The 57,671-nt window shown below is 43.3% G+C and carries 49 protein-coding genes, 3 pseudogenes and 1 riboswitch (1 of these 53 running past the window's edge); of the genes and pseudogenes, 8 read left to right on the forward strand and 44 right to left on the reverse strand.

The window, feature by feature from the left end; all coding sequences use genetic code 11:
• Positions 1 to 165: 165 nt before the first annotated feature.
• From NCY57_RS08705 to NCY57_RS08785, 17 genes are all read right to left on the reverse strand, one after another.
• Entirely contained in the window at positions 166 to 1,125 is a 960-nt protein-coding gene (locus NCY57_RS08705) for an aP2 domain (RefSeq protein WP_022426562.1), read from the reverse strand.
• 75 nt (positions 1,126 to 1,200) lie between these two features.
• The gene (locus NCY57_RS08710; protein WP_022426561.1) at positions 1,201 to 1,986 is read right to left on the reverse strand and encodes a Spy0128 family protein; all 786 of its coding nucleotides are present in this window, start codon (positions 1,984 to 1,986) and stop codon (positions 1,201 to 1,203) included.
• A gap of 7 nt (positions 1,987 to 1,993) precedes the next feature.
• On the reverse strand, positions 1,994 to 2,767 hold the full coding sequence (gene srtB, locus NCY57_RS08715) for a class B sortase (protein WP_022426560.1): 774 nt from the start codon (positions 2,765 to 2,767) through the stop codon (positions 1,994 to 1,996).
• Between the two features lie 30 nt (positions 2,768 to 2,797).
• Positions 2,798 to 3,838 carry a DUF7601 domain-containing protein gene (locus tag NCY57_RS08720; protein ID WP_227588466.1) on the reverse strand — a complete coding sequence of 347 codons (1,041 nt, stop codon included), beginning with the start codon at positions 3,836 to 3,838 and terminating at the stop codon, positions 2,798 to 2,800.
• Between the two features lie 105 nt (positions 3,839 to 3,943).
• Complete coding sequence (lepB, locus tag NCY57_RS08725) at positions 3,944 to 4,489, reverse strand: signal peptidase I (RefSeq protein ID WP_227588467.1); 546 nt, start codon at positions 4,487 to 4,489, stop codon at positions 3,944 to 3,946.
• A gap of 42 nt (positions 4,490 to 4,531) precedes the next feature.
• The gene (locus tag NCY57_RS08730) at positions 4,532 to 4,861 is read right to left on the reverse strand and encodes a hypothetical protein (protein WP_139148860.1); all 330 of its coding nucleotides are present in this window, start codon (positions 4,859 to 4,861) and stop codon (positions 4,532 to 4,534) included.
• An 11-nt stretch (positions 4,862 to 4,872) separates the two neighbouring features.
• Complete coding sequence (locus NCY57_RS08735) at positions 4,873 to 6,675, reverse strand: DUF7601 domain-containing protein (protein ID WP_227588468.1); 1,803 nt, start codon at positions 6,673 to 6,675, stop codon at positions 4,873 to 4,875.
• A gap of 181 nt (positions 6,676 to 6,856) precedes the next feature.
• Positions 6,857 to 7,999, reverse strand: coding sequence for a tyrosine-type recombinase/integrase (locus NCY57_RS08740; RefSeq protein WP_015525675.1), 1,143 nt, complete (start codon positions 7,997 to 7,999; stop codon positions 6,857 to 6,859).
• A gap of 361 nt (positions 8,000 to 8,360) precedes the next feature.
• Entirely contained in the window at positions 8,361 to 9,329 is a 969-nt protein-coding gene (locus tag NCY57_RS08745) for a PD-(D/E)XK nuclease family transposase (RefSeq protein ID WP_022427030.1), read from the reverse strand.
• A 302-nt stretch (positions 9,330 to 9,631) separates the two neighbouring features.
• Positions 9,632 to 11,632 (reverse strand): CHAP domain-containing protein, encoded by a 2,001-nt coding sequence (locus NCY57_RS08750; protein ID WP_178818175.1) that lies wholly within the window; start codon positions 11,630 to 11,632, stop codon positions 9,632 to 9,634.
• Positions 11,633 to 11,663: 31 nt separating this feature from the next.
• The gene (locus NCY57_RS08755; RefSeq protein WP_129975211.1) at positions 11,664 to 12,185 is read right to left on the reverse strand and encodes a cysteine hydrolase family protein; all 522 of its coding nucleotides are present in this window, start codon (positions 12,183 to 12,185) and stop codon (positions 11,664 to 11,666) included.
• A gap of 101 nt (positions 12,186 to 12,286) precedes the next feature.
• Complete coding sequence (locus tag NCY57_RS08760; RefSeq protein WP_173739580.1) at positions 12,287 to 12,679, reverse strand: beta-galactosidase trimerization domain-containing protein; 393 nt, start codon at positions 12,677 to 12,679, stop codon at positions 12,287 to 12,289.
• A 76-nt stretch (positions 12,680 to 12,755) separates the two neighbouring features.
• Positions 12,756 to 14,051: an aminotransferase class V-fold PLP-dependent enzyme gene (locus NCY57_RS08765; protein WP_173739579.1), complete on the reverse strand. Its 1,296-nt coding sequence runs from the start codon at positions 14,049 to 14,051 to the stop codon at positions 12,756 to 12,758.
• Positions 14,052 to 15,150: 1,099 nt separating this feature from the next.
• The gene (locus NCY57_RS08770; protein WP_015526420.1) at positions 15,151 to 15,792 is read right to left on the reverse strand and encodes a YczE/YyaS/YitT family protein; all 642 of its coding nucleotides are present in this window, start codon (positions 15,790 to 15,792) and stop codon (positions 15,151 to 15,153) included.
• Positions 15,793 to 16,133: 341 nt separating this feature from the next.
• Positions 16,134 to 16,766: a L(+)-tartrate dehydratase subunit beta gene (ttdB, locus tag NCY57_RS08775; RefSeq protein ID WP_021977663.1), complete on the reverse strand. Its 633-nt coding sequence runs from the start codon at positions 16,764 to 16,766 to the stop codon at positions 16,134 to 16,136.
• Positions 16,767 to 16,786: 20 nt separating this feature from the next.
• The gene (ttdA, locus tag NCY57_RS08780; protein ID WP_059086587.1) at positions 16,787 to 17,692 is read right to left on the reverse strand and encodes a L(+)-tartrate dehydratase subunit alpha; all 906 of its coding nucleotides are present in this window, start codon (positions 17,690 to 17,692) and stop codon (positions 16,787 to 16,789) included.
• Between the two features lie 217 nt (positions 17,693 to 17,909).
• Positions 17,910 to 19,175: an SLC13 family permease gene (locus NCY57_RS08785; RefSeq protein WP_021977661.1), complete on the reverse strand. Its 1,266-nt coding sequence runs from the start codon at positions 19,173 to 19,175 to the stop codon at positions 17,910 to 17,912.
• 331 nt (positions 19,176 to 19,506) lie between these two features.
• Between NCY57_RS08785 and NCY57_RS08790 the strand changes: the two genes are divergently transcribed.
• Together NCY57_RS08790 and NCY57_RS08795 are read left to right on the forward strand one after the other, a co-directional pair.
• The gene (locus tag NCY57_RS08790) at positions 19,507 to 20,406 is read left to right on the forward strand and encodes a LysR family transcriptional regulator (protein WP_022427019.1); all 900 of its coding nucleotides are present in this window, start codon (positions 19,507 to 19,509) and stop codon (positions 20,404 to 20,406) included.
• A gap of 173 nt (positions 20,407 to 20,579) precedes the next feature.
• Positions 20,580 to 20,687, forward strand: a riboswitch (glycine riboswitch).
• A gap of 1 nt (position 20,688) precedes the next feature.
• Positions 20,689 to 22,101: an alanine/glycine:cation symporter family protein gene (locus NCY57_RS08795; protein WP_173739578.1), complete on the forward strand. Its 1,413-nt coding sequence runs from the start codon at positions 20,689 to 20,691 to the stop codon at positions 22,099 to 22,101.
• A 126-nt stretch (positions 22,102 to 22,227) separates the two neighbouring features.
• Here NCY57_RS08795 and NCY57_RS08800 read toward each other — a convergent pair whose 3' ends face one another.
• The 8 genes from NCY57_RS08800 to NCY57_RS08835 all read right to left on the reverse strand — a co-directional run bounded on the left by NCY57_RS08800 (position 22,228) and on the right by NCY57_RS08835 (position 30,217).
• Entirely contained in the window at positions 22,228 to 24,747 is a 2,520-nt protein-coding gene (locus NCY57_RS08800) for a beta-mannosidase (RefSeq protein WP_173739577.1), read from the reverse strand.
• Between the two features lie 80 nt (positions 24,748 to 24,827).
• On the reverse strand, positions 24,828 to 25,385 hold the full coding sequence (locus NCY57_RS08805; RefSeq protein ID WP_015526428.1) for a TIGR00730 family Rossman fold protein: 558 nt from the start codon (positions 25,383 to 25,385) through the stop codon (positions 24,828 to 24,830).
• A complete protein-coding gene (locus NCY57_RS08810) occupies positions 25,382 to 25,588 on the reverse strand; it encodes a hypothetical protein (protein ID WP_015526429.1) in 207 nt (68 codons plus the stop codon). Before NCY57_RS08810 ends, NCY57_RS08805 begins: the two co-directional genes overlap by 4 nt.
• 201 nt (positions 25,589 to 25,789) lie before the next feature.
• A complete protein-coding gene (locus tag NCY57_RS08815) occupies positions 25,790 to 27,262 on the reverse strand; it encodes a S1C family serine protease (RefSeq protein WP_147602728.1) in 1,473 nt (490 codons plus the stop codon).
• A 96-nt stretch (positions 27,263 to 27,358) separates the two neighbouring features.
• Positions 27,359 to 28,156, reverse strand: a complete 798-nt coding sequence (locus NCY57_RS08820) for a metal ABC transporter permease (protein WP_015526431.1) — start codon at positions 28,154 to 28,156, stop codon at positions 27,359 to 27,361.
• The gene (locus NCY57_RS08825) at positions 28,153 to 28,815 is read right to left on the reverse strand and encodes a metal ABC transporter ATP-binding protein (RefSeq protein WP_015526432.1); all 663 of its coding nucleotides are present in this window, start codon (positions 28,813 to 28,815) and stop codon (positions 28,153 to 28,155) included. The genes NCY57_RS08820 and NCY57_RS08825 overlap by 4 nt, the downstream gene beginning before the upstream one ends.
• A 38-nt stretch (positions 28,816 to 28,853) precedes the next feature.
• Positions 28,854 to 29,783 carry a metal ABC transporter substrate-binding protein gene (locus NCY57_RS08830; protein ID WP_420314162.1) on the reverse strand — a complete coding sequence of 310 codons (930 nt, stop codon included), beginning with the start codon at positions 29,781 to 29,783 and terminating at the stop codon, positions 28,854 to 28,856.
• 17 nt (positions 29,784 to 29,800) lie between these two features.
• Positions 29,801 to 30,217 (reverse strand): Fur family transcriptional regulator, encoded by a 417-nt coding sequence (locus tag NCY57_RS08835; protein ID WP_015526434.1) that lies wholly within the window; start codon positions 30,215 to 30,217, stop codon positions 29,801 to 29,803.
• A gap of 210 nt (positions 30,218 to 30,427) precedes the next feature.
• On the opposite strand from NCY57_RS08835, the gene NCY57_RS08840 reads away from it, so the two are divergent.
• Complete coding sequence (locus NCY57_RS08840) at positions 30,428 to 31,192, forward strand: DeoR/GlpR family DNA-binding transcription regulator (RefSeq protein ID WP_015526435.1); 765 nt, start codon at positions 30,428 to 30,430, stop codon at positions 31,190 to 31,192.
• A gap of 152 nt (positions 31,193 to 31,344) precedes the next feature.
• On the opposite strand, the gene NCY57_RS08845 is transcribed toward NCY57_RS08840, so the two are convergent.
• The 5 genes and pseudogenes from NCY57_RS08845 to NCY57_RS08865 all read right to left on the reverse strand — a co-directional run bounded on the left by NCY57_RS08845 (position 31,345) and on the right by NCY57_RS08865 (position 34,383).
• Entirely contained in the window at positions 31,345 to 32,862 is a 1,518-nt protein-coding gene (locus tag NCY57_RS08845) for a CoA-acylating methylmalonate-semialdehyde dehydrogenase (protein WP_092070973.1), read from the reverse strand.
• A gap of 663 nt (positions 32,863 to 33,525) precedes the next feature.
• Positions 33,526 to 33,657: pseudogene (locus NCY57_RS17040) on the reverse strand (AzlD domain-containing protein); the annotation flags it as partial.
• 26 nt (positions 33,658 to 33,683) lie between these two features.
• On the reverse strand, positions 33,684 to 33,959 hold the full coding sequence (locus NCY57_RS08855; protein ID WP_092070976.1) for a hypothetical protein: 276 nt from the start codon (positions 33,957 to 33,959) through the stop codon (positions 33,684 to 33,686).
• On the reverse strand, positions 33,947 to 34,159 hold the full coding sequence (locus tag NCY57_RS08860; protein WP_118608993.1) for a hypothetical protein: 213 nt from the start codon (positions 34,157 to 34,159) through the stop codon (positions 33,947 to 33,949). Before NCY57_RS08860 ends, NCY57_RS08855 begins: the two co-directional genes overlap by 13 nt.
• 2 nt (positions 34,160 to 34,161) lie before the next feature.
• Complete coding sequence (locus tag NCY57_RS08865; RefSeq protein WP_015526439.1) at positions 34,162 to 34,383, reverse strand: hypothetical protein; 222 nt, start codon at positions 34,381 to 34,383, stop codon at positions 34,162 to 34,164.
• Between the two features lie 306 nt (positions 34,384 to 34,689).
• On the opposite strand from NCY57_RS08865, the gene NCY57_RS08870 reads away from it, so the two are divergent.
• On the forward strand, positions 34,690 to 37,509 hold the full coding sequence (locus NCY57_RS08870; protein ID WP_250789607.1) for a bifunctional diguanylate cyclase/phosphohydrolase: 2,820 nt from the start codon (positions 34,690 to 34,692) through the stop codon (positions 37,507 to 37,509).
• Between the two features lie 84 nt (positions 37,510 to 37,593).
• Here the strand turns inward: NCY57_RS08870 and NCY57_RS08875 are convergent, their stop codons facing one another.
• Entirely contained in the window at positions 37,594 to 38,931 is a 1,338-nt protein-coding gene (locus tag NCY57_RS08875; RefSeq protein ID WP_173739575.1) for an MATE family efflux transporter, read from the reverse strand.
• A gap of 31 nt (positions 38,932 to 38,962) precedes the next feature.
• Positions 38,963 to 40,318: an MATE family efflux transporter gene (locus tag NCY57_RS08880; protein WP_059086577.1), complete on the reverse strand. Its 1,356-nt coding sequence runs from the start codon at positions 40,316 to 40,318 to the stop codon at positions 38,963 to 38,965.
• A 254-nt stretch (positions 40,319 to 40,572) separates the two neighbouring features.
• On the opposite strand from NCY57_RS08880, the gene NCY57_RS08885 reads away from it, so the two are divergent.
• Positions 40,573 to 42,333, forward strand: a complete 1,761-nt coding sequence (locus NCY57_RS08885) for a diguanylate cyclase domain-containing protein (RefSeq protein WP_250789608.1) — start codon at positions 40,573 to 40,575, stop codon at positions 42,331 to 42,333.
• A gap of 60 nt (positions 42,334 to 42,393) precedes the next feature.
• Here NCY57_RS08885 and NCY57_RS08890 read toward each other — a convergent pair whose 3' ends face one another.
• Positions 42,394 to 42,864, reverse strand: coding sequence for a GNAT family N-acetyltransferase (locus NCY57_RS08890; RefSeq protein WP_173739573.1), 471 nt, complete (start codon positions 42,862 to 42,864; stop codon positions 42,394 to 42,396).
• A 157-nt stretch (positions 42,865 to 43,021) separates the two neighbouring features.
• Positions 43,022 to 43,714, reverse strand: a complete 693-nt coding sequence (locus NCY57_RS08895) for a Crp/Fnr family transcriptional regulator (RefSeq protein WP_173739572.1) — start codon at positions 43,712 to 43,714, stop codon at positions 43,022 to 43,024.
• A gap of 149 nt (positions 43,715 to 43,863) precedes the next feature.
• Here NCY57_RS08895 and hcp point away from each other — a divergent pair, with 149 nt between their 5' ends.
• On the forward strand, positions 43,864 to 45,438 hold the full coding sequence (gene hcp / locus NCY57_RS08900) for a hydroxylamine reductase (protein WP_173739571.1): 1,575 nt from the start codon (positions 43,864 to 43,866) through the stop codon (positions 45,436 to 45,438).
• Between the two features lie 70 nt (positions 45,439 to 45,508).
• Here the strand turns inward: hcp and NCY57_RS08905 are convergent, their stop codons facing one another.
• A complete protein-coding gene (locus tag NCY57_RS08905) occupies positions 45,509 to 46,396 on the reverse strand; it encodes an AraC family transcriptional regulator (protein ID WP_227573957.1) in 888 nt (295 codons plus the stop codon).
• Between the two features lie 307 nt (positions 46,397 to 46,703).
• On the opposite strand from NCY57_RS08905, the gene NCY57_RS08910 reads away from it, so the two are divergent.
• Positions 46,704 to 47,900, forward strand: coding sequence for an MFS transporter (locus tag NCY57_RS08910; protein ID WP_118368668.1), 1,197 nt, complete (start codon positions 46,704 to 46,706; stop codon positions 47,898 to 47,900).
• 233 nt (positions 47,901 to 48,133) lie between these two features.
• On the opposite strand, the gene NCY57_RS08915 is transcribed toward NCY57_RS08910, so the two are convergent.
• Positions 48,134 to 49,489: an MATE family efflux transporter gene (locus NCY57_RS08915; protein WP_092071000.1), complete on the reverse strand. Its 1,356-nt coding sequence runs from the start codon at positions 49,487 to 49,489 to the stop codon at positions 48,134 to 48,136.
• Between the two features lie 35 nt (positions 49,490 to 49,524).
• Between NCY57_RS08915 and NCY57_RS17160 the strand changes: the two are divergent.
• A pseudogene (locus tag NCY57_RS17160) lies at positions 49,525 to 49,608 on the forward strand (AsnC family transcriptional regulator); the annotation flags it as partial.
• 29 nt (positions 49,609 to 49,637) lie between these two features.
• Here NCY57_RS17160 and recD2 read toward each other — a convergent pair.
• The 8 genes and pseudogenes from recD2 to NCY57_RS08960 form a co-directional block, all read right to left on the reverse strand.
• Positions 49,638 to 52,268, reverse strand: a complete 2,631-nt coding sequence (gene recD2, locus NCY57_RS08925; protein WP_250789609.1) for an SF1B family DNA helicase RecD2 — start codon at positions 52,266 to 52,268, stop codon at positions 49,638 to 49,640.
• Between the two features lie 122 nt (positions 52,269 to 52,390).
• Positions 52,391 to 53,083, reverse strand: coding sequence for an MBL fold metallo-hydrolase (locus tag NCY57_RS08930; RefSeq protein WP_114002500.1), 693 nt, complete (start codon positions 53,081 to 53,083; stop codon positions 52,391 to 52,393).
• 258 nt (positions 53,084 to 53,341) lie between these two features.
• Positions 53,342 to 54,010 (reverse strand): annotated as a pseudogene (gene deoC, locus NCY57_RS08935) (deoxyribose-phosphate aldolase).
• Between the two features lie 12 nt (positions 54,011 to 54,022).
• Positions 54,023 to 55,213: a phosphopentomutase gene (locus NCY57_RS08940; protein WP_015526454.1), complete on the reverse strand. Its 1,191-nt coding sequence runs from the start codon at positions 55,211 to 55,213 to the stop codon at positions 54,023 to 54,025.
• A gap of 37 nt (positions 55,214 to 55,250) precedes the next feature.
• A complete protein-coding gene (locus tag NCY57_RS08945) occupies positions 55,251 to 56,063 on the reverse strand; it encodes a purine-nucleoside phosphorylase (protein ID WP_022427082.1) in 813 nt (270 codons plus the stop codon).
• A gap of 160 nt (positions 56,064 to 56,223) precedes the next feature.
• Entirely contained in the window at positions 56,224 to 56,670 is a 447-nt protein-coding gene (locus NCY57_RS08950) for a GNAT family N-acetyltransferase (RefSeq protein ID WP_250789610.1), read from the reverse strand.
• A 233-nt stretch (positions 56,671 to 56,903) separates the two neighbouring features.
• A complete protein-coding gene (locus NCY57_RS08955) occupies positions 56,904 to 57,305 on the reverse strand; it encodes a (deoxy)nucleoside triphosphate pyrophosphohydrolase (protein ID WP_250789611.1) in 402 nt (133 codons plus the stop codon).
• 21 nt (positions 57,306 to 57,326) lie between these two features.
• A protein-coding gene (locus tag NCY57_RS08960) for a DUF3427 domain-containing protein (protein WP_250789612.1) crosses the window boundary here: on the reverse strand, positions 57,327 to 57,671 show its 3' portion. It continues 2,628 nt past the right edge of the window; the window shows 345 of its 2,973 coding nt (coding positions 2,629-2,973); the start codon falls outside the window, past its right edge; its stop codon occupies positions 57,327 to 57,329.

Raw genomic sequence — 57,671 nt, forward strand, 5'->3', positions numbered from 1 at the left:
CGTTCCGGATTTATATTATATATTTCGTATAATTTTCATTTTTTGATTTTTAGGCATGTGTATATATTAACCATTATTTTCGGTTTTGTCCCCATTTTTATCGGTATTTTTCAAAAAAATAAGCTGTAGCACATTAATGCGACAGCTTATGCAAGAATATTCAGTTTACTTCAGCAGTTCTTTTTCTTTCATATTCGTTGTCACCTGAAACTCTCCGTTGATCCGTTGGATCTCGTATACCAGGGGATTATTTCTGGCCCAGCCGGGATCTTTTTCTGCCTGCCGGTTCCAGCTGTACCAGGCGCGGACAAAGCCTTCGTGGATGGTAGATTCCGCTTCCTGGCGGGCCTGGACCGCATCCTGATAATCCACAAAAGTTCCGATATAAAATCGTTTCCCCTTGAATCCGATGGTAGCACGGTATTTTCCATTCCGCAGCTGATAGACGCCACGGAATCCGCTGGTATTATCACTGCGGTGCTTTCTTTTTTCCAGCATCTCCACACAGGTTCCATCTACCATATGCAGCTGCCCGGGAAGTTCCTTCCATATCTCCTGTCTCAGACAGCCACAGCTTCTGTAATTACCATGAAGAAGGCCATCCTCTGTCACATCCACTTCATTTCCGCAGTCACACCGACAATGCCAGAACACAGAGCCCTTTTTGCTCCTTTTATCTGTATGATAGAGAGCAGTCAGCCGCCCGAAACGCTGTCCGCTGATGTCGGTGATCCCGCGACCTCTGACATAATGGCCGCAACCGCAGCTGGTACATTTTCCGGCTTTCAGGCTGTGTGCAGTGGAAATATGCATATTCCCGCAGTCACAGCGACATTCCCACCTGGTCCTGCCGTTTTTACTTTCCAGTTTTTTTACTGCCACAAGTTTCCCGAAACGCCGGCCTGTAAGGTCTTCTGCCACCGGTCCTCTCTTGGCACTGTTTTCCGGAATACATCCACAGTCCTTTACAGTCCCACGCATCAGATGTCTGGTATTTACTTTTATCTCATTTCCACAATCACATCTGCACAGCCATACAACATACCTGTTTTCCCGCTCATCCAGTTTTTTCAGTACCGTCAGATGACCAAATCTCTGACCTTCCAGTTTAAGTCCGTTTGCCATCCTCTGTCCCTCACATTTCGTCAAAAAAAGCGATGCGGTAGAAATTTTTCCTGCCGCACCGCTGTCCGGATCCTGTTATTTATCCGTTTTCTTTTTTCTTCTGACAAATACTGCTGCCAGTAATACCACACATCCGGAAACGCAGATCACTGCGATCCATTTTGCAATGTTTGTGTTATCTCCTGTTTTTGGCATAGCTTTTACATGACTGGAACCAGTATTTCCTGCATAGGAAGAAGTTCCCGTATAGGAAGAAGTTCCGGAAGCAGGCGGATTGCTGTCAGGTTTTATCGGCGTGTTCGTTATGGTCGCTGCCGGAGTTCTGGTCGGCACTGCAGTCGGAGTTTTTTCCGGAAGTGGTGTCGGTGTATTTTCCGGTACAGGTGTCGGCGTATCCACAGGATCGTAGGAATTCACAAAGCCGATATCCTGTTTCTCGCTGTTCATCTGTGCATCGGTATGTGCAACCACAACTGCTTCCAGATCACCGGACTCTCCGTTCGTTACTGTTACTTTCACATAATAAACGGTATTGTCATAATGTCCGTTTTCCAGCTTTCCAGGCTGCTGGGAAACGCTGTAAGTGTATACGCCAGGAACAGCATATTCCACTGCAGGAAATTCTGCTTTCCCCGCACCTGTGATCGTGATCGTATTTTCTTCCGGCATGGGTGCTTCGTCCTCACCCTGAAGAATGATCGTATAAGTTTCGTCCGGAGATGGCTTCTCACCTGACAATTCCACGCTGACAGGAATCTTTACTTCCGCAACTCCAGCTGCCATAGCTGAAATCGGAAAAACTGTCAGGCACAGAACCGCAAGCAGGAGCACTGCCGGAAATTTTCGTATATTCGTCTTCATCCCCTCCTTACGTCTCCGGCGAATAAGGTTTCATTACCGCCAGAAGAACTGTTCTTGCATCTGTAAATTCCGAAGAGCAGGTTGACATTGCCAGTATCTGGGAAAAATCTTCGGACTTTCCAATGTTATCCATTGTCTGCTGATGGACATGTTCCGCGTTTTTTCTGACAAAATCCACAAGTCCGCTGGTGTCCGCCTGCCATTTTCCCGTTGCAAAAATAGAATCCTCAGATGCGGAAACCTGCATACATGCAAAAATTTCCAGCTTGTAGGAACGGTCAGGCAGGATCAGCGTACCTGTGGTGTTTTTGTTGAAAAATTTCTTTTTTCTGTAAAGATCCAGATCTCCGAACATCTTATGCTCTGCCATGTGATGACCATACAGGAGAGAATATTTCCCCTGAAAATTTCTGTCACAGCCGGAATCCAGAAAGATGCTTCCTGACAAAGCAAAATCACCGTATACATCGGTATTGATGTAAGTCAAGTTATCTTCTCCCTGAAGGATCGGATAATCGATCTTTGTGTGGTCCAGTGTGATCCATCCACAGACATCCGGATTGATCTTTCGGAGCTCTTCAAAAGAAGCGCCTCCGTCTTTCTGTTCCGGGTCCGGTTTCAGTTTTAAGAGCTGGGACTGGATGTCGTCCACAGCGCCATAGACCTGTGCGTTATCCCAGAGCGCATACCCGGAATACGCCGCCGCCAGAATCAGAAACAATGCTACAATGGCAGTGACCAGAGAGTTGGCTGCTTTCAGAAAAAACTTAGATGCGTTCATACTGCCTCCTCTCTGCTGCCTGGATGATCATTAGTCTTCGTATTTACGTCTTCTGGTGATGAATGCTGCACCTGCGATTACGATCACACCTGCGAATACGAGGATGTATGGGAGGGTTGTGAGGTTGATGCCGGTGTCGATTTTACCACCTTTTTTGTTAGTAATTGTCACATTCTGAGCAGTTTTATCAACTGTTTTATTAGTATTTGTAAACGTATACTCTGGGGCCTCATAACCACCTTTATCATTAGTATAATCTGCCTCAGTTACTTCATATGTCACACCAAATGGTAAATTTGTGAAAGTAATTGTCTGGTCATGTTTCAGGTCGATTTCTGCTGTTGCTATATTATTTTTCCAATCACTTGCTTTGATAGTATTTGTTGTCTCTCCAACTTTATAAGAAATATCACTGGACATTGTCTTTCCTGTATTATTTTTTAAAGTTACTCTTACAGTGAAAAATTTATTTTTATCACCAAGATTACCAGTTACAACTTTTTTAACAGGTAAAGAATTTGCTGAATACTTATTAGTAAATGCCGGAGCATTGTTAGCAATTTTTTCATCTGCACCTTTTCTAAAAGTAACAGATTCTATTTTGACTCCTTCATTGACCTCATTATTTACAACTGTAACTTTCATATATACTGGAGTTGAATCATAAGTAACACCAGCTGTATTTGTATCTGCAATCTCAGAAATTTTATAGGTAAAAACTCCTACATTTTTATACTCTGGTAATTTCACAGAAACTGTTTTATCTTTATTGGCACTACCAGCATCTCCTACCTCATATGTAACCGTTCCGACAGTAGGTAAACCATAAGTTTCTATTGTTACACCATCTCCCGCATCAGTAACACTTTCACCTTCAATATTAAATGTAAAGGTTTCTTTTGGTGACCTTCCCTGGCCTTCAAGATTGTACTCTTTTGTAAATGTAACCGTGCCAGCATTTTCTGGTGTCTGTACTTTGTTGACTGTCTCTTCCGCAAATGCCGTACTTCCCATGGTAAACATGGTGGCTGCTGCGATCAAACATGCTAACAGTTTCTTTGTCTTTTTCATAAGAAAATCCTCCTAGAAATATAAATTTATTTATAAGCTCATAAAAAGCAGCTTATACATTTTGACTGTGATGTTCCCCTGAAAATGGGAGAACAGTTACTTTTTTTACAGTTCCCTTCTTCGAAGTATAGTGATCACTTTTGCTTTTACATCCTCCATGGAGATGGGGCCAAATTCACGACTGTCTTTTGCATGGGTTCGGTAATCTCCCAGAATAAATACACTGCCTTCCGGAACTGTATAGGGATATGTGATCCCTTCCTTTGCATATGTAGGAAATGCAATTTCTCCTGTCTGGGCTGTTCCGTTTACGAGAAGCGTTCCTGTGTCATCCATTGTGATCACGTCGGTTTCGCATCCCAGGATACGCCCTACGTAAGTTTTGCCGTCGACTTCATACACGACAACATCTTCTTTTTCAAGATTCTGTTCCAGCCGATAACCAATGAGAAGATCTCCGGCCTCCACTGCCGGGAACATTTCATTATCCGGTGCCTGGCCTATAAGAAAAACCTGTGTAAACAGCAGCCAGCCAACGGCCACGATCAACACAATCCGCCAGAAAAGACGGATGTAGCCTTCCTTTATTTCTGTAGAATATCTTCTTTTCCGGATTGTCTGAGAACAGGTTTGATCTTTTTCAGCACGCATCACCTCCGCACCTCTTCTCTGGAACTATATCCTGTGAACAGATCAGACATTTGTATCCTGTCCGGTAGTCCCTCTTTCAGCAAGTTCCTTATATTTGCGAATCATGGCATCACAGCTTTTCTGATGGTCAGCGATCAGTGCATCGTACCGTGCACGTTCTGCACTTAAGGATGTTTCATAAATCTGATTCAGCTCTTCCAGCTTTTTCCAGAGATGAATTTCATCCACTCCGCCAAACAGCACTTTCCGAAACCTGACCGTCCGGAACCACTCCTTCAGCTTTTCGTGCTCATGATTTAACGCCTCTGTCTGCGGAAACCGCTCTGCTCCAGCATTGCGGCTTCCTTTTTTTCCTGACCGTTTCTTCTTCATCACAACCGCCTTCAACTCCAACGCTTCCTGCGCCCGAATAACAGCACACCTGCTCCGGCAGCTACGATACCTAATGCCAGAATGTATGGTGTTGTATTGAAATCCAACCCAGTGTCCGGGATTGCGTCTTTGTTGTTGGTAAAGGTAACTTCATGTGCGGTATTTTCATCCTCATTCAATTGCTGAATACTGGATATTGTCGCAATGTTGCCTTTAGCAGAAACAGAATTGTTTATTGTATAAGAAGTTTCATATCTACTGTTGCTATAATCATCCTCTGTAATTGTCACCGTTGCTCCAACTGGAACCTTTGTCAGCATTTTTGTCTGGTTATCCGACAATGTGATTTCCGCTGAACCACTACACTGTGTCTCATCGATGTTAAATGGAAGACTAATATTTCCATTTACTACAAAAACTTTGAAGTGGAACGCTTTGCTCTTATCCCCCATATTTCCGGTTACAATTTTTTTAATATTTACAGTTGTATAAAGCGGTATATAGTGAGCATAAAAATTTACGGTACCATCTGCTAACTCTGTATCAGTTGGACGATATGGCCAGGTTGTAATTTTCTGATCTCCACATGCTCCTCCGCCATCATTTTCCGGATACCAACCATCCAGAACATATGTTATTCCATTGATAACTTTTTTACTGCCTATTGTAGCTTTTTCTGTTGTTTCAACATTTCTTCCTCTTATATAATCTTTTGCATCGGACAGATCATATCCTGACGCCTCCGGACTTTTAATCCAGAATTTTGCAGTAAAAGTTTTTTTACATACAATATCAATCGTACAGTCAATATGATACTTCTGCACTGATGTTGTGCTGTTATCTCTTGAAATTTTGAATGGTTTTAATGTAATTTCTGTCACATCTTCTTTTTTTAAACCTGTTATTCCCAATTTCTTTTCCAGATTACCTTTATAATCTTTCCAAATAGAATCCAAAATATAATTAAAATATGTTTTTCCATCCACATTTCCACTTGAATCGCTTCTTTTTACAATCCATGAAGATCCTGCAGTTTCATCTGGCCATGTACTAACATGATTGCTCACATTTTCCCTAATATTTTTATCCTTGTTATCAACCTTTTCCCATTTTGCCCCCTTAGTATTAATTTTTCCAAATAATTTGCTCTTGTCTGATTCTGGTGCCCAATATTGGGTATCATTACTTTCCGGAATGCCATCTGGTGTAGCCAGATAATAGATAGCTGCTATTCCGGTATAGTTTTTATAACTACCCCTTCGTTCCTGCACCGCTACCGGATCTTGCTTCTGCTCTATATCCTGTACTGTCTGTGCATCCGCCTGCGCTTCCAGCTCCACATCCTGCACCTCATCTACCGATGCATCTGCATCTCCCGCCGGTGTCGCAGCTGGTTCTTCGGGCTGTTCGGTCACGGTCGGCTCCTCCGGCTGTTCGGTCACGGTCGGATCTGCTGGCTGGATTGGCTCTTCGCCAGGCTCTACGGATGGCTCTTCCGGCTGCTCCGGATCCTCAGATGGAGCTTCGATAACATCTGTCGGTTCCTCTGTATTTTCATCTCCGGTTGTCACCGCAGGTTCTTCCGGTTGTAATTCATCCACCGACTGATCATTTTCCGCTTCTGTGGCTGTCAGCTCTTCTGCTTCCTCTGCGGATCCGGACTGTACTGTTTCAATATTTTCATTGGCTGTTTCACTGCTGGCCTCTACCGCAAACGCTGAGATGGAAACACTGCAGATCATTGCAAACGCAATACAGACTGAGAGGACCTTCCTCCACAGACGGTGTTTTCCAGATGAATGATTATGTATCATACTTCAAACCTCCTTCTTGTATGCTATGGCAGTCAAAAACAGGCACTGCTCATTACATGTCCATGCCGGTATTTCTGCTCTTTCGCAGAGCACAATACTCTATGAAAGATTCCCTGCGATCCGTGTAAATTTAACGGTTCTTTCTTCTCTGACGGCGGTTTTTGACGGTTTATAAAAAAACTCAGGCTCCCGGAAATTCTTTTTCCACGGTATCTGCGATCTTCAGTTTTTCCATATTTTTACGTTTCAGATTCATGGATGAATGTACATAACATTCCAGTGTGATCCGTGTGCTGGAGTGCCCCAGGATCTCCGAAAGACTGCGGATCTCAAATCCGGCCTCCACACACCGTGTCGCAAAACTATGCCGCAAAGTATGGAAATGAACATTTTTCAGATTACAATCTTTCGTATATTGCCTCATGCGATACTGCAGGGTTCTGGGCTCCAGGAAATACCCTGCTTTTCCGGTCAGAACATATGCTTCCAGATCATCTGCTCTCCATTTGTTACAGAGCTTTTCAATATCCTGGTTCATGGGGATTATCCTTACCGACCTTCCACTTTTAGGAACCCCGGTTATGATCCGGGTCCTTTCTTCACTTGCAGGATTGAGATTTTTCAGGCGCTGCATGGTATGACGTACAAAGATGACTTTATTTTCCAGAGAAATATCTTCCCATTTCAGAGCACATACTTCTCCGATCCGCAATCCTGTCAACAATGCCAGCAAAACCCCAAATTTACACGGATCCATGTCCTGTAAAAGATATTCCGTAAACCTTTTCTGTTCTTCACAGGTCAGCACACGCATTTCTTTTCGATCCTGCCTGGGGTATACGATATCCACCGGTTTTGCCAGTGGATTCTGCTTTGTTGTATAATTCAGAATGGAATGCAGCACGGAAAGGATATCCCGCACTGTTTTTGGTGACAATCCTCTTTCATGGATAAGCCTGTAGCTGAATTGTTCTACAAGTATTTCTGAAACAGCCTCGGAAAAATACTGCCCGAGATCAGGCTTGATATATTTTTCCAGGATCGTTGTATATTTTACAAAAGTGGATGGTTTCACGCTGCTTCGTTTCAGATACAGCCATTCATTACAGTAATCTGCAAAGCGATTCCGTTTTCCTCTCACGGGCAGAAGCTGATCATTCATCAGCGCATAACGTGCCTGATTGACCTTATCTCTGGCTTCATGATATGTTTTTCCGTAACAGTAGCCATAGTGTATCCTTCCGTTTATCCGATGCTCTTTGATATATCTGGCTTCCCATCGTCCGTCTTTTCTTTTGTAAATGTTTTCTCCTTTTCTGCTCATTGATCTTTCCTCCTGTTATGCTGAATCTTATAGTCTGTTCACAAATAAGAGTTTTTATCCGCCGGTCTTTTATCCTCTGACGATGACACTGACGGCGAATAGTGTCCTTTTTCGGACACCACAATATTTGCGCCCTATATTATCCGTAAAATATGGCGAAAAACCACGATAAAAAAGCCGGTTTTCAGGAACTTGCACCTTGAATTTCCGAAAAATTTATGGTATTTTTATAGAAACAGAGTATTGTGCTCTGTGAAATTTACTAACTATAATCTAAATAAATAAGCCGTTTTTTAAGCAAAAAAACTCCCTCACATATCAGTTTTTTTCTGATATATGAGGGAGTTTCTGATCTTATATTTTATTTCTGTTCTTCAAGCTTTCTTTTTAACATCTGAATTTCTTTTTCCTGAGCTGCAATTTTCTCCTTTTGATTATCAATCTGCTCCTGCATCTGATCAACCATATACTTCACTGTGTTTCTGTCAAGAATCTTTAATTCCTCTGAATACATTTCCATCATCCCTTCCACATTCCGGCATATATTATATATGTGCTCGTACATGACCGTAAACTCCGGATATTTTTTTATTAATTTCACGATTACTTCCGGAGAATCCATACTCAAAAATGCCAGCCATGCATCCAGTTTATCTGTGATACCTTTATTGTGCATATTCTCACGAAAGATGTCAAGCGGAAGAAATACATATTTCTGAAGCAGATTAAGTTCCAATCCTGTATCTGATCTCTGTTGAAAAATATGGCAGTATCTATCTTTATATTTATGAAAATCTCCTGTACTTTTATCAATCAGTACAATTGTATATACACTTTTTATATCCTTATAGGAAAAATTCTCTTTTCTGGTACTTCGGGCATTTTTATATTGCCTTAATAATAGATCAGAAGAATAACATGCGCATCTTTCCCCAGGAAAAGCGTAACCTATTTTTTGCACTTCCACGTTACAATATGAACCATCATCAAATCGTACCAGAATATCCATGATCAAAAGAGACTGCTCATCTGCCAGTCTTGTAGAATCTCCTGGTAAAACTTCGATAATTTTCACCTTTCTTTGAAGCAATACTTCAAGAAAATCCTCTAATCTTTCCGGTACTGTTTCCGGATTCATAATTTCCTTAAAAAATGCATCATACAGCATTTTCACCCCCTTCACTCCCGTACAGAAATCCATAAATTCCTCTCTCTGTTCTTCTTTCCAGCTATAAAATCTCTCTGTCAGATTTATGTTCTGCTGAATGTCCCGCAAAATCTCCTCGCGGGTTCTTATCATTGGAAAATAAGCCTTTAATTTCGTATTCAATTAATCTTCTCCTTGTCTGATAAAAAATGGAAATTCCGTTTCAGATCTGAAACATCTGTGAATGCCATACGGCTAGAATAAGTCTTATAAGATACTTATAGAATATCATATTTTTATCTTTCATCCAAGATTTTTCCTTCCTGTTGTTTCTCTGTATTTCGACACAATATTTTATGGCAATCAACCAGATACGGCGCAGACTACAAATATCCTTCTGCAAAAAAACTCCCTCACATATCAGTTTTTTCTGATACATGAGGGAGTTTCTGATTTATGACTGTGATTTATGACTGATCTATGATCTATTTTGCTTTATAACGGTAAACGGTTTTTACTGCTGTGCTGTCTTTACCGGTTGTCCAATCACTTTCGGAGGTTGTGGTCTGAGTCTGGAGTTTTTTGTTCTGGTACTGGTTCATGCGGTACCAGGCCTGGCCTCTGGCTCCGTGGCTTCCGTAGGCGCCGTTACAGGTAGTTCCGCTGGAGCACCATACCCGGCTGCCGTTTCCATTCCAGTTCAGCAAATAATAGGTAATGCTCGGGTCATCTCCATCTGCGCCGGAAGCAGCTACGGTTACCTGACTGGCTGCTACACTGTCAAAATGTACATAAGGGCCCGTCTGTGCGAAGTTTACATTCTGTCCGGTATTCGGTCCGCAGAAATGATAGTAATAATAGCCCACCAGTTGTCTGGAAGCAGATGTCTCCAGTGGTCTTACAGACTCATAAACACCACCATCGTTGACATAGCTGGAGGTTGTTTTCTGATAGGTGTGTTTATACTGGATCATATATTTATCGGAAGTGATATTCTTTGGAAGCGTATCCACATAAACCCAGTTTTTAGGTTTCGCCTTGATCTTAAAGGTCTTTGTTACGGTTCCGCTGTAATTCCCCTTAAACTTCACCGTTACCTTATAAGTACCAACATTTTTTCTTCCACGGGAATATGTCACCTTGTAATTGCCGGAACTGATGGTTTTTTTATTCGCACCGGTTACTTTTACCTTCGGTGTTTTTACTTTTCCGTCATATGTATAGCTTGTGGCAGAAAGCTTTATTGTCTTCGGATAATAGATGGTTTTCTTTCCGGTCACTGCACCGCAGGAGCAAAGATACTGCACATATCCGTTCCTGGATGTAGTTGCTTTCTTCACCTGTTTTTTGTAGCTGTGTTTATGAGCTTTTCCGGTGATCTTAAAGGTTTTTGTAACGGTTCCCGAGTAATTGCCTTTAAACCGAACTGTTACCCGATAAGTTCCAACATATTTTCTTCCGGCAGAATAGGTAACTGTATAGTTGTCTGCACTGATCACCCTGTTGTTGCTGTCTGTAACCTTTACCGTTGGCTTTTTTACTTTTCCATTATAAGTATAGCTTGTTCTGGAAAGCTGTATTTTTTTCGGATAATAGATGCTCTGTTTATTCTGTATACTTCCGCATCTGCACTGCTCCTGTGTATATCCGTTGGCAGTGGTGGTTGCCTTTACTGTTACTCTCTGATAGCTATGTGTATGTGTGACCGGAGCTGCCTGGACAGTGAAATTCACAGAATCCGAAAATGTATATGCATACTGTGCATGATTCACAGATGCCACCGCTACCCTGTAATTCCCCGCCGGCAATGTGCAGGACCAGCTTGTTCCATTCACTCCATACTGAACTCGCATCGGATTGGATTCTCCTGCTTTATACACATATACATCATAATATCTGGCATAGCTTGTTGCATTCCAGGAAAACGTTGTGGTCTGATTCGCTTTTCCCGGATTCACGCTCACATATGGCTTGCCCGGTACACGAACGCCCGGATAGATAAAGCCAAGCAACACCTTGTTGGAATCATAAGGGCGCCTTCCTCCGACTGCATTGGTCAGTGTATATCCATATGCAACTCCATGAGAGGATGTCTGATCTTTGTCCGTTCTTCCTCCCTCATCTACCGTAAATCTGTTGTTTCCAAGATTAGCTGTTACATAAGCAACATGTCCGTAATAATCTCCGCTCCATACAGCAATAGAACCGGGAACAGGCTCATTTCCTACTGCATAGCCCTGATTGATAGCATTTTGCCACCAGCTTACCGCATTTCCCCATGAAGGCAATGCGATTCCCTGTCTGTCATACACGCACTGCCATGCAAAACGTGTGCAGGGGATCTCGTATAAGCCATCTCGATCCACATCCTGTGTTGTAGGATAAGGATTACCTGCTGCTGTTACCGTTGCTGCCGGTACCGCACTGAAGGCAGTTACTGCGGACAGCGCAAGGACCATTAATTTTTTCAGAAGCTTCTTTTTCATAGCATTCTCCTTTCCTGCGGTTTCATCCTTCTTACCGGATGATCCTGATCTGGCACGCCTCCATGGCTTTCAGTGCATTCTCATGACTCTCCGGTGTTACACCTGCGCAGCATGTGGCATCAACACAGATCGGCACTTCCGGAAGGGATGCCTTGATCAGAAGGGCATTGGAGATCACACAGATATCTGTGCAAAGTCCCACAAGAGTAATGCTTCCGATTTCTTCATCCTCATTGAGTGCAACCAGTTCTCCCGCCAGATCGGTGGAGCCGAAGGTTTCTTTATCAATGGGTTCTGTTTTCCTTAAGGCGTCCAGCTCTTCCCGGATCTGCCATCCATCTGTGCCCCGGATACAGTGAGGAACCGGAAGGTTTTTCCCTTCCTGTGTCTCCAGATAATACGTTTCATGGGTATCCCTTGTAAAAAATACCTTTCCTTCAAAATTCCGGATCTTCTCCTCCACCTTCGGAACAATGGCAGCTGCCTCCTTCGTGCCAAGTGCACCGTCGATGAAATCATTTTGCATGTCTACTACAATGAGAATGTTCTGCATGTTTGTCACCCCTTGTTTCATAATTTATTTCTGTACGACAAGTTTATGATACTCTTATTGTGCATACTCTCACGGAAGATGTCAAGGTAAAGAAAAGTCTCTCAGACTTCAACGATCCATACATCCCACGCAGGAATGATCAGCTGTGACTCCGCTTTGATCGTCTCACCGGTAAGTACGTCTTCTCCATCACTGTATTTATACGCAACAGACTGCTCCTTTGCAGAATAATTCAGAAAATACCAGACAGTTTTTCCAAGATCATTCGTTCCTTCACGAACGATCACCGGATATTCATAACCGGATAACTTTACCTCTGCATCGCCAAGAGCAGCTTTTATCACATTCTGAAGTGTGGCATTATCTGTCATGCATCCCAGATAGTATGCCATACCTTTTCCATACTGGTTTCTGGTTATTGCAGCATATCCTTTCCAGTTATAATGTTCATATTCTGCAAGCACCTCTGCGCCTTCCGGTTTGAGAAGTTCCATAAAAAACCGCCCTTTTCTTCCATGCCAAAACATGAGAAAAGGGCGGTTCCTGTTTCATTTTTTTACAAAAACTGTTTTATTTACCTTCAGCAATGTCCTTAGTGATCTTCAGGAATTTATCGATATCATCTGTTCCATGGCAATGGAGCGGAGAAACACGAAGTGCACCATCAAGGCCAAGAGTCTCAACAATACGTTTGGAATACGGGCTGCTCTTTACACGCTCGAACAGAGTAACTCCATGCTCAAGATATCTTCTTGCACACTCTGCAAATTCAATACCCTCGATACCCATGGCAACGATCAGATCCTTATAAGTAAGATCCTCCATATCCACATAAACCTGAACCCCCGGAATATGACGAAGCCCCGGAACCTTATCGGTACCTTCCAGCATACGGTACAGAAGCGCTCTCTCCTGAAGATGAATGTGATTCATACCCTCAACAAAAAGCTCACGCTTATTATATTTCTGTGCGGAATCGCCTAGGAAATGTTTACCGATACTGCAAACATAATCAATAACAGCCATCATAGCCGCAAAGTTAGCCGGAGCCGGAGTACCAAGAGCCCATACATTATCATCCTTGCAGGTCAGCTTGATATGCGGCATCACAGCAACACGGTCAGAAACATAAGCATAACCGCAGCCACGTACACCAAAGAACTTATACGGTGCAAAGTTGCAGACATCCACATCCCAGTCCTCAACATCGATCACTGCATGAGGAGCATGCTGAACTGCATCACTTACAATGTAGATATCCGGGTTGATCTCTTTTGCACGACGTGCGATCTCCTTGATATCCATGATATTACCGGAAATATTGGAAGCAGCCATAATACTGAGAAGAACCGTATCCTTATCTACATACTTCATGATCTCATCCGGATCAAGGCCACCAGTCACCTTATTAGCCGGAACCTCACGAAACTCTCTGCCGGTCTTTTTACAGTAATACTCAACCGCATCATGAGCAGACGGATGCTCCAGAGCAGAAGTAACTGCGTTCTTACCCCAGTCAACACCTTCCATGATCGTACCAACCGCATGGAACATGGTCTGAGAAGCAGTCAGCTCAGTGATAAGCGCACCACTCTTCGCACCAAAAATAACCTCAAGGATCTCCTGCGTACCATTCTTAACATAATCAGCCAGATCAAAGCCCCTGCCACGGGCACGCTCCGGACAATCCGGAAATTCCTCAATCGCAGCCTTAGCCTCAACAGCCTTCTTAAGTCTCAGAGAACCACCGGAGTTCTCAAAGAAAAGTCTCGCGCCATACTGTGGATCCTTATCTGCATAATAAAACTGAGACTTCAGCTTCTTCTGATATGTATCTGAAAACAAAACGCCATGATTAAATTCCATAATAATATCCTCTCCTTCATCACATAAGCCCCGGCAACCCGGACAGCCAGCTATTCATGAACACTCTCATTTCATACGACTGTGTTCAGTATATATCTCTCATCAGAAGATAGCATAACACATTTACAAATAGTTATAAAATGAATAATGTAACTGTATTATATTAACATTGTTTATATTTTAACACAGCATAGCAACTCTGTAATACCGTCAAAAAGCAATATGCACTTTTTACATAACCACGAACATTACAAGTCTGCTTCTTCATATCGTTTCCTTATATCTCATCACATCCCCCACCTGTCATCCCAGGCATCCAGTATTTATAATTTATACTCCGAATACAACTCCCGTCTCCTTTATCAGGCAGCCTGAAATTTTCGCTTTTCAAAGCTGAAGAAATTGTGAGGGGGAAAGCACTCAAAGTTGCGAAGCCCGCTTTTCCCCCTCACACTCCCCCTTTCCGGGCACGCAGATTGTTGTAGGTTGTGGAGATGTGTTCAGGTACTGGTGGGACGATGGATGCTGCGGTATTGATTGTGTAACGTTGAGCCGATTCCTCTTTCTCCGGCCACAAGCAAACTTAGCCTTTCCTACCAGCTATCCAGCATAGCGCTGATAGCCCATCCCCTACCGTCAAACCACAGGGAAACTCAGCCTTTCCTACCAGCTATCCAGCGTAGCACTGATAGCTCATCCCCTACCGTCAAACCACAGGGAAACTCAGCCTTTCCTACCAGCTATCCAGCGTAGCACTGATAGCTCATCCAACTACCGAGCAGCCACACTACCCTACCGCCATGAAAAGCCAGCCCGTGAGGCGTGTGCTGCCTGTCGCCGGACTCTGCAGGAGGGGAGCTGATTCTTGGCTGGCGGAAATCTGCGTTGTTTTACAAAAGTCCGCTGTCTGAGCGGCTGCAAGACGCGAGTTCGGACTTTTGTAAAACGCTTTTAGCAGATTCCCGGCAGCCTAGAAGCCAGCCCCCGACGAAGCCCCGGCGGCAGGCAGCACACGCCTCACGGGCGTCCCTTTTCACCAAAAAAAGCCGAACCAGCCACATCCCGCAGCCAGTTCAGCTCACCCCATACAACTACAAACTCACTCACCATCAACCCAGGCAAGCAGCTTCCCAGTAAAAACCCTATTAAAGAAATGGATCACCGGTCCCAGCCCAAAAGCCGTCACCAGTGTACCAATACCCACAACACCACCAGTCAGATAACAGATCAGCGCACAAAGCACATCATTAGACATCCTGTGCCAGAAATAAGGAATCTTCGGCCATCTCTCTGTCATGATCAGCGAAAGACTATCATAAGGCGCAACCCCCTCATCCGGCATCTGATACATCGACAGTCCCAGACAGCAGATCACAACACCCACACACAGTGCCACCAAACGTACCGGCAGCGCCACAAGCTCCAATCCAAACACACCAGTATAAATATTATAAAAGAAAGTAGTAATATAAGCCAGACAAACCGCATTCACAACCGTACCGATCCCCAGGAACCTTCTGCCAAAAGCAATCTCAATGATCAGCAACACAATATTTACAATCAGCTGGAAATTACCATACGCCATACCAATCATATCCGCAACCGCCATATTCATTCCACTGAACGGATCCGTTCCAAGCCCGGCCAGCTTGAAAATTCCAATCCCCATACCTGCAAAAACATTTCCGATACACATGATCAGAACATGCTTCCAGTTAATGTTCTTCAAAAAATCCCCCATAAACCTCATACCTCATCCTCTCTGAAAATATTGTCAGGCAGATATCCACGATCCACCTTCACTGCGCAAGATCCATACCAGATAATACCTTAATAACCAGCCTGCTGCAACGCTTATATTCTATCACACCCCCTCACCCCTGTAAAACACAAAAGCCCCAAGAAACAACAAAAAACAACAAAAAAAGACATCCTGCAGACCACATTATATGATCTGCCGGACATCTCTCTTTTTTATATCACGCTGTTAATTCAATTTCACAATCACCAGTCAATCCCGAAGCTCTCATGGCAGAGCCTCGTTATTTCAGATATCCCGAAAAATTTTTTCAATATCCAATATTATTTAATGAACTTAACCTCAGGATAAATTGCCTGCTTGGCAGCCTCTTTACGCTCATTAAATACAACCTTGTTCTCCTCAAACAGGTTACGTCCTTGTGCATCGATAGATACGATCAGCGGCCCAAATTCTTTAACCTTGTTGCACCATAAAGTCTCAGGCATACCAAGCTCATCCCAGTGATGCTCAACAATCTTCTCAACCTCTGTAGCAGCCACAACTGCACATCCAGCCGGGAAAACACAGTGGATAGCACCGAACTCTTTACAAGCACGCTCCGTATTCGGGCCCATACCACCTTTACCAACGATCACTCTGACACCAGTCAGTTTTGTAAACTCATACTCGAACTTCTCCATACGCATGGAAGTTGTCGGTCCTACAGAAACCATTTCATAATCATCCTCTGTACCCTCGATCTTACGAACGATCGGGCCGGCATGGAAAATCGCTTTGTTGCGGATATCATACGGAAGCTCTCTTCCATACTCAACCAGACGACGGTGAGCAACGTCACGGCAGGTCATCAGATCTCCGTCCAGCCATACAATATCGCCGATTTTGATATCAGCCAGGTCTTCTGCGCTTATAGGTGTAATAAGAACTTTTTTATCTCCTCTGATTTCGATCATGATTTTTCCCTCCGTTTATATTAAGCATTAAATTTCCATGTGGAATGAGTATCACAGGTTACTGTAAGATCCGGATTTACAACCAGATGTCCACGACGGTGAGACCAGCATCCAACGTTTACTGCAACACCGATGGTAGATGGATGACGTGCGGTATTCTCAATGTTGACACCCATTACAGAATACTTTCCGCCCATACCCTGCGGTCCAAGGCCAATGGCATTGATACCGTCCTCGAGAAGCTTCTCCATTTTTGCTGCGTTTGCGTTGTCATTGTGAGAACCGATCGGACGCATCAGCGCTTTCTTGGAGTTCAAGGCAGCTGTCTCTACAGATGTACCTACCCCAACACCAACAAGAAGCGGAGGACACGCATTCAGTCCGTAAGTTGTCATCTGATCCAGAACGAAATCGGTAACACCCTCATAACCGGCACCTGGCATCAGAACCATTGCTTTTCCAGGAAGGGTACATCCGCCGCCTGCCATGTATGCGTAGATCTCACATTTATCGCTGTTTGGAACAATATCCCACCATACAGTCGGTGTTCCCTTACCAACGTTTTTCTTTGTATTGTACTCATCAAAAGTCTCAACGGAATTATGTCTTAACGGTGCTGCAAAAGTAGCCTGAACAACAGCATCTTTCAGGAGTGCCTCCAGCTCATTGATATACGGGAAATTTGTTCCGCATTTCAGCCAGAACTGAAGAACACCTGTATCCTGACAGCTTGGGCGGTTCAGCTCTACAGCAAGTCCCTGGTTCTTTGTCATGGTCTCATAAAGAACCTTTGGAAGTGCAGCTGTTTCCTGTGATCCAAGCTCTTCAAGTTTATTAACTACGTCATCCGGTAATTTTTTTCCAATATGGGCAACAAAATCTGCTACCATGTCTGTTAATACTTTAACTCCATTTTCCTTAGTCATGATTTACCTCCTGATATGGTTCGATGGTTTAATGTTTTTTAGTTACATAGGTTTTTGTTGGTTGTTTCATCATTAATTTTGGCTGATTAATGGTTAAGATGGCTTTTTTGGCTTATTTATCATTTCTCCTTCACTGTATGGTCAGTGCAGAAGGGAATGAACTTAATCAAAAGTGTTGCTGGTCACAAAGTGAACAGTAACTCAAAAGTTTCTCTCCTTACGGATAGAACGGAAACAGGATCGGCAACAGGATCATACAGATCACAAAGGATACCAGGATCAGCGGCAGACCGGATTTCACATAGTCCTTGAATTTGTATCCTCCAAGACCGACTACCATGGTGTTTGCTGGCATACCGATCGGTGTTGCATATGCACAGGAACCTGCGATAACAGTTGCGATAACAACGGCTCTCGGATCTGCTCCGAGGTTGTTTGCAAGAGATACCGCAATTGGAATCATCAGTGCTGTGGTTGCTGTATTTGACATGAAATTTGTCAGCACACAGGTTACAATAAAGATCACCAGAAGAAGAAGGATCGGACTCGGATCTGCTCCAAGAAGTCCTACGATCTTATCTGCGATCAGTTCTCCGGCTCCGGTTGTATCCAATGCTTTTGCAAGTGTCAGAGAACCGCCGAAAAGGAATACAACTTTCAGGTCAATAGATTTCAGTGCTTCTTTTTCGGAAATAACTCCTGTCAAAACCAGGACGATGGCTCCGATACATGCAGAAACCTCAATGCTGATACCGATCTCTTTTTCAAAGATCATTGCAAGGATCACAAGGATCAGAACTACCAGAGAAACCGTCTGTTTCCACTTCGGTACATGGCTGAAATCCTGCTGATCTTCAAGCGCTTCCCCGGCCGCATGGTTTCCATTGGGAAGGAAACGATATCCGATAAAAACAAAATAGAGGATTCCAAGAACAAGCATCGGAACTCCAACCGGCGCATACATAAAGAAGCTTGTGGAAAGCCCCATCTCCTGAAGTGCATTCACACCCATCAGGTTTCCGGGTGCACCGATAATAGAAAGGTTTCCGCCAAGTGCTGCGGCAAATACCAGCGGCATCAGAAGACGGCTTCTGGAATAACCGGACTCATCGGCGATTCCACAAACTACCGGAATCAGCACTGCTGCAGTACCTGTATTGGATAAGAATCCGGACATTACACCTACGATCACCATGATCGCAATGATCAGTGTTTTTTCTGTTCTGGCAAATTTCGTGACCAGTCCTCCGATCTTATTTGCCATTCCTGTTTCGAACAATGCCTGGCCTACTACAAACATGCCAACGCAAAGGATTACGTTACTGTTCACATACTGTGAAAATGTTGTTGTTGCATCCACAACTCCTGTAAGGGTCAGGCCGATCGCACAGATCGAAGCCGTCAGACCAAGAGGAATTTTTTCAAGGATGAAACTGATAATGGTGAACACAAGAAACAGCAATGTGATAGTTGTCTGAGACATTTCTGTACTCTCCTTCCATTTGGTTTTTTCCTGAAAAGTATAGGCCGTACACGTTTCTTTTGATGATTTTATTATAGCTTGTGTACATACAAAAAAACAAATTAATGAAACATATATCCGCATAAAAAATATTTATAGTATCAGTTTTTAATGATAATTTTTGTGCACTACTAACACAAAAGCAGCATCTTAACAAATGAATCTGGCAAATATTATATTTCTATGCTATTTTTATGTAGACACCCAAATACTCTGTCACATCTTTTCCGGACGGAAATGAAAAACTTTACTAAAAAATTTAATCTGACAATTCATCGAGAGAAGGTTTATCATGACACTGAATCAACTACGCTATTTCTGCACAGCCAGCCGCTGCCACAGCATCACAAAGGCAGCCGAAGAATTATATGTGACCCAGCCCACCATTTCCATGGCTATCCGCGATCTGGAGATTGAATTCGGGATCAGTCTTTTTTCCAGAAAAGGAAATCAGCTGAGTCTGACCCAGGAGGGAGAGTCCTTCTACAAAAAAGCTACCTATATCCTTCAATATTGTAATGAGCTTCAGGCCGATTACTCCAGCATGTCCAGGATAAAGCCCCCTCTTCGCATCGGGATCCCTCCCATGCTGAGTACCGTATTTTTTCCGGAGCTGCTTACAGCGTTTCACGAAAAGCACCCGGAAATTGCCGTAGTACTGGAAGAATACGGATCTGTCCGTGCCTGCAATCTGGTACAGGATGACACCCTGGATGTAGCTTTAGTCAATATGGAACAGTATAATATAGATAAATTTCACAACACTGTCCTGGCCAACGACCAGGTGGTTTTCTGTGTGAGCAACGACCACAGGCTGGCAGAAAAAAAATCAGTCACAACAAAAGATATGGCGAAAGAGCAGCTGATCTTTTTCAATGCTGACTCCGTCCAGAATCAGATCCTGAAAATGCGTTTTGAGATGGATGGCCACACACCCAATATCGTTATGCGGAGCAGCCAGATCTACACCACCCTACAATTTGTAAAAACCGGAAAATATGGCTGCTTTCTCTACTCCAGCATGACCGATAACTTTTCCACTTCCAATGTTACCGGTATCCCGCTCAATCCACCTGTCCGCATAAAAATCGGCATGGTATGGAAAAAAAGCAAATATATCAGCGGCGATATGCTGACATTTCTGCATTTCACCCGCATGTATTACAAAGAACATCCGCTGATAGAAAAATAACAATTTACCAGATCCTGATTATATGTCGATTAATTTTTCTAATAAATGCAATTTTTTTTAAAAAACCATTGAAATCCATCAATTCATGTGATACTCTGTGTTACAGTGTTTTTCTACACAGAACGAATGACCGCCACTACCGTACACAAAAAGGTCCTGGCATCATTCAAAAATAAAAAAACTCAGGAGAGTCTCTTCAAATCAAAAGGGAAGAGCGCCGAAGGTGTACGCAGCACACAAAATGCTGTAAATCTCTCAGGCAAAAGGATGGAGGAAAGAGTAATGTTTACACAAATCAACAACTTTATCACATGGTTTGACGGAGTCGTTTGGGGACTTCCGCTGATCATTCTGATCCTGTTCACAGGAATTCTGTTAACCTCTCGGTTAGGTCTTTTACAGGTAAGGCACCTCGGAAAGGCATTGAAATTCATGGTAAAAAATGAAGAAGGCGGCGATGGTGAGGTCACAAGCTTCGGAGCTCTGTGTACTGCACTTTCAGCAACCATCGGAACCGGAAATATCGTAGGTGTCGCAACTGCTATCGCAGCCGGCGGACCAGGAGCACTTTTCTGGATGATCGTAGCCGCATTCTTCGGAATGGCAACCAAATACGCAGAAGGACTTCTGGCGATCAAGTACCGTACCATTGACAAAGAAGGCCACGTTCTCGGCGGACCTTTCTACTACATCGAAAACGGTATGGGAAAACAGTGGAGATGGCTTGCCAAGATCTTCGCATTTTTCGGAGCAGGTGTGGGACTTTTCGGTATCGGAACCTTTACACAGGTAAACGGTATCTCATCTGCAGTTACCAATTTCTTTGACCCGGATAAAGCACACACAGTAGCACTTTTCGGAAATACATATTCCTGGGCAACTGTAGTTGCATGTCTGATACTTACCGTATGTGTAGGACTTGTCGTTCTCGGCGGAATCCAGAGAATCGCAAAGGTATCCCAGGTCGTTGTACCATTTATGGCAGTTCTCTATGTTGCACTGGCACTGATCATCGTGATCACAAACATCACTGCAGTACCTACAGCGATCGTAACTATCGTAAAATCTGCTTTCACAGGAAGTGCACTTGCAGGTGGCGCAATGGGAACCATGGTCGTAGCTATGCAGAAGGGTATCGCCCGCGGTATCTTCTCCAATGAGTCCGGTCTTGGTAGTGCCCCGATCGCAGCCGCTGCAGCTCAGACAAAGGAGCCGGTACGTCAGGGTCTTGTATCCATGACAGGTACATTCATTGATACTATCGTGATCTGTACAATGACAGGTCTTTCCATCGTCATTACAGAAACATGGAACACAGGTCTTGAGGGTGTTGCCATCACAACAGCCGCATTCCAGAAAGGACTTCCTTTCCCGCCGGTTGTAGCATCCTTCTCACTGATGCTGTGCCTGGTATTCTTCGCATTCACAACGATCCTTGGATGGGATTACTACGGTGAAAGATGTCTGGAATACCTGTTCAACAGAAACAAAGCCGCAGTTACAACATACCGCTGGCTGTACATCATCTGCGTATTCATCGGACCATATATGACTGTAGCAGCTGTATGGAACATCGCAGATATCTTCAATGCCCTGATGGCATTCCCGAACCTGATCGCTCTTCTTGCCCTGAGCGGTGTGGTTGTAAAGGAAACTAAGGATTTCTTCAAAAGACATAAAAATTACGAATTCTGATCCCTAATATCGTAATCAAATGTAAACACACGCAAACCCATGATGATCCCCTAATATCATATAAAAAAAGACGCGAACCTTTTTATCCTCCGATAAAAGGCCGCGTCTTTTTTATTTAAAAGCTTTCTATGCCAGCGTCAAGATCTCCATCTGCTGTGTCAGATCCGCTGCATCCAGAATCTCTCCATTTCGGATATCTTTCTTATCAAGCCGGACACACATTTCCTCTCCATCTGTCATATGGAAAAAATTATCCTCCAGAGTAACATCCGCATCAGTAAATCCAATAGCTGTAAACGGACTGAAGCAGCTGCTTTTTAAATGGATCACAAATGCATCACCTTGCTCCTCCACCTCGGCAGTGATCTCCGGTTTATCCAGCTCCAGATATTTATACGGAACAAGGGTCTCCACATCACAGAGCACATCTCCGTCAGCAAGTGTCACTTCCGCCTCAAGAAAGATCTCATACTTCTTGTCTTCCCATCCGGAAACATCCACCGCCAGGATCGGAGCAGACTCCTGCACACCCACAGTGCCCGTTCCGGTAAGCTTCTCAAGAATCTCGCATTCCATATTTTTCACATAAAAGGCAACCTGATATGACTGTGCGTCCATACTTTCATTTGCCAGATACACCTGCATGATATCCCCATCCATGCACATACTCACCGCCTGTGGCCCATAGAATTTTTTTGCCATATAATGAAGTGCCTTCCAACGGCCAAAGTAGTCGATACTTGCCCAGGATGCCACCGGCCAGTTGTCATTGATCTGCCAGTAAAGGGTACCCATACAGCGGCCTCTGTGACGTCTCCAGTGGTCTACTCCATACTTCATGGCCATTCCCTGAAGGATCTGGCTCACATAGAGAAGCTTGCGGAAATTCTCCGGATAACGGAAATTCTCGGAAAGATAATACAGGATCTTTCCGTTAGCTGCAGGATTTTTCTGGTGGTTCTCCATCACCCTGGAAAAAATATTCCTGTCTTTCTCTTCCGTAAAGCTTTCCACAGTTTTCAGGCACGGAAAAGACTGGAAGCCAAACTCCGAGCAGAAACGAAAATAATGCTTCTGATAATCTGTAAAAGGCTTCTGACCATGCCATACATCCCAGTAGTGACAGTCTCCTCTGTTCTCATCGTCCGGATCATCAAAGCAGCCTCCGGAGCTTGGGGAAGACTGCCAGAAAAAGGTCTCGCTGTCTGCCGCCCTCACTGCTTTCGGAATCACATACTCAAACATTTTTATGTAGTCCGCACGGAGATATTTCGACTCACTCTGTACCTCCGGCCAGTGATCCCAGGCAGACTCCATCTCATTGTTTCCGCACCACAGGCCAAGGGATGCATGATGACGGAGACGTTTTACATTTTCCGTGATCTCCTTCGTGATATTATCTTCAAATTCTTCTGTAAGATCATAAACATTACATGCGAACATCAGATCCTGCCATACGATCAGTCCCATCTCATCACAAAGATCATAGAAATGATCCGAAGGATAATAACCGCCGCCCCACACACGGACACAGTTAAAATTGGCACGTTTGCAGGATTCCAGAAGATACTTCTGGACCTCCGGTGTGATCCTGGAATAGATGCAGTCCTCCGGAATATAATTTCCCCCCATGGCAAAAATTTTCACGCCGTTGACACAGAACGCGAACTCTTTTCCCCAGAGATCTTTTTCCTGGCTGATGGTAAGGGTACGGAGACCGATGCGCTTCGTTATGGTTTCCAGAACTGTGCCATCCTCGTCCAGAAGTTCCACCTGAACTTTATATAACGACTGATCGCCGTAGCCGTTTGGCCACCAGAGCTTCGGGTTGTGGATCGAGGATGTCAGCACTGCTGGATTATTATTCGCTGATACAGTCTCCCCCACTTTGCATACATGGGTTTCCGTTTTTCGGTCGTTAGCACCTGTTCTATGTCCACAGACGCTCTCTGCATCCTCCTGGATCGTCACCCTCACCTGACACTTATCCACAGCATCTCCGCTTACAGCCACAGTTGTACACACATCCACAGCATTATCCCCATGCACCTGTGTGATCTTCACATCCTCAATTCTCGGATGACTGTATGCTTCCAGATAAATATCCCGAAAAATCCCGGCATCAATGGTCTGGGGGCCCCAGTCCCATCCAAACATACAATGAGCCTTCCGGATCAGCTGGTTTCCTTTCATTCCACCGCAGGGAACATAGTGGATCTCTTTATTATCTTCATACTCATAAGCTTCGATATACTTGAATACCGACCGGAATACGATCCGGATCTGATTCTCCCCGGAATGAAGAAATTCTTTCACATCCAGCTTCCAGGTACGATGCATGTTATCTGCAGATCCGGCTTTTTGCCCATTGATATAAATATCTGCAAGAGTATCCAGCCCCTCACAGACCAGTATTATTTTTTCTTCTTTCAGGATATCCTCTGAAGCCACAAATGTTCTGCTGAATTCATAATCCTTCCGGAACAGTTCCCTTGTCACATCCTCATTTGTCCGGTAAAAAGGATCTTCGATCTTCCCGGCACCATAGAGCCCGGAAAGCACAGATCCCGGAACCTGTACCTCACATAATCTGTCATTTCCTGCTTCTGCCAGCTCCCACTGGCCATTTAACATTATTTTCCTCATAAAATATATCTTCTCCTGTAAAAATCCCCTTCGCACGATCTTATATACAGGGCTGTTGTATCAGCCGTACTGTATTTTATTTATAGCCTTCCCCCATAATTCCGGTAATTCTCAATATAATCCAGGATCTCCTCCGGGTCTTTCATGAACCGGCACATACCCACAACATCTCTGGACATAAATTTTTCCCCGGCTGTGTATTCCAGGAGTGCCTGCATGCTGTCGTAATATCCCTGAATATTATAAAGAACGATCGGCCTGTCGATCCGTCCCAGACTCTTCAATGTCAGAATCTCAAAAAACTCCTCATAAGTACCAATTCCCCCAGGTACCACGATAGTCGCATCCGAGCGGCTTTCCAGCAGGTGCTTCCTCTCACGCATATTTTCAGTAAAAATAAACTCTGTACAATGCTCATACAACACTCCCGGCTGGTCAAAAAATCTTGGTGCGATACCCAGGATATAACCTTTTTCTCTGTCAACGCCCCGGGCTGCCGCCCCCATCAGTCCCTCTTTTCCACCTCCGAAAACAAGGCCGTGTCCTCGCTTTCCCATCAGCTGTCCCAGCTCTTCCGTTTTCTCATAATAGATCTTTTTCAGCTCTGCGCTGGACGCTCCATATATACAAATATTCATGCTTCCGTCTCCTTCCCTGCTGCCTCCACAAATGCCCGGAGAAGCTTCAGCTGTTCTGAAGAATCATACATCATCTCCGGATGCCACTGCACAGCTACTGCAAATGGATGATCATTTATCTCTGAATATAACTTTTGCCGGCCTCTGCACATGATACTGGCAAAGACCGGCTTTCCGTCATTTCCGATACATCTGGAATGCATCCGGAAATGCCTGTTATTTTATTATAATCTGACATACACATGGGGTCAAGCAATTGCCGCTGCCTAAAGCTCCCGTTTTATTATACGAGAACTTTTTCCATCCGCTGTATTTCTGGTTTCTTTCCTGCGGATTCATGGAGGGGATGAACTGATTGCGGTTCTTCACCTCGAAAATGCTCTCCATCTATAATTTAGGACTGATCAGTCATACAAGCCATTCTGCTCAAAATCTCTAAACAGGCTGGCTTCTCCATCATCAGCAAATGCATCTGCATCCCCCTGATCGGAGTCATCCTGTCCTCCCTGGATATCTGGGATATCTGCATCCTGGGAATCCTGGGACATGCTATCCTCAGAGCTGTCCTTGCTATCCTTGCTGGAACTGTCATCTTTACCAAGTTTTACAGTAAGTGTCTTCTCCTTATATTCATTACCATCCAGAACTGCAACCGTCACATCGATCTTTTCCTTCGGCTCATAATACTGAAGCAGCTCAACCAGCTGATCGATACTGGTGATCGTTTTACCATCAAACTCTGTAATGACCATATTCTTGGTAATACCTGCATCATCGGCAGGGCCTCCCTCGGTTACCTCCGAAACAAATACACCCTGTGGGATACCATAAATCTGTACTGCCTCCGTACTTACTGTACTGCCTGTGATACCAAGGATACCATGATTATCCACTTTATCCCTTGCCTTGGCATTCATCATGTTCTCAAGAGAATCCGCAACATCTGAAATTGCAATGGCATAACCCATACCTTCAACCTCAGTAGAAGCAAGCTTGGAAGAGTTGATACCAACAACCTCACCATCCATATTCAGAAGCGCACCGCCACTGTTACCGGGATTGATAGCCGCATCTGTCTGGATCAGGTTCACGCCCTTGTTGATACTGCTGCTGTTATCTGTAGAATCACCAGACTCGATCTGGCCTGATGCATCTGTCGTACGGTTCTTAGCACTGACAATACCGGTAGTAACGGACTGGCCATAGCCAAGTGCATTACCAATGGCAACAACCTGCTCACCGATCTTCAGATCATCAGAGCTTCCGATCTTTGCAACAGAAATTGCATCCATTGTATCATCCGAAACATCCTTCGTTGCAACAGAAACAACTGCAAGATCCTCGTTTTCATCAAAGCCCTTTACCGTAGCTTCATAAGCATTACCATCTGCAAAGGCAACTGACAAGGTATCGGCACCATCCACAACATGATAGTTTGTGGCGATCAGCAGCTCAGAATCTGTTTTTCCGATGATAATACCGGAACCGCTTCCTTCAACTTCCTGCTCCTGGCTCGGCGCATACTGGGAACCAAACATGCTGTAATAATCCTGAACCTCCTGAACGGACTTGGTTGTGATGGCAACTACAGAAGGCATTGCCTCCTCAGCAACATCTGATACATCCAGACTGCCCTTTGTATCGGAGGATTTTGTAGCCTCTGTATCTTTGCTGTCTTTATTTGATTTTTTATCAGACTTCATAAGAGTCAGATTCTCGGAGCTGTCGGTTGCCGCCTGTACGGACTGTGCACCGGAGAAATAATTTATACCTTCATATGCACCAACTCCAATGCCGCCAGCAAGTACTGCACACAGGCTGATGGTTGCACCTTTTTTCATCATTTTCTTTATTTTTAATTTTCTGTTATTGTTCATGGTTAAATCCTCCCTGGGAAAAAATTCTTCTCTGTTTCCTTTTGATGCTTCAAAGTATATGGGTTAATTGTGTTTACTTTGTGGGAAAAATGTGTTTTATTTGTTAAAACTTTTCACTGTCATCACAACTACAAACCACGCAACCTCAAGAAGAACGATCATTCCACCTGGTTTCAGTCCGGCATAATAGGAAAGAAACAGTCCGGCAATGGTGGTACATACCGCCACGATAATGGCACAGATCAGTGTACCCTTATAGCTTTTTGCCATCTGCATCCCACACGCCACCGGAACTACCAGCATGGAGGAAACGATCAGGGTCCCTACTGTACGGGACGCAATGGAAACTGTCAGAGCCGTCAGAATAGTAAAAAGAAAATTAATATTCCGCACGGAAACACCGGAGATCCTTGCCGCATTTTCATCAAATCCGATATAAAATAGTTCCCTGTAAAAAAACAGCACTGCTGCCAGTACCAGCACACTGATCACAACTACCAGCGCCAGCTCTCCTTCACTGATGGACACAATACTTCCGAACAAAAAGCTGTTCAGACTGGCACCGTTTTCCACAAAGCCGGACAGCACACCGGCCAGTCCGATCCCGGCAGACATGACGATGGAGATCGCCACCTCCGAATAACGCGGGATTTTTTTGCGGATAGCCTCAATTCCAAGAGCAGCTACGATGCACATCACTACTGCACCGGCTACCGGATTCACTCCAAGTATCAGTCCCAGCACAACACCGGCCAGTGAAGAATGGGAAAGCGCATCTCCGATCATGGACATCCGTTTCAGAACAATGGTGATCCCGATGCAGGGCGTGATCACAGCCAGAAGGATTCCCACCAGAAAAGCCCTCTGCATAAATCCATACTGTAAAATACTCATACTTCGTCGATCCTCCCCTCTTCCGCTTTAAAGAACCGGTTTGCTCCTTTAAACTCACCGGAATTTCCATGAGTAACCATAAGGATCGTCAGCCCCTGTTCCTCATTCCGCTTCCTCAGAACTTCTGCAAGTGTTTTCACAGAAACCATATCCATTCCTGTGGTAGGCTCATCCAGGATCAGGATCTTCGGTTTTCCTGCCAGCGCACGTGCCAGCATAACCCTCTGCTGCTGTCCTCCGGAAAGATCTCCGATCCTTCTTTTCCAGAACTCTTCCATTTCCATTTCCGCAAGTGCGGCTTTCAAACGCGGGATCTCTTTTTTTGCCCGGAAACGTGCCTTCCAGGAAGAGGAATACACACCTGTCATCATGATCTCTTCCACAGTCGCCGGAAAATTCTGGTTTCTGCTGATACTGTTCTGTGGAACATATCCCAGATCTCCCTTTCCGAATGTGGCAGAAATATCTTTTCCATTTACAGTGATACTTCCCTCCTGCGCCTTCAGTTCGCCCAGAAGAAGCTTCAGAAATGTACTTTTTCCACTTCCGTTTTCACCGGTAAGGATGGCATAATCGCCATCCTTCACCTCCAGGTTCACCTGATCCAGCACAGGTGTCCCTGTATAGTGAAACGAAAGATTTTCTATCAAAATTCCCATAATTTCTCCTTTTTTGTTACAGCTACTGTCCTGCACCTTCAGTTCAATGCCTTCCTGAGTGCCTCCAGATTCTTCCTCATCACAGAAAAATAATCCTCTCCGGCCTCGATATCCTCCTCACTTAATCCCTCGATCGGATTCAACACTGCAGTCACCGCATCCACTTCCTTCGCCACTGTCTTCGCCACCTTGGGACTTGCCAGCTCCTCAAAAAATATGGTATGGATGTCGTATTTTTTCGCATACTCGATCACTTCCTGCATCTTGGCAGGATCAGGCTCTGAATCCGGTGTCAGCCCTTCGATAGCCAGCTGCTTCAGATCATAGGCATTGCACAGATATCCAAAAGCCTCATGCGCCACTATAATATCCCGGCTCTTCGTACCTTTCAGACCATCTCTGAACTCCTGATCCAGCTCATCAAATTCACCGGCATATTTCTCATAATTTGCTTCATAATAATCACCGTTCCCAGGATCAGCCTTTACCAAAGCATCCCTGATATTCTTCATTTCCTGCTTTGCACGCATAGGATCAAGCCAGACATGAGGATCTTTTCCTTCATCACCATGAGCATGGTCATGTCCTCCATCCAGAAGCTCCACACCATCCGATGCCTCAGACACAACCAGGTCCTGATTCTCCAGAGTATCCAGTACATCCTCCGCCCAGTGCTCCAGGTCCGCTCCATTATAGACAAACACATCTGCATCCTCAAGATTCCGGATATCCGTTGCCGCCGGCTCCCAGTCATGAGGCTCCGTTCCCGCCGGAACCATATCCTTTACCTGAATCCTGTCGCCCCCTACCTTCCGTACAAAATCATACATGGGGTAAAAGCTGGCCATCACCTTCAGTCGGCCATCCTCCACAAATGGCTGTCCCACCGTTCCGGCCCTATGCAAACCATATCCGGTCACACCGCCCACAACAAGAAGCGTCACCGCCAGAACTGCTGCCGCTGTCATCTTCCCTCTGTTAACATTCATTTTTTAAGCCTCCTGCAGCTGTCACAATATCCATAAAAGATCGTCCGGCTCTGATCGATCTCAAATCCGTGTTCATCCAGCACATGTCCCACAAAATGATCGATACATCCACACTGCAGAGGAATCGTATGCCCACATTCCAGACACACAAGCTTACCGTAATTCTTCCGCTCCTCATCACGTATAAAACGATACTGGGCAGGCGCTCCCTCCACAGACGGAACCTTCAGCACCGCTCCCTCCTTCTGCAGCCGCTCCAGTCCTCTGTATACCGTTGTCCTTCCGATCTGAATCTCTTTTCCACGAAGGAGCTCCATAAACTGATCTATGGTATAAAATGTATCTCCATATTCCTGCAGGCATTCCAGAATTATTTTCTGCTGCCTGGTGCTGTATTTCATTTTTTCTTCCATTATATTTCCTACTCTCTTCTATCAACTGCACCTTACATGGCAGATTTGAATTTGAAAACCGTTTTCATATTACATTCAAATAAGAATTTCGTCAAGATATTTTTGAAGGGAAATAATTTTTGGTATGTTCTTATAAAAGCACTTTATCTCTACCTTCTTTTATGATAAAATATAACCAAGACTTAACCAATAGAAAGAAGGTAGACCTCTATGAAATCACAGCGACTGGACATGATCGAAGAATATGTGCTGGAGCATAAGAACGCTTCTCTCGATACATTATGTGAGAAATTCAACGTATCCAAAAACACCATCAGAAGAGATGTCGATATCCTTCTGAAACGTGGCAGTATCATGAAAGTATATGGCGGTGTCGCAGCACTCGAAACTCCACAGACTCTTCCCCTTCTGTCTTACGAAGAACGTGGCGGACGTTTTCCTGACGAAAAGAAAGAAATCTGCCGCCGTGCCGCAGAGCTTGTGGCAGAAGACGATACCATCTATATCGATACAGGTACAACCTGCCTGAACCTGGTTGATTTTATTGCAGATAAGCACTGTACGATCCTGACCAACAGCCTGCTTATCTTCAACAAGGCAGCATCCTATCCGAACCTGGATATCATTTCCGTTCCCGGAAAGCTGAACCGCAAGACCCTGTCCTTCACAGGACCGGATATCAATGATTATCTGCAGACCTACAACATTTCCATGGCTTTTATGGCCTGCACAGGTGTAACCATGAAGAGCGGACTTACCAATGCCAGCGCCGAGGAATACATCACCAAAAAAGCCATCGCAGAGAATGCCAACAGCATGATTCTTCTTGCAGACCATTCCAAATTCGGCCGGATCTCGCTTATGACCTATTCTTCCATGGAAAAACTGGACGCCATCGTAACCGACCAGCCACTTCCTGAAGAATACGACAGCTTCTGCCAGGAGCACGGCATCCGTGTTATGACGATCGATTAAATCGGATATTGATCCTAAAAAACGGTGCATCTGCCGGAAATCCAGCAGATGCACCGTTTTTGAATATGCTCATTTCATTAGAGGATTTTATCTGAAAGGCAGATCTTACCCGATCTGCCTTTCAGTGTCATAAATTTATTTATGAAGCTTTCTTAAGCCTCAGTACTTCCTTCCCATGTGCCGACCTTTCTCTTTCCGGCAGCTTCATCGAACCAGTGTGTTGTAACTGTTTTTGCTCTTGTGAAGAAACGATAGCCATCTTTTCCGAGAACGTGCAGATCACCGAAGAAGGAATCCTTGTTTCCGGAGAATGGGAAGTATGCTGTCGGAACCGGGATACCGACGTTGATTCCTACCATACCGCCGTCTGTCTCCATTGCGAATTTACGGCTGTAATATCCGCTCTGTGTAAAGATACAGGAACCATTTGCAAATGGATTGGCATTCATGACTGCGATGCCTTCCTCGTAATCCTTTACTCGTTTGATACAGGTTACCGGTCCGAAGATCTCACGGTTTCCAACTGTCATCTCCGGTGTTACATGATCAAGAATTGTCGGTCCTACGAAGAATCCGTTCTCATATCCCGGAACTACTACATTACGTCCGTCAAGTACAAGCTCCGCACCCTCATCGATACCCTTCTGGATCCAGTTGCAGATCTTCTCCTTATGGCCTGCATTTACAACCGGGCCGAGATCGGTATCTTCATCATATGCACAGCCAAGCTTCATAGCCTCTGCTTTTTTCTTAAGAAGTGAAACAAATTCGTCTGCAATACTATCCTGTACGCATACAACCGGAAGAGCCATACATCTCATACCTGCGCATCCGTATGTAGAGTTGATGATCGCATTAACAGTAGCCTCAAGGTTGCAGTCCTCAAGTACAAGTGCATGGTTCTTTGCCTCACACTGTGCCTGAACTCGTTTGCCATGAGCTGCTGCCTTGGAATATACCTGTTTACCAACACCTGTTGTTCCTACGAATGTAACAGCCTTTACTCTCTCATCTGTAAGAAGGATATCAGCCTCTACACGGCTGCAGGTCACAAGGTTTACAACACCCTTCGGGAATCCGACCTCTGTATAGAAGAGCTCCATGATCCTCATAGCTGTAAGTGGTGTCTGGGAGCTTGCTTTCAGTACTACTGTATTTCCACATGCAATAGAAAGCGGAACCATCCAGCCCCATGGGATCATTGCCGGGAAGTTCATCGGAACAATACCAGCAGTTACTCCAAGTGGTTTGCGATATGTAGCTGTATCATATCCTGTAGTTACCTGCATTGCAGCATCGCCCTGGATCATTGTCGGAAGTGCACATGCCTCTTCTGTAGGTTCAATTGCTTTCTGAACATCTCCTCTTGCCTCTTTGATGTTCTTTCCGAGTTCTTTTGCACAAAGTACGGAAAGCTCTTCCTTATGAGCATAAAGAACATCTCTCCATCTGAACATATACTGCTGTCTCTTTGCAAGAGAAAGTGAGGACCATTCCGGGAATGCAGCCTGTGCGGAAGCGATCGCCTCTTCTACCTCATCCGGTGTACAGCAGGGAACCTGCGCGATCACCTCACCTGTACTGGAATCTGTAACATCCATGTATTTCTCTGCCTTTGACTCTTTCCACTCACCGTTTACACAGTAACCCATTTTTTTGATCTCGGCCATTTTAAGATACTCCTTTCGTGCTTACCTTTTTATTCTTAACTTTATAAAAATTTTAGTCATTCTCGTTTTGTTCTGGTCACAGATTATCATTTATTTTTAATTTTGTCAATATAGTATGGTTATATTTTGAGTATATTTTCCAAAATTATGTGTTAATTTATTCACATTTCATGGTATTCCATGTTCCCTGTATAAACTTTTGAAACGTATGCATTTACAGCCATAAAGCCGCATAGTGTCTTGTCGTTTTTTATTCCATTGTGAGAGCAAAAGTTACTCATTTTTGTTATTTTCATAACACACCATTCCACACACACTATTTATTGCCTCCAGCTACGCTGAGGCTTTTAGACCTGTGCAATCGGATTCACAGACAAGTAAGGGGTATCGTTGTTCTGTTACAATTACAGATTCCTCTGATCCCGGCATATTTCCTCTGTATTTTCCAGGAACAAGGAAATACATCTGTGCGTTCTTCGCGGACGCGCTCATTTTCGCGACCGCTCGCTTCTTTTCACGGCTTATTGCACCTTTACATACAATCCTGTGCCTGCTTATCTGATCTACAGCATTTTCATAAATTACTGCAGCAATCAAAAAAACAGGATACGGTTATCGTATCCTGCCTTAGCTTTTCATTTTCTGTTTTTCGCATATTTCTGCCTAACCAAATATGGTCTGCACCAGCACCATATAAAACACCGTTCCCCCTCCTATGCTGAGCAATGTACTCTTCTTCCATTTATGTAATACCACAATGAACAGTATTGCGATCATCTCCGGCAGTCCGTAATGCGTACTTTCCGGCTATATCCCAACTGTCATGCCTGATATTCTCCTGACTTCTGTATACGTTCTTTTTTTCTCTTCTCCTCATGCTTCTTCATTCCCAGGAAGCATAAAACGATCGATGCCATTGACGGAAGGATAAACTTCCCTCTTCCAAAGATCACCAGGCAGATCACAGAGCATACAATTCCGACCAGCGCCGGCTTATGATCTTGTGCATCTTCCCACTGATCAATGAACATAACCACAAACAGTGCGGTCATGACAAAATCCAATGATGTACGTCCCTTCTGTTTTACAATTTCCACAGCTGATGCTGCCCGTCCATGGTAACAAGATCTCCCTCATTGATATCTCTTTCATAAAGGAGACCGTCATCATGTCGCAGACTTGTTTCATTTCCATTCTCATCTTCCACCAGCACTACTGACATAAGTGCTTCGCCCGGCTGCCGCTCTTCACAGCCGAAATCCATGTCTTCTTCTATCTTCAGAACCTTGTACTGCATGATCAGATTTCCTCCAGCAGCACATCGTTAACAGCCTCATAAGCGTCCTCAAGCGCATCCAGTGCCTCTGTCAGCGTGTCCATCTTCCGGCTGTCCGCATTTTCTTCCTCATAGGCTTCTATCACTTCAGCCATTACATCCTTCAGCTCTTCCAGTGAGTTTGCAATGTCCTGCAGCTTCTGATCTTTGTCCTCTTTTGATGTGATATTTACGATCTTACTCATAATCCTTCCTCCTGTCGCTTTACTCTCATTCTTTATTCTGATCCTTTATTCTGCATATATCATGTTTTGCATGTCATACTCCACATTTACCCATTGTACCATATCCTGCACGCAGATGCATCGGATATGTTTTCTCTCTGCTTTATATAATACCATCGAAATCATAAAAAAATTGGTAAAATCTTACCAAATTACCCGTCTTAGTCTGTTTATACTGATTTTTCCACTCCGGTCTGGTATAATCGATCTAAAGGAGTTTTTCAATTTACAAACCACTCCTTTCCCATTACAAGGAGGCATATTGCCATGAAAGAAAAAACCGAAACCTTTAACCAGGGAAAAAGATATTTCTTTTATATTCTGATGTTCGCCATCCTTGGCTGGTTCATTTTTATGCAGATCTTTGGTGCGGATGAACGTTCTTCCGACACCTCAGCAGCCTCTGTGATCTATTCCGGTACCGTTACCTGGCAGAAACCGGATGGAACCACCCAGGAAATCTCCGTTCCGGGCACCTACAAGGTTCCCGTCGGTGACACGATGGTCCTCACCATCCAGCTTCCCGATGATCTTACAGATACCTGCTTTGCCATCCGTTCTTCCTTGCAGGATGTGGATTTTTATGTAGGGGACAACCTCAGGACCAGCTACTCCACGCATAAAACAAGGCTTGTGGGCAAAAACTCCGCCAGCCGTTATGTTTTCTGCCCGGTTTATGCTTCCGATGCCGGCAAAGAGCTCCGTATTGAACTGACCACCTACACCTCCAATTACACCGGAGTTGTCAATCCTGTTTACTGCGGAAACAAGGCAGATATCTGGATATATATTTTCAGCAGATACGGACTGGAAACCTACATTGCTTTTTTTATCCTGTTTGCCGGAATCGTCACGATCCTGTTCAGTTTCGCTCTGGGATTGGTCTATCATACACGATTTGACATGGAATATCTTGGATGGTGCATGGTCATGGGCGCAGTCTGGATGCTGGGCGAATCCAAGTTCCGGCAGATCCTGGTCCCCAACGCTTCCGCTCTCGGATCTCTATGCTTCGTTATGATCCTTTTGTGTCCGATCCCGATCCTGTTTTTTGCGGACAGTCTCCAAAAAGGGCTGCATCACAGGTTTTATGTCTGTCTTGGAAGCATCGCAATGATAAACTTTGCAGTCTGTACGATCCTCACTGCTGCCGGCATCGCGGATTATATCGAAACCATGCCTGTAAGTCACGGAATCCTGGCGATCACCGTTGCCACAATATTTGTACACCTTTTCCAATATATACGCACCGAAAAAAACAAGACCGACCGGCTTTTGCTCATTGGTCTGCTGGCAGCGATCCTGTGTATTGCCGTTGAAACAACCTCCGTATACTTTGTCACATTGATGTCCGGACTGTTTGTGGGCGCCGGCATGCTGATCCTGCTCTTTGTCAATATTGTAAGAGCCATCAAAAATGTCCAGGATATAGAACTGAAACGCCAGCAAAGCGAAATCCGCAAAAACCAGGAACAGAATGAAAAAATGTCTCTGCAGATGATACAGACCCTTTCCACCACCATTGAGGCAAAGGATGCGTACACCCGCGGTCATTCCTACCGGGTTGCACAATATGCAGCCCTGATCGCAGAGGAGCTGGGCTGGACACCGGAGGAGATCCTGAATCTGAAACGTGCTACTCACCTTCACGACATCGGTAAGATCGGTATCCCGGATCCGTTCCTGAACAAACCTGCACAGCTGACCGATGATGAATACAACCTTATAAAAAAACACACCGTTATCGGTGCCGAGATCCTGAAGGATATAACCTTGATCCCACATGCGGCAGAAATCGCAAGAAGTCACCATGAACGTTATGACGGAAAAGGCTATCCGGACGGGCTGGCCGGAACAGAAATCCCCATCCATGCCCGGATCGTGGCTGTTGCCGACTGCTACGATGCCATGAACTCCCGCCGAATCTACCGTAATGCGCTTCCACCGGAGGTTGTTTACGAAGAATTCCGCAAAAACCGTGGTACACAGTTCGATCCGGAAATCACCGACATTTTTCTGAAACTGCTCAAGGAAAAGCGGCTGCCTCAGTGGGATCCTTCCCAGGAAGAAGCGGACACCTATAACCTTCCGGATATGCAGCTTACCGTCAGCAAATTCATCTCTGACATAATGGCCACCATAAAAAGTCAGGAAGACGCCAAAAGCTATGATTTTCTTACCGGTCTTCCCATGCGTAACCTGGGCGAACGTCTTACCGCGGAATTTATGCAGACACATGATGGATGTCTGGTATTCCTTGATATGGACAACCTGAAAAAGATCAACGACATCTATGGCCGCAAAGCCGGCGACCGTGCACTGAAATGTCTTGGAAAGCTGCTCCAGAAACGGGCAGATCAGGGAATTTCCTGCAGACTTGGCGGAGATGAATTCCTGATGTTCCTTCCGGACACAGATCCTGATTCCCTGTCTCTGCAGATGGACGATCTGTTCCAGAAATTTCACACCATCACTACCGATGATCCGGAACTCCGGTTTGCCACACTGTCCGCAGGCCTGTGTCTGTGCAGCACCGATGATTCCTTTGAGGACTGCTATTCCAAAGCAGATAAAGCTCTGTATTACGTAAAACAAAACGGCAAAAACCAGTTCTTTTTCTACCAGCAGATCGACCGCAGCACTCTTGCGGCATCCGGTTCCGGAAAGGATCTGGCGCTTGTGGCAGAGTCCCTTCAGAAAAGCGGCATCTATGTAGGTGCTCTTGATCTGAATTACCGGGATTTCGCACGCCAGTATGAATACATGAGTCAGCTTGTCACACGCAGCCAGTGCAGATGTTATCTGGCGATGATCACCATCGAGACACTTGTGGATACAGTTCCTGATATCGACTCCATTGAGCAGGCTCTGGAGTATATGGAACAGGCCATCCGGCAGAATATCCGCCGTGTGGATATCTGTACACGCTACAGCTCCCTGCAGTATCTCATCATACTGTTTGAGCCTGACGAAACGCATATCCCGGACATCATAGAACGTATTTTTACCCAATATTACCGTCAGTGTGACAGCAATGATTTCCAGCCATCCTATGAATACCTGGAAATATCTCCACAGGAGTTATAAATACTCCCATGACATGATAAAGCCATAACAAAAAAGAGGTCGTACTTGACGGCCTCTTTTTTGTTAAAGTTTTGCAAAATATCATTAAGACGTGGCTCTGGAATTTTCCTGCATGAAACTTTTTCCGTATGTTCGATACAGATAAACCGCCATGAAAATAGTCACGGCTTCTGCCAGCGGCATCGTCATCCAGATGCCTGCAACCCCTATAAGCTTTGGCAGGATCAATATGAACACAGCCACCAGGATCAAAGAACGCATTGATGAGATCAATGCCGAAATAAAACCATTTCCCAGGGCAGTAAAATATCCGGAAAGAAATACATTTAAACCAATAAACAGGAAAACCGGACTAAACAGCTTCAGGCCATCCCATGTCAATGTAAATACATTTCCCTCCCCAACGAATAAATGGATGATCTGTTTTCCAAATACAAGTGATACCGTGAGAATCAATACTGAACTGATGGCAATCGTAATAAAACTATATCGTGTTATTTCTCTGATCTTGTCATGATTTTCAGAGCCGTAATTATAGCTTATGATCGGAGCCGCTGCAACGGCAATTCCCATATAAAAAGCAATAAAGAAATAGTAAATATACATAATGATCGTCACAGCCGCAACTCCATCTTCACCAAAATATTGCATGATAATAAGATTAAATAAAAATGTAGTGATCCCGGTAGACATCTCCGTCAGCATTTCACTGCTTCCATTGGTGCAGGATTTCAGAAGAACACTCATGTCGGTCTTCGGTCTGCAAAACCTTATATGGCTGTATTTCAGAAAATAGATAAAGCCGATCAACATGCTTACTGTAATGGAGAGAAATGTTCCCCATGCAGCTCCAAGCGTTCCCAGTCTGAATACAGCCACAAAAATATAGTCGAAAACAATATTAAAAGCCAGACCTGTCAGAGACATGATCATTCCGATGTACGATCTCCCATCCGTCCTCACAAGATATTCGAAAAATAGCTTGAATGACATCGGAACCGATCCTAAAAATATGACAAATGCGTATGGCACCACATGCTCCATCAGGCGCTCACTGCTTCCCAAAAAAATACAGATCGGTTTCAGGAAAAGGATTCCCACAGCTGTAAAAGCAACCGAAAGTACGAGCAGCACGATCGTCATAAAAGTAAATATCTCATTTGCTTCCTGTTCTCTTTTTTGTCCCATCCTCTCTCCTATGATGGCACCTGATCCCGTTGCAAGCATGACAGACGTTCCGAAAATAACACAGGTGATCGGAATAACAATATTAATTCCTGCAAGCGCGTCAGAGCCTGCATACCGGGATACAAAAAATCCATCTATCGTTGTATAAAATGACAAAAAGATCATAGTCAGTACCGATGGGACCAGATATTTTAAAAATTGAGGATAAGACATTTTTGCCTCAAAGTATTTCATTTCTATAAAAGCCTCCTGCTTAGTTACATAATCAGTCAAAATCTCTGGTAATATTCGTAAGCCATTTATTTCTGAAATAGTGGATGAACACCACAGGCATTTTTTCGAACTCATCCAGGGTCATTATAAAATATACCCAGACAGGCGGCAGTTTTAAAACATATGCTGCAAGAAAGGTCAAAGGAACTGCAACAAGCCACATAAATATGGAATCTACGATCATTCCGAACCTGGAATCGCCACCTCCTCTGAAGCATCCGCATATAAGACAGGTATTGATACCCTCTCCTACAAGACGCCAGGTTGTCATGATTATAAAAATACCAAGATAATAAATGGCTGTCTCTGTCAGTTTATCCCGGTAGAAGTCCAGTATCATAGGGCGGACTGCCAGAATAATGGCACATCCGATGAGACTTACGATAATTGTTATTCTCAGCATACGTTTCCCATATTCTCTGGCTGTATCCTTGTGATCTTTACCAAGCTCCTGGCTGATAATGATGGTAGTAGCGTTGGCAAAACCGCGACAGGCAATGGCACCAATGTTTACCACCATAACAGCAACGGCATTTGCGGCAACCATATCATCGCCAATATGGCCAAGGATCGCTGCGAACGCTGAACTGGCAAAGCTCCAGACAACATCATTTATCACAGCCGGAGAAGCAATTTTCATAAAGTCCCTGAACAGAATACCGGATTTCGCACAGAAATATTTTATCCGAAATCTGACATCGGAGCTGTTTAATGAATAGATGAGACAGATCAATACCTCTGCGATCCTGGCAATAACAGTACCAAGGGCAACACCGGTAACACCAAGCTTTGGAAGTCCAAACAGGCCAAAGATAAAGGTGGCATTACAAAATACATTGACACAAAGCGATACAATGTATGTAACAGAAGGCAGCATTATTTTTCCGACACTTCGAAGGGCACTCATGAAAACCTGAGAGAATCCCATAAACATAAAGGAAAATGAGATCACCTTCAAATACTCGCTGCCGGCAGCAATCGTATCCGGACTGTTTGTAAAAATCTTCATGATCGTAGTCGGCATGGAAAAGGAGATAACGAAAAATACAAGAGAAACGATCAGTGAGATCCGCTCCGCCAAGCCGAGAATCTTTTCTACTGTCTTTTTATCACCCTTTCCCCAGTACTGGGCACATAAAACCGAAGTACCTGTAGCCATACCATAATACAAACAGAAAAGAATAAATGTGTACTGGTTGGCAAGAGATGAAGCTGACATGGCAGTCTGGCTTACATATCCCAGCATTACAGTATCCGCAACATTTACTAATGTTCCGATCAGATTTTGGATCATGATCGGAAATGCTAATTTTGATGCATATTTTAAAAAATCTTTTTTATTCAGCATCGGTCAGATCCTCCGTGAATTCCGATAAGATATTTACTTATAAAGAACAGTATATCATATACCCTACAAAACCGCGAGGTTTTTTCAGTATTCTTTCCAATATAATCCTCAATTGTATACTATATTTCACCCTCTGGTCATATTTCCATTGTACATAAAAAAAACAATATCACTTTAACACAAAAAATCATTCTATTTTTTTACTTCTATGATATAATATTTTATTGTGAAACTAATAAAACGAGGTGAACCAGGTGAAGAAAAAAACAATTGTACCTCTTATCGTTTTTTTACTGGGCATATGCCTTGTTGGTTTAATTGTATACAAAATAGACTCACATGAAACTGAACAACAACACATAAAAGCACAATTAAATGCAACAACCTACGGCGAACGTATAAAAAATAAAATTACAAATGGAATTGCGATCACAGATACGCTAAAGCAGATCCTGATCAGTGAAAACGGAAAGATCAGTCAGTTTGACACAATTGCGGAAAATATTATGTCTGACGTTATTGAAAGCATACAGCTTGCTCCGGATGGTAATGTAACAGATATTTATCCTTCTGAGGGAACGGAAGCGAGTAAGATCGATCTGCTCCAGGATAAAGATTGTAGCAAAATTTCCTGTTACGCAAGAGACAATCACGTGATCATTACACAAGGTCCTTTCGATTTAAAACGGGGCGACTGTGGAATTGCTGTCCGCAATCCAGTCTACCTGAAAGATGAAAACAACCAGGAATATTTCTGGGGATTTACCATTGTTATCCTGCGTGTTCCTGACATTTTTTCAGATGCGATCAGTGCACTTTCGGATTTCGGATATGAATACAGGCTCTCAAAAACCGACGCTCCCTGGAGCGATACTTATAAAGTTGTTTATCAGTCAGACAACCAATTAACTCATACTGTTTCTTATGGTTTTACGATAGGGGAAGAGAACTGGACATTAGAAGTAGCTCCTGAAAGCGGATGGAGAGACCTTAGATTACTGGTAATCGTCGGCGGAATGTTTACTACTGTCGTTTTACTTTTCTCAGGTCTTACCCGGGTATGGTTAGTATCGAAAGAAAATAAAAACAAATTTCAAATACTGGCACACACAGATTCTCTCACCGATATTTACAACCGCTATGGATTTGATGAATTAGCCGAAAGGATGATCACTAAAAATCCAAAAACGCATTTTGTGGCCGCACTCCTTGATATTGATGACTTTAAGTTTATTAATGATATTTACGGACATGTCTATGGAGACAGGGCACTAAAGAGTCTTACAGATAGCATGAAGGCTTTTTTCCCAAAAACCACATTACTGGGAAGAAACGGTGGCGATGAGTTCTGCATTCTTCTGCCGGATCATACCTATAAAGAAGCAGGAGAACTGCTGCTGCAATTTACCAAGCTTCCAAAGACATTTTCATGCAAGGGAAAAGAATATCCGTTTTTTATTTCTCTCGGATATGCAGAATATCCAACCTTTGCATCCAGCCGTTCACAGCTTATGCGCTGTGCAGATGCAGCACTTTATGAAATAAAGCTTCACGGAAAAAACGGATGTATGGCTTACAGGGAGGGGCTCCGGTCAGGAGTCCGCAAACAGCTCGGATTTGCATTCAAGGATATCTCTGAACACCTTCCGGGTGCATTTATCATATACAGAGCGGACAAAGATGATGATGAACTCCTGTATGCAAACCATGAGTTCCTTCAAATGACCGGATATAAAAATATAGATGAACTCTTCAGCCTTACAAGGAAAAGCTTCCACAACCTGATCAGGGAAGATGAACAACAGCAGATAGAAACAAGCATCTGGAAACAGATCGATGCCGGCAATAACAATGACTATATCCACTTTCATCTTCGAAAAGCAGACGGCACTTACCTTTCTGTTCTTGATCACGGAAGGATTGTGGACAGCCAGCAATACGGAAGAGTATTTTATGTATTGTTTATGGACTGGGAAGCTATGCATGTTCATTACAGTGATAAATTTTCCGGCTAAGGTACAGACATCTCAGTCTGTATCTTAGCCGGCTGTTTTTTTCCTAAACAATTCAACATCTTATAATATGTATTCCATCTGCCTTTCTTTTGTCCGCATTCCCATTTTTTCATAAAATTTTTCTGCTGAAGTATTTCCTGCCCACACATTCAATGTCACTTCATAGCATCCCAGCTGCTTTGCTTCTTTTTTTACATATTCAAACAGGCTTTCCCCAATATGCTGACCTCGTGTCTCCTGATCGACACACAGGTCATCTATAAAAAGAGATTTAAACGGTACCATATTGTTTGAAAAAGGCTGCTCCTTTAATTGACAAAATGCATACCCCACACAAACATCAGCCTCATCCGCTGCAACATATACTGGCTTTTCTTCATTTTTCAAAAGCTCTGCTAATTCGTCTGTCTTATATTTTGTTGTGCCCGGAATAAAGATATCAGGCCTTATATCTGCATGGATCTGCAGCACCTGTCCTAACAATTCCAGAATCCTCGGAATATCTTTTTCTTCTGCTTTTCTGATGAACATTTTTTTCCTCCTATTTTTCAATAACTGATTTCATAGATTCTTTATACATACACCATAATACCATCATGTGAACGCTTATAACAATAGAATCACTTTAAGCAGTCTCACTTTCCTTTTGCATTATAATGAAAAAGTTTATCGTTTTCCGTGATGTATATCACATTTTTATTCCTGAATCCGTATCATTACAGACAGTCAGCTCAAAATGGTTTCTGTTTGTTTTTATATGCCCTTCTTTTTGCAGCTTTGATATCTCCGAAGACATTGCCGCACGGTCAATGCAAAGATAATCTGCCAGCTGCTGCCGGTCAAAAGGAATATCAAAGGATAACGATGCCTGTCTGATAGATACCGACGACAGATAGGACAACAGCTTATCCCTTGTCGTTCGCTTGCCAACATGTGTGATCTTATCGTTGAGGATCAGGATCTTATTTGCCAGGACACCGACCAGGTTACGGATCAGCTTCTGATGATGGTCACATACTGTTGGGCAGGAAACCAGAAGCCTTTGAACATTTAATAAAATAATCTCACAATCTTCGTCTGCTACCACACTGACATTCAGAACAGCTCCCGGACTTGCTGCATATGGTTCACCAAAAAAATCTCCTGCATGACATTTTGACAGAATATTCCGATGTCCCCACAGGTCTTCCTGAATAACAAGAACACAGCCTGCCACCACAAGTCCCATTACTTCGGTAGAGTCTCCGGCTCTGAAAATATAAGAATCCCGTTTTCTGGAGATCGTTGCTGCATTTACACAATGCAGTATGGATAATATCTCATTATCAGTAAGACCTTTAAAGAAAGGGCTCGTTCTTAGAATGGGTAAATATTTTTTCAAAATTAATCCTCCTGTTGGAAATCAAACATACACGTTGTAATTATTATACTATACTCCTAACAGAAACCAAGGATAAATACTACTAGTCAAGGATAAAATAATAAGAAAGATCCTTCGAAAAAATCACAGAATAAAAGGAGAATACAATAATGGATAAAAAAATGTTTTGTTTTCAGTGTGAACAGACTGTCGGGTGTACCGGCTGCACCGGAAATGTCGGTGTCTGTGGAAAAAAAGCAGATACAGCGAAATTACAGGATGAACTGACAGGTGCGTTGATCAGTCTGGCTAAAGCTGCCGACAGCACGGAAACTATTTCAAAAAGAACCGGACAGATCATAATCGAAGGACTGTTTACTACAGTTACAAATGTAAGTTTTGACAATGCAGCAATCGAAAACATGATACAAAAAGTCAGAGCTGAAAAAGAAAGACTGGCTCCTGACTGCAGAACAAAGGAATATGATCTTCAGCAGCTGTGGAATGCCAATGAAGATATCCGCTCCTTGAAATCTCTTATTCTCTTTGGTATCCGCGGAATGGCTGCCTATGCCTATCATGCAAATGTTCTGAATTATGAAGATGCCGAAGTGAATCAGTTCTTCTGCGAGGCATTATCTAAGATCGGTTATGAAGAAAGCACAGAAGCACTACTTTCCACAGTACTCAAAACAGGAGAGATCAATCTGAAGTGCATGGCACTTCTTGATAAGGCAAATACAGAAACCTATGGAACACCAGAGCCAACTGATGTTACACTTACAGTAGAAAAAGGGCCTTTTATTGTCGTGACCGGACATGACCTGAAAGATCTGCAGCTTTTACTTGAACAGACTGAGGGAAAAGGAATCAATATCTATACACATGGTGAAATGCTCCCTGCCCATGCCTATCCATGCTTAAAGAAATACGCTCACCTGAAAGGCAATTTCGGAACTGCATGGCAGAATCAGCAGAAAGAGTTTGACCATCTTCCGGCCCCGATCCTCTACACTACCAACTGTCTGATGCCTCCAAAAAGCAGCTACGCTGACAGAGTATTTACAACAGAAGTGGTTGCATTCCCGGGAGCTGTCCATATTGACGAGAAGAAAGATTTCACACCGCTTATTGAAAAAGCACTGGAGCTGGGCGGTTACAAAGAAGATCGTATGTTCTCCGGTATCAACGGCGGAAAAAAAGTAACAACCGGTTTTGGTCATGCAGCCATCCTGTCCCATGCAGGTACTGTAGTAGAGGCTGTAAAATCAGGTGCGATCCGCCATTTCTTCCTGGTTGCCGGCTGTGATGGTGCCAAACCAGGTCGAAACTATTATACGGAATTTGTAAAGCAGACACCTTCTGACAGTATCGTTCTCACCCTGGCATGTGGAAAATTCCGTTTCAATGATCTCGATCTGGGAGAGATCGGTGGTCTTCCACGACTGATGGATATGGGTCAGTGTAATGATGCTTATGGTGCGATCCAGGTTGCTGTGGCACTTGCAGATGCATTTGGATGTTCTGTAAATGAGCTTCCGCTTTCCTTCGTACTCTCCTGGTATGAACAGAAAGCAGTCTGTATCCTGTTAACCCTCCTGCATCTGGGTATCAAAAATATCCGTCTTGGTCCTTCTCTTCCGGCGTTCCTTTCTCCTAATATTCTGAACTTTCTGGTTGAAAATTATGGTATTGCACCTATCACCACACCGGAAGAGGATATCAAAGCACTGATGAACCAGTAAAAGTAAATTTTTCAAAGCCTTTACAAAATCAACAAAGCCGATACAGGATTCCAAAAGTCCTGCATCGGCTTTATTTACAGGTCTGAAGACTCGGATCAGCCGACAACACTTTTAAACATGTGCAGCGATATTCTGATGGAGTTAAATGATAACGTTTTTTAAACAATCTGCAAAAATAATCAACGTTATGAAATCCGCTTTCATAAGCGATCGTTTTTACTTTTTTATTCGTATTTTTCAATAACCAGGAAGCTGCCTGAAGTCGATATCCTATCAGATAATTAACCGGTGTAGTATGTAAAAAACGGTGGAACAAATTAAGTGCAGTACTTTTGCTGATTCCTATATGCGAAGCAATTTCATCCAGAGACAAATTGCGATTATAGTTTTCATGTATATATTGCATGATCAACTGCACTCTTTTCTGTGCAACTTCATCCACTGTCTGTACATCTCCTTTATCAGATAACTTTACATTTTCATAAAAAGTCAGCCATAAATCCTGCAGCAATGCCAAAGTAGCAAGTTCTTTTATTTTCTCATTCCTCTGTATTTCCATTATTTTTATCATAGTTTGTATAATCTTTGTTTGCCATAGTTCATCAGGCTGAAAACGCTGGAAATATATATTCGATGAAATGATTGGCAAGATATATTTTTTATAGATCAGGCTGTTCTCCGGCGCAATAAATTCCGGCATACATACAAAGTTAGGAATGATACCACCTGATGATGCGTAAAAGCGGTGCAATATTTTAGAATTAATAAAAATTGCTTCTCCTTCTGACAATATAATCTGTTTTTCTCCTATTCCGCATGTAACTTGTCCGGACTCGACATATAAAAACTCAAATTCTCTGTGCCAGTGCCACTCAATACAATGAAAATCAAACAATTCCAGATTATCATAATAATACTGGAATGGATAATCACTGCTTCCATGCTGTTTAATTTCCATGAACTCCTCGTCTGTAAGTATTTTATTATAATCCATCCCATATCACGTTCTTTCTTTTTTACGATATTATACAGTATTTCTATAATTTAATTCAATGTATATATCTGATATTTGCTATATAATCAAGTAAAAAAAGGAAAGAGGTATTCTTATGATTTTTAAATGGATGAATGAAAGTGAGATCAACATTGAGGGCGACAAAATTGAAATAACCGCACCACCCAGAACAGACTTTTTTGTGAAAGTATTGATGAATGTGAAGATTGAACATAAAACTGTTAAAAACATTCGGAGAGGAAAATAAAAAATGAATGCTGTAAAAAAAACTAACTACCATAAGACAAAAATAGCCTGTTATATGGGATTTATCACACAGGCTATTGCGGCAAACTTCACACCGCTTCTTTTTTTGAAATTTCACAGTGACTACCATATTTCTCTCGGTAACATTGCTCTGATATCCACTTTCTTCTTTTTCACACAGCTTCTGGTTGATCTGTTCTGTGCCAAATTCGTAGATCATATCGGATATCGTGTGTGCATTGTTGCATCAGAAATATTTGCTGCATTGGGTCTTCTTGGACTGGCATTTTTACCTGATTTTTTACCTGATCCTTTTATTGGAATTATATGTAGTGTTATTGTTTATGCCATCGGAAGCGGTTTAATAGAAGTACTTTGCAGTCCTATTATCGAGGCCTGTCCGTTTGAAAACAAAGAAGCAACTATGAGTCTGCTCCATTCATTTTACTGTTGGGGAGCTGTTGGGACAATTTTGATTTCCAGCTTATTTTTCCTGATATTTGGAATAGACAGTTGGAAGTGGCTCGCCGTAATATGGGCAATCATTCCTGCAATTAATACTTATAACTTCATGACCTGTCCCATCGAATCTCTGGTTGACAATGGTTCTGGAATGGAAATTAAGGATCTGTTTTCCAAGCCATTTTTCTGGGTTGCAATATGTCTGATGATCTGTTCCGGAGCTTCTGAACTTGCAATGGCTCAATGGGCATCTGCTTATGCAGAATCAGCACTGGGATTATCAAAAGCTCTGGGAGATCTAACAGGTCCATGTATGTTTGCAGTAACAATGGGAATCAGCCGTATAATTTTTGGTAAATATGGAGAACAGTTAGATTTAATGAAGTTTATGAGTGGTTCAGGCATATTATGCGTTGTCTGTTATCTGCTTACTGCTTTGTCATCCAACCCGATCATCGGACTGATCGGTTGTATTGCATGTGGATTTTCAGTTGGAATCATGTGGCCTGGAACCATCAGTATTTCCTCAAAAACTTTTCCAACAGGTGGAACGGCTATGTTCTCTCTTCTTGCCATGGCAGGAGATTTAGGTGGCAGCATTGGACCTGGAATTGTTGGTCGTATCACTCAGAATGCTGGAAATAATATTAAGATCGGCATGGGATTCGGACTTATTTTTCCAGTAATTCTATTGTTTATGTTATTCCTGCTGTATCGGAAGAAGATATCAAAGCACTGACTTATTGATTGTAATTATATTTTTTCACTCTGCAAACCCGGAAGCTGTATCATCACTTTGTTGCCAGATACTATAGACCTGATACAGCATTGAGCGGAACCTGAAGATTTCTGGTAAAATTGTCATGATTTCCGCATGCCAGCCTCTTCATCTGTACCCGCATTGCAAAACTCAGATTTAATATCATCATGATCGCAGTACGTGCCACACGTTCTGTGCTGTATGCCAGGATATTACAAACTGTAATCCCCTTCTTCCGTGCTGCTATCAGTCGGCCATGATCTCCGAAGAGCCACATAGGATATTAAAAAGTTCGCAAACCAACCGGCTGGTACAGCAAGCCAGACAAATACAATGCCAAAACGCGGTGCACAGATCAATGCAACAGACAGGCGGATCGCCAGGTTCACCATATTTGCAATGAGGAATGGGCGCATGATCCCAAGACCACGAAGAACCCCATCGGTTGCCATTTTGATTCCCATAAAGATGAAGAAGTAACCAAGCCATCTCATATAACCCTCGGATACCTGATAGGCCAGGGCAGTTCCATCTTTACCAAGGAATAGCGAGGAAATCTGCGTGTGCAGTGTTTCAATGACTATAAAAGCAAGAACTGCAAAACATACATCTAACACCAGTGCAGCGTGATATCCTTTTTTGATCCGTTCAATTTTCTTTGCACCAAGATTCTGGGAAACATATGGGGAAACCGCATTGCCAATAGAAACAAAAATCAATGAAAAAACATTCTCTACCCGCATCGTCGCCGCATACCCCGCAAGTGCCTGTGTACCGAAGGGATTTACAACAGCCTGTACGATCATCATACCGATGGACACTGTAGACTGCTGAAGAACCGAAGGTACAGCAATTTGAAGCATGGAATGTAACTCCTGCCTGTCAAACCAGTCAAAGCGACTTTTATATCGACGCATCCGGCTAAGGAAAAGCAAAAGTGAAAACACCGCAGAAATTCCCTGTGCTATAAGAGTCGCAAGGGCTGCACCAAACACACCGAGACCAAGTCCGGCCACCATCCAGAGATCCATAAAAATATTTAAGATTGACGAAAATATCAGGAGCCCCAGCGGGATTTTTGATTCGCCTATGGAAGTAAACATATTGGAAAGAATGTTATACATAAACAGAAAAGGAAATCCCACGAAATAGACCCGCAGATATAACACTGCATCATCCAGTATATCGCCAGGGGTTTGTAACACACTCATCATCCAGTGGGAAAAGCAAAATCCAAAAACCCCAAGGACTATACTTAGAATTAAAAAGCTAAACAAGGATGTTGACACGATGGTCTTCATTTTTCCATACTTCCTGGCACCGAAATAACGGCTCACCAGCACACCGGCACCGACACCTGCCCCCAGTGCCACACAAATAAAAACATTGGTCAGCGCTGCACAGGCCCCGACAGCTGCAAGTGCGGAGGAACCAACAAATTGGCCAACGATGATAGAGTCAGCCATATTGTATATTTGCTGAAAAAAGCTGCCCAAAATCATTGGCATTGCAAAAACCGTCAGCGCTTTAAGAGGCGCATCTGTAATCAAATACTCATCTTTTGACATTATCCTATTCCTCCACAGGTTTCATAATTTCACTTATTGCTACACTGCCCGGCGTTATCAGCTGCAGCTGCAATACGATCTTATCACGTATTAAAGATATTAAAGGATTACGGCTATAGAAATCAGACCCCAAAGCTGAGACGTTCTCTCAATGAATTTCCCGACCGATCCATTCCATGATCACATTTACAACATATTCCTGTTCCGCTTCTGTCAATTCCCGTCCTTTCGGAATACGATGCCATTTTTCCAGACATCCCCTGCAACAGGTAGCTGTGGCATGCTGGGCTACAAAAACCGGATGCCCTCTCATCGGTGTCTGTTTTCCATCATTTGGTATTTCTGCCGGTGCAAGACGCTTTCTGATAAAATCACAGGCATGCTCACGTACTTTCTCCATTCCCTTTTCTGATACATAACTCCGATCGTTTGCCTTCAGGGAAAAACTGCTTCTGAACTTTGACTGCGACAGGCGTTTCCAGAGATTCCCCTCATAAACTGCCGGTGTCTCACATGCCATAGAAGGCTGGATGCTGCCCTTATAGACGATCATCTTCTTACTGTCACTTCCGTTCTCATTTGCGGTCTCGTCTACTGCTTCTTTCAAAAGCTGTGCCTTCACTTCCTGTGCTTCTTTGCTGTCCGGCTGCAGACGTCTTGCCAGACATGTATTTCTGCCAGTTGTCGTTTCATTTTTTATCGCATAATACACAGCTTTCTTCTCTCCGACAAGTACCAGGATCTTTTTCGCCCTGGTCACACCCGTATAAAGGAGATTTCTCTGCAGCATGACAAAATGACTCATGGTAAATGGCATGACAACGATTGGATATTCGCTTCCCTGGGATTTGTGGATCGTCACTGCATAGGCAAGCGCCAGTTCGTCCAGCTCTGTCACATCATAGACTACTTCCCGTTCATCAAACAGAACTGTCAGTTCCCGTTCTTCCACGTCAACTTTTGTGATAGTCCCAATATCTCCGTTGAATACTTCCTTATCGTAATCATTCCGGATCTGCATCACCTTATCCTTCAGCCGGTACTGTGTGCCGCCTCTCCGCAGAAAGATCTTTGACGGATTCATGGCTTCCTGCAGCACCTGGTTCAGATTTACTGCCCCACATTCGCCTCTCTGCATCGGAGTCAGCACCTGAATATCCTGCAGTGGATCTACATGATAGTATCTCGGCAGGTTCGTCTTACAATATTGGACGATAGTATCCACCACTTCCTGATTACTCTCTTTGGTGGCAAAGAAAAAGTCGGCATCTTTCCCACCTCTCATATCAATGCCTTCCCCTTTATTGATCCGGTGTGCATTCATGATGATCCGACTTCCCTGTGCCTGACGGAAAATCCGTGTCAGACGAACTACCGGAACACATCCGGAATCAATGATATCTCTGAGAACATTGCCCGCTCCGACACTTGGCAGCTGATCAATGTCGCCTACCAGAATCAGAGACATCTGCTGCGGCAATGCTTTTAAAAGATTATACATCAGCATAATATCGATCATGGAACATTCATCTAGTATCAGCACATCTCCTTCCAGCGGATGTTCTTCATTTTTCTGATAGCCTTCCGGAGGTTTATATTCCAATAACCGGTGAATCGTTTTTGCTTCCATTCCAGTTGCTTCTGACATTCTCTTTGCTGCTCTTCCAGTCGGCGCAGCAAGAATGATCTGACATCCAGCCTGCTTATATGCAGAAATAATTCCCAGAGTTGTTGTAGTCTTTCCGGTTCCAGGTCCACCGGTCAGCACCATGACCTTAGAGGAAACCGCTGTCTTTACCGCCTGCCACTGAATCTCGTCATAAGTAATTTCTGATGAAGCTGCTACTTTCTTCAATATTTCTTCCGTATCCTCAGATTTCTTCTTTCCACAGGACATCAACCGAAGCAGCCGCTTTGCACAGCCACTTTCTGAAAAATAATATGGGGGCAGATAAATTGCTTCCCGATCTTCTGCTTCATCTCTGATCACATCATTCGTGCGGATCATCTCATCCAAGGTGATCTCCAACTCCGGTTCTTCCACTTCCAGAAGTTCCTTTGCCCTTCCAGTCAGCTGTTCTCTTGTTGTATAACAATGACCTGCTTCTGCCAGCTTATTCAATGTATAAAAAATACCACTGCGCAGACGGACAAATTTGCCTTTGTCAATCCCCATCTTCTGTGCAATGGAATCCGCTGTCTTAAATCCAATTCCCCAGATGTCATCTGCAAGCCGGTATGGGTTCTCCTTTACGATCGCAATGCTCTCACTTCCATACGTCTTGAAAATCTTTGTCGCATGAGAGGTGCTGACCTCATGACTCTGCAGAAAAAGCATGATATTCTTGATCTCTTTCTGCTCCTGCCAGCTTGTTTTGATCCGGTCTACACGTACTTTTCCTATACCTGATACTTTGAGCAGTTCATCTGGTGTCTCTTCAATAACATCCAGTGTATCCTTCCCGAATTTTTCCACAATTCTTTTTGCAAACTTTGGACCAACGCCCTTCACCAGACCGGAACCAAGATATTTTTCGATTCCATATACTGTAGCAGGAAGTGTCTCCTCAAATTTCTCCACCAAAAACTGCCGCCCATATTTGGCATCCATCTTCCACATACCTTCCAGAGACAGCACAGAACCAACATGGGTATCCGGCATCGTGCCAACTACTGTGACAAGATCACTGTAATTCTTCACCGCACATTTCAGAACCGTGTAGCCATTGTCGGCATTCTGATATGTAATTCTCTCAACTACACAACGTAAGTGCTCCATGCCCGTCTCCTTCTACTCATAATTCATTACAAATGACCACAGAATAAAATGCTCTGATCCATAAAAGATCACCAACATACATCCGCTTTACGGCAGAATCTCAAGCCAGTAGCCATCTGGGTCTACGATGAAATTTCTTCTCCTTTTGTACATTCTGTGTTTCTAATGCGTGACTTATATTGCGGATATTCAGTAATAAACCGCTTAATTACATTGGCATCATTCCAGTAATGCATTGGAAAAATGACATTGCAATCTACATTTTTAAGGAAATACAGGATCCCGTCAGCATAGTGATCTCCCTGTCTCGGATCCAAGGGAACAAATGCAGCGTCAAAATGCATACCCTTGATTTTCCTGATCGCCGCGCGATATGCTGAAGTAAGTCTCTGGTTATCAGCTTTCGACCCACCATCCCAATACCAGTCGTTTAAATCACCGGCATGATAAATGGTACCTTCCTTTGTTTTGACAATAAATGCGACACCACTATCGTTAGATAGCAATGTATCAACTTTGGTTTCATTATCCAAACTATAAGCTTGATCATGATAAACATATGTGATCTTCATATCCGACAAATGATTCCTTTTTCGTATATCATTCGCCAGGATTGCCTGATAAGTCATTCCCATATCATCAAGGATCCCAAAAATTTGTGGGTTAAAATGATCCTTATGGAAGTGACTGCAAAAAACGATCACTTCTTTCTCCTTGTCAAGATTCGGTAATTCACCCTTGTAATAATCAAAAATATAGTAGCAGTCTCTGGTCTCAACCAAAAATCCACTATGGTTAATGTAAGTAATTTTCATAATATCACCTATATAAATTAACGCCGGTACCGGATAGCAAATCTTTCTTTGCCATGTTTATTTTTCCTTTTTCGAGCGTTTGTAAATTTCACGACAACAGCATTTCTAATGCAGATTTTATCGTATTTTTTAGATTCCGTCCATCCTTTATCCACAGCTGGTAGAAAAATGTGAAATGATACTTTTACAAATTCTATTACTTGTTGTTAGTTCATAATTTATGTATAATCCTGTCTTTGACAGTCCTCTTTCACAGTGTTAATATCCTGCACCAGTGTCCGTATTTTTCAGGATCTTAATAAGACGGCTTGTTCCAAGACGCTCTGCGCCAAGACTGATAAATTTTTCTGCATCATCGAAGGATGAAATTCCACCTGCTGCCTTAACTTTTACATCTTTTCCAATATATTTCTTCATCAGCTCTACATCTGCAAAAGTTGCTCCCGCTGTAGAAAATCCGGTAGAAGTTTTGATAAATTCTGCTCCTGCATTTGTAACGATCTCACACATTTTAATTTTCTCTTCTTCGGTAAGAAGACATGTCTCAATGATAACTTTAAGGATTCTTCCATCACAAGCTTCATGGATCGCACGAATCTCATTCTCTACTTCCTCATATCTTCCATCCTTTAAAAATCCGATGTTAATAACCATATCGATTTCTGAAGCACCATTTGCAATGGCGTCTTTTGTTTCAAATACCTTTACAGCAGTTGTATTATATCCGTTCGGGAAACCGATCACTGTACAAATCGGAAGTTTTCCCTCTACATATTCCGCTGCCTGTTTTACGTAAGCAGCCGGAATACATGCAGATGCAGCCTCATATTTCATGGCATCATCCAGGATTCCTCGAATATCATCCCATGTTGCAGTCTATCCAAGTAATGTGTGATCCACCTTTTTTAATATATCTTTTTTATCCATTTTACGTTCCTTTTACTTCAGCTCATCCAGAAGAGAACTTCCAATTGTTCCCTCCGGCATCTTAACTTCAAAATTATCTGCGATCGTTGCACCGATTACTGCAAAAGTATTCTGATCTTCCAGTTTTCCGTATCCCTCCATAGATGGAGAATAAGCAAAAAATGGTACTTTTTCTCTTGTGTGATCAGTTCCTGTATGCGTCGGATCATTTCCGTGGTCAGCTGTAATGATCAGAAGGTCATCCTCACGAAGCTCATCAAGAAGTTCACCAAGTTTTACATCAAATCTTTCAAGTTCCTCTGCATATCCCTTTACATTGCGTCGATGTCCCCAAAGAGCATCGAAATCTACAAGATTTACAAAACAAAGCCCCTCAAACTCTCTTTTCGCAATGTCAATTGTCTGCTCCATTCCATGAACAGAGCTTTTTGACTTATTAGACTCTGTCAGTCCCTCGCCGTCAAAAATATCAAAAATCTTTCCAACGGAGATCACATCATAACCTGCATCCTTCAATGCATTAAGCGCAGTTTTTCCGTAAGGCTTCAGTGCATAATCATGGCGGTTGCTGGTACGTTTGAACTCACCTTTTTTCTTGCCAAGGTAAGGTCTTGCAATAACACGTCCGACTTTCCACTCATCCCTCATGGTGATATCACGGGCGATCTCACAGCAGCGATACAATTCATCCAGTCCGAAAGTCTCCTCGTTTCCGCAGATCTGCAATACAGAATCAGCAGATGTGTAAACGATCATATGACCGGTAGCGATTTCTTCCTCAGCCAGTTCATCCAGGATCTCTGTTCCGCTGGAGCTCTTGTTTCCAATTACTTTATGTCCCGTTCTCTTCTCAAGCTCATCGATCAGCTCTTTTGGAAATCCGGTCTCTGTAAAAGTCTTAAACGGTTTTGTGATGTGAAGCCCCATCATTTCCCAGTGTCCTGTCATAGTATCTTTTCCGGTACTGGCTTCTTTTAAAAATGTATAATAACCCATTGGTCGCTCCACTGCTGCAACCTGTTTCAACGGATGAAGATTTGCAATTCCAAGCTTCTGAAGGTTTGGAATCGTAAATTCATCTACATTCTGGGAAATATGTCCCATAGTATCTGTTCCTTCATCCCCGTACTGGGCTGCGTCCGGCATTTCTCCTGCCCCAAAGGAGTCTATTACAATAGTAAATATTCTCTTATATTTCTTCATAATTTTTGTCTCCTTTCTGCTGTCTTACTTATGGATCTTACATATTTACAACAACTTTTGTTACTAATTCCTTGAAGGATTTCGCTACGCGGTCTGCTGTTTCCTGCACTTCTTTATGGTTAAGCTCTTTTTGGGAAATTCCTGCTGCCATATTTGTGATGCAGGAAATTCCACAGATTTCCATTCCCATGTGTCGGGCAGCCATAGCTTCGCATGCGGTGCTCATTCCAACTGCATCTCCACCCCATCTCTGTGCAAGTCTTACTTCTGCAGGAGTCTCATAATTTGGTCCTGTAAACTGTACATAAACACCTTCCTGAAGTTTGATGTCACATTCTTTTGCACATTTGCGGATCACATCCTGAAGACGACGGCTGTATACCTCACTCATATCCGGAAATCTGGTTCCCAGCTCATCCATGTTCGGTCCTATCAGAGGGCTTGGAACTCCCGTTGTAATGTGATCTGTGATCATCATGAAATCTCCCGGTTTATAGGAAGGATTAGCTCCTCCTGCTGCATTGGTGAGAAGGATTTTTTTCGCACCGAGCATTCCCATAAGACGCGTTGGAAGAACAACATCTGACATTGCGTATCCTTCATAATAATGAACACGTCCCTGCATGATTACAACCGGTGTTTTCTCCACATACCCAAACACAAAACGTCCCTTATGTCCTTTTACAGTAGAAACCGGAAATCCCTCTATGTCCGTATAGTCGATGGTCTGTTCAATCTGAATTCCATCTGCAAAATCTCCAAGTCCGGATCCAAGGATCAGTGCAACTTCTGGTTTGAAATCAATTTTCTTTCTTACGCTTTCCAGGCATGTCATTAATTTTTTATACATGATTACTTCTTCCTTTCTTTTGGGTGTTGTCATTATATTTATGCTTTTTTCATAAAGGCAATTCCTCTGCAATGGTCTTTCCAATGCCCTGCGCGCCTCCCGTCACAATCACTACCTTATTGTTAAACTCCATATAAAATCCTCCCCAAAAATCCGCTTTCTATTTCTGTTGCCACAACATTGTGTATTCTTTTTCACCAGTAGCATCATCGAATCCTTCGCATTGAATATCGAATCCTTCGCATTGAATATCGAACCCTTCTCTTTGGTAAAAAGAGATGGCTCTGGCATTCTTCTGGTATACGTTTAATCGCAATCTAACTTTTTTATTCTTGATATACTCTAATAAAAGTTTACCTATACCACATGACTGCATTTCATCAGAAACAAAAATACCTTCCATGTATTCGTTACTTAATCCGACAAATCCCTGAATCATTTTATCATCTTCATACACATAGACTTCCGCTTGTAACATCATTTCTTTCACTAATTCATAATTACTTGTCCAATATTGCTCAGGAATAAAATAATGTGCTTTTAAATTAGTCTTTAACCATATGTCAGCGACTCTATCAATATCTATGTTCTGCATCTTTCTGATCATAACAAATATTCTCCACCAACTTTGATTTCTCTGTAACAACCAATCAGCTATATCGTGAATCTCAACCAGAACCACAACCAAAATCTAATATCCTTGAACCTACCGGAAGCATTTTAGCGAACCGCTCCTGTACAACCGTAAAATCTACCAACCGAGTCCCCTGGACAAACATATCCGCATTTTGATTATAATATTCTATTGTTTTGTCCAGGAAGTTTCTCCTCGATCTTAGCTTATTTCATGTACCTTCGGATTTTATCTATCAAAGTGACGTCTGCCGGTAACCAGGCAACACTATTTAACTGATCCTTTGTAAGCCATTTTGCCGCCTCTGCTTCCTTTAGTTCAAGATGGCCTTTTGTAACCTCCGCCCAAAAACAATCCATCGAAAGGTGAAAGGTTGGATAATCAAACTCTATCGTATCAATCAACTCACCGACCTTAATTTTCGTATCCAGTTCTTCCATAATTTCTCTTACAAGCGCCTGCTGTGGTGTTTCTCCTGGTTCTACTTTTCCGCCTGGAAATTCCCATCCTCCTTTTAATTCACCATAGCCTCGTGCTGTTGCAAATATTTTATTCTTCTCTTTTATATTGTCGCAGATAATCGCTGCAACTACTTTTATTGTCTTCATGTATTTCATACCTCCAACCATTTATGCCGTAATATTTGACTGTAAATATCTTAATAAATCCTCCCGCACTGCATGATGCATTTTCATAGTGACCTTCGTAATTGGCTGCATACGGCCACGATTGTCTTCTTTATGCGCATTTCTGGCTTCTAATACATCAAATTGCCCCATATAGTAGAAGCTTGTCTCCGCATCTGATTTTTTTACAAATAAATGCTTTCTTTGTGCTTCAAGTACATCCTTCATATAAGAACTATCCAGGCCTTTCCCAATCTGAGAATCCCATTTGAAAATCAGATCATCCTCAAAAGCATCCGCATAATCAGGTTTTCCTTCTACATAGTTTTTTTCATCCTGACTTTCTTC

Origin of the sequence: Blautia sp. MB18-30 (assembly GCF_023669475.1) — a bacterium.
GTDB lineage: Bacteria > Bacillota > Clostridia > Lachnospirales > Lachnospiraceae > Blautia_A > Blautia_A fusiformis.

Excerpts from the sequence above, each read along its gene's own strand:
- NCY57_RS08940 (WP_015526454.1), bottom strand. The coding sequence starts at position 55,213 with ATGAAGAAATATAAGAGAATATTTACTATTGTAATAGACTCCTTTGGG.
- NCY57_RS08845 (WP_092070973.1), bottom strand. The coding sequence starts at position 32,862 with ATGGCCGAGATCAAAAAAATGGGTTACTGTGTAAACGGTGAGTGGAAA.
- srtB (WP_022426560.1), bottom strand. The coding sequence starts at position 2,767 with ATGAACGCATCTAAGTTTTTTCTGAAAGCAGCCAACTCTCTGGTCACT.
- NCY57_RS08930 (WP_114002500.1), bottom strand. The coding sequence starts at position 53,083 with ATGAAAATTACTTACATTAACCATAGTGGATTTTTGGTTGAGACCAGA.
- ttdB (WP_021977663.1), bottom strand. The coding sequence starts at position 16,766 with ATGATCGAAATCAGAGGAGATAAAAAAGTTCTTATTACACCTATAAGC.
- NCY57_RS08810 (WP_015526429.1), bottom strand. The coding sequence starts at position 25,588 with ATGCATTCCAGATGTATCGGAAATGACGGAAAGCCGGTCTTTGCCAGT.
- NCY57_RS08790 (WP_022427019.1), top strand. The coding sequence starts at position 19,507 with ATGACACTGAATCAACTACGCTATTTCTGCACAGCCAGCCGCTGCCAC.
- lepB (WP_227588467.1), bottom strand. The coding sequence starts at position 4,489 with ATGCGTGCTGAAAAAGATCAAACCTGTTCTCAGACAATCCGGAAAAGA.
- hcp (WP_173739571.1), top strand. The coding sequence starts at position 43,864 with ATGGATAAAAAAATGTTTTGTTTTCAGTGTGAACAGACTGTCGGGTGT.
- NCY57_RS08945 (WP_022427082.1), bottom strand. The coding sequence starts at position 56,063 with ATGTATAAAAAATTAATGACATGCCTGGAAAGCGTAAGAAAGAAAATT.
- NCY57_RS08755 (WP_129975211.1), bottom strand. The coding sequence starts at position 12,185 with ATGCAGAACATTCTCATTGTAGTAGACATGCAAAATGATTTCATCGAC.
- NCY57_RS08795 (WP_173739578.1), top strand. The coding sequence starts at position 20,689 with ATGTTTACACAAATCAACAACTTTATCACATGGTTTGACGGAGTCGTT.
- recD2 (WP_250789609.1), bottom strand. The coding sequence starts at position 52,268 with ATGGAGCACTTACGTTGTGTAGTTGAGAGAATTACATATCAGAATGCC.
- NCY57_RS08860 (WP_118608993.1), bottom strand. The coding sequence starts at position 34,159 with ATGCAGTACAAGGTTCTGAAGATAGAAGAAGACATGGATTTCGGCTGT.
- NCY57_RS08800 (WP_173739577.1), bottom strand. The coding sequence starts at position 24,747 with ATGAGGAAAATAATGTTAAATGGCCAGTGGGAGCTGGCAGAAGCAGGA.
- NCY57_RS08870 (WP_250789607.1), top strand. The coding sequence starts at position 34,690 with ATGAAAGAAAAAACCGAAACCTTTAACCAGGGAAAAAGATATTTCTTT.
- NCY57_RS08705 (WP_022426562.1), bottom strand. The coding sequence starts at position 1,125 with ATGGCAAACGGACTTAAACTGGAAGGTCAGAGATTTGGTCATCTGACG.
- NCY57_RS08815 (WP_147602728.1), bottom strand. The coding sequence starts at position 27,262 with ATGAACAATAACAGAAAATTAAAAATAAAGAAAATGATGAAAAAAGGT.
- NCY57_RS08785 (WP_021977661.1), bottom strand. The coding sequence starts at position 19,175 with ATGTCTCAGACAACTATCACATTGCTGTTTCTTGTGTTCACCATTATC.
- NCY57_RS08865 (WP_015526439.1), bottom strand. The coding sequence starts at position 34,383 with ATGAGTAAGATCGTAAATATCACATCAAAAGAGGACAAAGATCAGAAG.
- NCY57_RS08905 (WP_227573957.1), bottom strand. The coding sequence starts at position 46,396 with ATGGAAATTAAACAGCATGGAAGCAGTGATTATCCATTCCAGTATTAT.
- NCY57_RS08730 (WP_139148860.1), bottom strand. The coding sequence starts at position 4,861 with ATGAAGAAGAAACGGTCAGGAAAAAAAGGAAGCCGCAATGCTGGAGCA.
- NCY57_RS08760 (WP_173739580.1), bottom strand. The coding sequence starts at position 12,679 with ATGGAACTTCTCAAACCGGAAGGCGCAGAGGTGCTTGCAGAATATGAA.
- NCY57_RS08915 (WP_092071000.1), bottom strand. The coding sequence starts at position 49,489 with ATGTCAAAAGATGAGTATTTGATTACAGATGCGCCTCTTAAAGCGCTG.
- NCY57_RS08890 (WP_173739573.1), bottom strand. The coding sequence starts at position 42,864 with ATGTTCATCAGAAAAGCAGAAGAAAAAGATATTCCGAGGATTCTGGAA.
- NCY57_RS08910 (WP_118368668.1), top strand. The coding sequence starts at position 46,704 with ATGAATGCTGTAAAAAAAACTAACTACCATAAGACAAAAATAGCCTGT.
- NCY57_RS08835 (WP_015526434.1), bottom strand. The coding sequence starts at position 30,217 with ATGGAAGAAAAAATGAAATACAGCACCAGGCAGCAGAAAATAATTCTG.
- NCY57_RS08720 (WP_227588466.1), bottom strand. The coding sequence starts at position 3,838 with ATGAAAAAGACAAAGAAACTGTTAGCATGTTTGATCGCAGCAGCCACC.
- NCY57_RS08955 (WP_250789611.1), bottom strand. The coding sequence starts at position 57,305 with ATGAAGACAATAAAAGTAGTTGCAGCGATTATCTGCGACAATATAAAA.
- NCY57_RS08840 (WP_015526435.1), top strand. The coding sequence starts at position 30,428 with ATGAAATCACAGCGACTGGACATGATCGAAGAATATGTGCTGGAGCAT.
- NCY57_RS08765 (WP_173739579.1), bottom strand. The coding sequence starts at position 14,051 with ATGGAATTTAATCATGGCGTTTTGTTTTCAGATACATATCAGAAGAAG.
- NCY57_RS08875 (WP_173739575.1), bottom strand. The coding sequence starts at position 38,931 with ATGAAATACTTTGAGGCAAAAATGTCTTATCCTCAATTTTTAAAATAT.
- NCY57_RS08830 (WP_420314162.1), bottom strand. The coding sequence starts at position 29,783 with ATGACAGCGGCAGCAGTTCTGGCGGTGACGCTTCTTGTTGTGGGCGGT.
- NCY57_RS08825 (WP_015526432.1), bottom strand. The coding sequence starts at position 28,815 with ATGGGAATTTTGATAGAAAATCTTTCGTTTCACTATACAGGGACACCT.
- NCY57_RS08740 (WP_015525675.1), bottom strand. The coding sequence starts at position 7,999 with ATGAGCAGAAAAGGAGAAAACATTTACAAAAGAAAAGACGGACGATGG.
- NCY57_RS08820 (WP_015526431.1), bottom strand. The coding sequence starts at position 28,156 with ATGAGTATTTTACAGTATGGATTTATGCAGAGGGCTTTTCTGGTGGGA.
- NCY57_RS08770 (WP_015526420.1), bottom strand. The coding sequence starts at position 15,792 with ATGGGGGATTTTTTGAAGAACATTAACTGGAAGCATGTTCTGATCATG.
- NCY57_RS08735 (WP_227588468.1), bottom strand. The coding sequence starts at position 6,675 with ATGATACATAATCATTCATCTGGAAAACACCGTCTGTGGAGGAAGGTC.
- NCY57_RS08710 (WP_022426561.1), bottom strand. The coding sequence starts at position 1,986 with ATGAAGACGAATATACGAAAATTTCCGGCAGTGCTCCTGCTTGCGGTT.
- NCY57_RS08805 (WP_015526428.1), bottom strand. The coding sequence starts at position 25,385 with ATGAATATTTGTATATATGGAGCGTCCAGCGCAGAGCTGAAAAAGATC.
- NCY57_RS08950 (WP_250789610.1), bottom strand. The coding sequence starts at position 56,670 with ATGATCAGAAAGATGCAGAACATAGATATTGATAGAGTCGCTGACATA.
- NCY57_RS08880 (WP_059086577.1), bottom strand. The coding sequence starts at position 40,318 with ATGCTGAATAAAAAAGATTTTTTAAAATATGCATCAAAATTAGCATTT.
- ttdA (WP_059086587.1), bottom strand. The coding sequence starts at position 17,692 with ATGACTAAGGAAAATGGAGTTAAAGTATTAACAGACATGGTAGCAGAT.
- NCY57_RS08750 (WP_178818175.1), bottom strand. The coding sequence starts at position 11,632 with ATGAAAAAGAAGCTTCTGAAAAAATTAATGGTCCTTGCGCTGTCCGCA.